Below are 56,649 nucleotides of genomic sequence, written 5' to 3' on the forward strand. Positions count from 1 at the left end.
TCAGGTTGTCATTGGCGGGGTAGCTGGTCGACTGGATGACAAAGACATCCTCACCACGGACGTTTTCATCGATGGTGACAAAGATTTCCTTGTCGGCAAAGCGTTGTACGCGGGCTTTGGTCAGGGGCATGTCGAGATAGTCGCCGATGGCCTGGGCCAGAGTCCGGTTGGAGTTGGCGGCGAGCAGTTTCATCTGAAAAACCCTGTTAAGTCTTGCCGCGGCTTTTAGCAGGGGTTTGTCGAGGTTCAAGGGCCAAACGTCGCAAAACCGTAACTTTGTGGCCTATGGTCTCAGCATGATTGCCGAGATCAGCCTGCCGTAGTCCGGAAGTTGCTGTTTGAAATTGCGCCGGTTGGAGAAGAAAAGGGCCTCGTCGGCGCAGGTGTCGTGGCCAGTGGCGGCGCATTGCGTGATGCCGGCGCGTTTCAGACGCATCAGGCAGTAGCCCGGCAGGTCGAACAGCCGTTTGTCGCTGGCAGCGCCGGGGATGAAGAAGGTGGGGCTGTCCGGATCGTGGTCGGCGAACAGGCCAGCATAGTCGGCGCCGACCTCATAGGAAACCTGGGCAATGCACGGCCCGATGACGCAGCGGATTTGGCTCAGCGCGGCACCGCGGCTTTGCATCAGGTCCAGGGTCGCTTCGATCATGCCGTACAGTGCGCCCTTCCAGCCAGCGTGGCACGAAGCGACCACGCCGTTGCTGGGGTCGGCAAACAACAGGGGGGCGCAATCGGCGGAGAGGGCCGACAGAATCAGGCCGGGTGTCGAGGTGACCAGGCCGTCGGCCTCGGGTCGGTCCAGGGGCCAGGGGCCGGTCACCTCAAGCGCAGAAGTGGAATGGACCTGATACAGGCTGAGCAACTGTTCGACCGGGCGGTCGAAAGCGGCAGCGACGCGACGGCGGTTCTCCTGGACGGCCAGGGCGTCATCACGCGATCCCAGACCGATGTTCAGGGAGTCGTAGACGCCTGTCGATACTCCGCCCTGACGGGTGAAGAAGCCATGCTGGACACCGGGAAGGTCGAGCAGCGGATGCAGGATTCGGGGTGGGATCTGAGCAGGCATGGCGGCCATGTAGCCGTTGCGCGGTCAGTCTTCAAGCGCGAACAAGGGAAGAGACGCGGGATAGGCGAACGCCATGACTTTAAACAACTCGCCCATTTCGGACGCGCTTGTTAAACGTTCGTATTGACGTTGGAGTTTGTCGGCATGGTCAGGATTTTTCTCGCTCAGCGCAGCCAGGCGCGCCGAGATGCCTGCGCGCCCCAGGAACTCACCTTGAGTTTTGATATCACTCAGTTTTACATGTGTTGAAAGCACGTTGGCAATCGCTTCGAAATCAGCCCAGATGGTCAGGTCGTGTTTGCCGGGTGCCTCGAGGGGGTGGCGCTTTTCGTGCAGCGAAAGGGCTTGAAGGGTATCGCCCGGTCCGGCCACGGCGCGCCCGTAATCGAGCAACAGGACGGCGCCGGTGGCGGATTTGATAACCGCAGCCAGGTTGGCTGCGAACTGTTGTTGCGCCCGTGACACCTCGATGATCTGACCCGGCTCGGCTTGCGCTGCGGGCGTATAGTCGGTCTCTACAAGTCCAAACGCCAGGTCGCCATCAATAATGCCGACGGCGCGTTCCGCCCAGCCCTCTTCGGTGCGGACATACTGCCGGGCCGGCAGGCAATCCAGCACTTCGTTGGCGACAATGATGACCGGCAGATCGATTGAAATCGCGTTGACATCGGTCAGGAACAGGGCGCCGGCGATCGTCTGCGCCTGCTGTGCGCGCAGTCGCGGCGACGGTTCGACCATCACCACCTGAATGGCTTCGCGCAGGCCCGGCACGTGGTCCGCAACGCGCAGGATATCTGACATCAGTGCGCCGTCACCGCCGCCGATTTCGACCAGGCGAAAAGCCGGGGGCGAGTTCATGGCGAGCCAGGTCTGGGCCACCCAGACCCCGATCATTTCGCCGAACATTTGCGAAACAAGCGGCGCCGTGATGAAGTCGCCATCAGCCCCCAGTCTGACATGGCGGGTGTAATAGCCGTCGACGGGATCGAGCAGGCAGGAAGACATGTAGTCGGCCACGCTCATCGGGCCTTCCAGGGTGATCTGCTCGATCAAACGTTGCTTAAGCGACATGTTTTCCAGGGGGTGCGCTTTCCTTGCGCAGGGCGAACCAGATCAGGAAGCTGCCGGCCACGACCATCAGCAGGGACAGGATCTGGCCCATAGTCATGACGTTCTTGAAAAAGTCCCACATCTGGCTGTCGGGCTCGCGGACAAATTCGATCAGGAAGCGGAAGACGCCATAGCCGGCGATGAATGTGCCCATGATCAGGCCGGGACGCTGGAATTCCTTGCGGATGTGGGCAAGGTACCACAGCGCGGCGAACAGGATCAGGCCTTCGGTTGCGGCCTCGTAGAGCTGGCTGGGGTGGCGCACGATTCCCGGCCCACCGGAGCAGCTATATTTGTTACAGAAGACCATGCCCCAGGGAACTGAGGTTTCGCGACCCCACAGCTCGCCATTGATAAAATTAGCCATGCGCCCGAAGAACAGGCCAATCGGGGCAGCACAGGCTAAAAGATCGCCGAGGTTAAGCAACTGGAGCAAATCGATTTTCTTGAAATGGCCATAGAGCACGGTGGCGATCACCACACCCATGAAGCCACCGTGGAACGACATGCCGCCGTTCTGAATCATAAAGACCTGAAAGAAATCGCGCCAGACCAGCGACAGGTCATAGAACAGGATAAAGCCGATCCGGCCGCCGAGGATGACGCCTAACGTGATCCAGACAATCAGGTCGTCCAATTGGTCAGTGTTCACGGGCGCCTGGCGCGGCGTCCACAGACCTTCGTTGCGAAGCAGGCGGCCGAGATACAGCCAGCCCAGGACTATGCCGGCGATGTAAGCCAGGGCGTACCACCGGATGGCAAGCGGCCCGATGTGAAATATTACGGGATCAATTTCCGGCAGGGTCATAAGGCACATCTCCCCAAAAAGGCGCAGTGGCTGTTTACCAACTTAGGTGCGACAAGTCGCCACAAAAGAGAGACAAGGCGCTTAGAATCATGGAAAAACTTTGTTGACCGAGGGAGAAGCCTCTATATTGAATGCACACGCATTTTCTGGAGGCCTATCGCCATGCAAAGCCAAAATCCATTCCTCGATGAACTGGCCAAGATGACCACTTCGGCCATGTCCCTGGCCCAGGCGGCAGGTGAGGAGGCCAAGACGGCCTTCCGGTCACAAGCTGACCGCTTCGTTGCCGACATGGATCTGGTTCGCCGTGAGGAGCTCGATGCGCTGAAAGCGGAAATCGCTGATCTCAGGGCTCAGGTGGTGGCACTCTCAGGTAAGCCGAAAGGCAAGGGCGTCAAGCCGGATGTCGACCTTCCGGTCGATGAGACATAACGATTTCAGGGGTTTCCATGACCACGCCGCAAGCCTACGACAGCGACGCGACTTTCGATCCGCTTGATGTGGTCGAATCCATCCTCACCGAGGAAGGTCTGGAGTATGAGCGCACGCCCGAAGGTGACCTGGGATTTGCGCTGAGCGGCGACTGGCGGACCTACGAGATGTGGTTCTCGTGGCGTCCCGAGGGCGAATGCCTGCAGCTGTGCTGTTCGCTGGATGTCGAGTCTGGCGCCGGTCAGATTCTGATCGAGGACCGCCTGCCCGGACTTTATGAATTGCTGTGCCTGGTCAATCAACACGTCTGGTTCGGCCATTTCGAAGCCTTCCGGGATCCGGAGGGGGGTGTCGCCGGCATGGGGCTCTACGATGTCGTCTTCCGGCACACGGTCGCGGTCAACCCGCTGGAGCGCGCTTCGGTGGTGGCCAGCGCGCACATGATCAACAGCGCGGCGGAGGCGGTCGACCGCTTCTATCCGGCTTTCGATTTCTGGTTCAAGGGTGCTCTGACGGCGCGCGATGCTTTCGCTGCCTGCCTTTTCGAGACTCAGGGAGAGGCCTAATGGCGGATGTGCTGCCCAAGCCGGTGTTGCTCATCGGCGCCGGAGCTTTGGGATCGTCCATCCTGAAGGGCATGCGTATTGTCGGCCATGCCGTGCCCACGGACCTGATGATTCTTGATCTGCAGCCCGGCGACGAGGCTAAGGCCTATGCCGCCGATGGCGCGCAACTCAATACGCCTCCCGAGACATGGGAAGCGGCCAGGACTGTTATACTTGCTGTAAAACCCCAGGGTTGGCATGCCGTAGCGGCGATTTTGCACGGCAATCTGAGGGCAGATGCGATCATTGTCTCGGTCATGGCCGGCGTGCAGACTTCCAGTCTTCAACAAGCGTTTGCCGGCCATGCGGTGGCGCGCGTCATGCCGACGACCGGTGTCGCCACCGGCAAGGGTGTGGCTTCGATCTATGCCGATGGAGAAGACGCACTGACCGCGGCAAATGGCGTGTTCGCGCCTATGGCGGCAACGGTGGTCCTGAGCGACGAAAGTCAGATGGATTCAGCGACGGCGGTGTCGGGGTCGGGGCCAGCCTATGTCTATGCCTTTGTGCGGGCGCTGGAAAAGGCCGGGCGTGAGACGGGACTTTCGCGCAGTCACGCCCGGGACCTGGCGCGCGGAACGCTGATTTCGGCGGCGCGACTGCTCGATCAGACGGGCGAAGAACCAGACGACCTGATTCGCAAGGTCGCGTCACCGGGAGGTACGACCGAGGCGGCCCTAAAGGTTTTGTGTGCTGAGGGGGCCGGCCTGGACGAACTGTTGCTGGCGGCCGTTCAGGCCGCGCACAAACGTTCGAAGGAACTGGGTTAGGCCCGGGTTATACCAACCCACGATGACCTTGACTCATCGTGGGTTGGCAAGCGCGACTGCGCGCCCGAGCTTTTGCGAGGAGCCATGCGGCGCTTGAGCTGAAAAAAAACGAATGCCAAGCCTCATTCTTTATGAGGCTTGGTATTGGAGCGCAAGACCTATCCACCGAAGAACAGGCACGTCCTGAAGTTCGTGCCTGTCCGAGCCGATCGCGGTCAAAAACCTATGAACCTATGTTCAAGGCCTTTTTGACGTCCATCCATGGAACGATCTTGAAGTTCTGACGCGCGCGGGCACCGGTTGGCGTTTCACCTTCCATGTCAGAATCGTCCTGCATCACGACGACACCCTCGGCATAGGGGCCGACCTGACCGCCCAGGGCCGCAACCCCGTCCGTTCCGGTGACGGCATCAAAGCCGTTGCCTGGAAACACCGAGAACCGGCCCTTGTAAATGGACGTCTCACCCGCGACCTGCCAGACGGCAAAGGCACTGTCGCCCTGGGACGAAGCAATCAAGTAGCTCAGCCCTGAGTCTTCATCGACGAGCAGGGCCAGGCCTTCGACATCGGGAACCAGAATGTTGGAGGGCGCGGCTTGCAGTTCGACACGCGTCGATCCGGTCGCCGGCTCGACGCCATAGCGCCAAATGCCCTTGGCCTCTTCGGCGATGTAAAGTGCTCCCGTCCTGTCATCGATGACGCACCCTTCTGATTGGGTGCCGACATTGAAGCGGCGCACAATCTCGCCCCTGGGGCCGGCCTCAGTCTCGGAATAGATGGCCTGCACGACATCGCCGTTCTTGCCGATGATGACGATGGTGATGCCGGCCTCGATCGTGCCCATGCACAGGCCGTAGGCTTCGGAGGTCGTCATGGGGAGGAAGCCCGCGACCTTGAGCTTCAGGTCGTCGGTCAGGGTGAACAGAGCCGCGCCGTTCCTGGCGCGGTCGGACGCCGCAATAAGGGTGAAGGAACCGGTCTCGCCATAGATGGTGCGCAGGTCGACATTGTTGAGCGGGCCATGGGCGACAAAATCGCGTACGCTGCCGTCCAGATTATAGGCGTACAGACCGGCCTTTTTGTCGGTGCCCAGGATCAGCGAACGCGACTTGTCCATCGGGTCGACCCAGATTTCCGGGTCATCGGCCGCATCGAGGCCGGCGGTTCCGACCGCGACGGTCTCGGCCGATGCCAGTACCGGGGTTCCGGTGCCGATGGCGATCAGCTTCGAGTCCGATACCAGCTCTGAGTGTAATGACGCGCAACCCGTCAGGAGTGTTGCCGTAATGACGACAGCCGAAGCCGTTGTAAAACCGACATAAAATCTCTTTAAATCCATCACATGCCTCGTCTATTGCATCGCAGACGGCTACGGCCGATCCGACGAACTGCTCATAGCAAGATTGCCGCGGAATGCACGGTAAATTTGATTTGAGCGAATCCGACAAAGTGGCCGCCACCTTTCGGAAAAATTGCGCGAGAAAAACAGAGCGGGGTTTTGATTCCACCAGAACATATGCCGCTCTAAATGCACCCGGGGGGCTGCTGGGGAGGAGGGCGCCGGTTCCGAAAGGAGCCGGCGTTCTTATTTGCGGCATCGGTTGTGGGCGCGCGCTGATCAGCGCTGGCACGAGTCCGGCTGCAGGGGCCGCGCCCCTGCCTATTCCAGGGGCAGGGCGGTGACGGCGCGCAAACCGCCCATGGGGCTGGTTTCCAGCATCAGGTCGCCGCCGTGGCCGCGGACGATATCGCGGGCGATGGCCAGCCCCAAACCTACGCCCTGGATGTTCTGGTTACGGGAATCGTCGAGTCGGTTAAACGGCTTGAAGGCGTCCTCGCGTCTTTCCGGTGCGATACCTGGTCCATCGTCATCGACGATCAGGTGGAGCATCCGCTTGCCCTCGGCGATGGCAATTTCCGCCGAAAAGGCGACGTGTTTGCCGTAGTGGAATCCGTTCATGATCAGGTTGGTGATGGCGCGCTGGATCGCCATTTCGCGGATAACGATGCGCAGGTCGTGATCGAGATAGACGGCCTCCAACCGGTGGCCGGCGCGTGCGGCATTGTCGGTAATTGTCTGCATCAGAAGCCGTACGGATACGATGTCGCTGTTTTCAGCCATCTCGCCGCGGGCAAAGGCCAGGTACTCGTCGATCATATAGGCCATTTCTGAGACGTCCTGCTTCATCCGCTTGCTGGCCGCGTCCTGTTCGCCCATGGCCAGTTCCAGCTTCAGCCGTGTCAGGGGCGTACGCAGGTCGTGGCTGACCGAGGCGAGCAGGGTGGTGCGCTGTTCGATCTGGCGCTGGATGCGGGCCTTCATCTTCAGGAAGGCCTCGGCGGCGGCCCGGACCTCAGTGGCGCCATAGGGCTTGAAGTTCGGGTCGTCCTCGCCGCGGCCGAAACGCTCGGCGGCTTGGGACAGACGTTCAATGGCGCGGACCTGGTTGCGGATGAACAGCATGGCGACCGTGGTCAGCAACCAAGTGGCGCCCAGCACCCAGAAGATAAAGATATAGCCGGTGGTGGCAAAGGCGCGCTCCTTGGGCGCGATGATACGCAGCACGCCATCCTTCACCTGAACGCGGATATCGACAAAACCGGGGTAGCGGGTGGCGTCGAACCAGTAGGGATCGTTGAGCCGGTCACGCAGGGCGCGATCGATGGTCCGGTCCAGGGCGACAAACAGGGCAGGGCGCAGGGTATCGGGCAGGCCATCGCCCTTTTTCAGGGTGATGGACAGTTGCATAACGTCGGCCTGGGTGCGTATTTTCCTGAGGTTGGCATCGCTGGGGTCGTCCTTGTAGGCCGCCACGGCCCAGGCGATATCGCCGGCAAGGCCCTCGGAAAGCCGCTCGGTGACCGTTTCCCAGTGCAGGTCGAAAAACACCCAGGTGATCAGGACCTGCATGATGGCGATCGGCAGGACGATGATCAGCAGCACCCGCGCCATCAGTGTACGCGGAAAATTGCGCTTGAAAATCCTGGGCAGGAGACGAAGCTTGGGCAGGCGCATGGCTTAGTCCGGCGCGAGCATGTAGCCCTTGCCACGGACGGTCTGCAGGTAGCGCGGATTCTTCGGATCCTGCTCGATCTTGCGGCGCAGGCGGGTGACCTGGACGTCGACAGCGCGGCCGGTGGTGTCGACGCTGTCCTTGGCCAGATCCATGCGGTCGACCGGGACATTGGCACGTTCGGCCAGGTAGCGCAGAAGTTGCGATTCGGCCTCGGTCAGTCGGACCAGTGCGCCACTCCTGCTCAGTTCGGATCGCTCCAGATCAAAGGTGAAGGCGCCCATGGTGACGGCCTTGGGCAGGGCGGGTTTCACCCCCGTACGGCGCAGGATGGCCTCGATGCGCAACAGAAGTTCCTGCGGCTCGAACGGTTTGGAGAGATAATCATCGGCCCCCAGCGACAGACCCATGATACGGTCATCCGGCAGGCCGCGCGCCGTCAGGATCAGTATGGGGACATTCGAATTGGAGCGGACCCATTTCGACAGCGAAAATCCGTCTTCGCCGGGCATCATGACGTCCACGATCAACAGGTCGAAGTCGAGCAGTTGCAGCATGCGTTTGGCGGCGTCGGCGTGGGCGGCGGCCGTGACGCGGAACCCCTGGCGCGACAGGAATTCCTTAAGCAGGGTGCGGATACGGTCGTCGTCGTCGACAACAAGCAGGTGACGGACGGTGGCGTCGTTGTGACCTGTGGCCAGGCTCATGGCTTTCGATTCTTTCGACGGAAGGCGATAACGGCGCCATCCTCACCAATCGCAGACAAATGTAAAGCCATTTTGCGCTGCGAAAAGCACGCGTCTTGCGGAGGTGTCCCCCTGGCTGTCAGGGGCAACCGGTATAATGGGCGCGCAGAAGGCTGTTCCACTCGGCTTCGCCGCCATCGCTGATGCGGTTCAGCTTCAGCTTGAAGTCGCTGTATTCGGCATGGTTGGGAATGCCGAATTCGGCGTCAACGATATGGCCATCCTCGGCGTCGAGCCAAAGCGGGCCGCCGTTTTCGCCGAAAGCGGGCCCGCCGACCATGTAGCGCCGGGTCTGGTGACCGTTGTGCGTTTCGTCGGCGACAAAGCGGACGTCGGCGCGGCCCAGATAGGTGAGAAAGTCGGTCATACTGTCGGTGACCACCAGGGCCAGGCCAAAGCTGAAACCAGCCTGGGGATCGGTCAGGTGCGGGGTGACGACGGTGAGCGACGCCAGGTCGAAGTCGTAGAGGTGCCAGGGCGAGTCAGTTGCCGTCGTGGTATCGCTCAGAAGCATGCCCGGCAGGTCGATTCTGGCCGAGATAAGCCGGGTGGCCGGATCGACATCCAGGCGGCCGAAGACGTTCTGGCTGCCGTCGCGATTAAGTTTTCCGGCATAGAGGGTGGTGGCTTCGAGGGTTTGCGGATTGAGTTGCGCGGTGACATAGGCCGCGGTGGTGCAGGCCTCGACCGACTTGAAAACCGCGACCTCGGTGACGCTCTTGCGGTAGACGACGATCTGTTCCGGCAGCGATCCGTCGCGGTTGCTGCGGGTATAGTCGTAAATGCGGCCGACGGGATCGGCGGCGCTGAGCGGGGTGTAGCCGGGCAGGGCGGCGCACGCGGGGAAGGCGAATGCGGCGAGGGTGGCGACAAGCAAAAGCGATTTCATGATCCAATATAGATCGCTTCAGAAGCGGCGTCCAGCGTGGCGCAAACCACACGCCGGAGCCTGCGGGAAACAAATCCCTTGCCAAGGTTACGAATGCTACGGATTATAACTTCCTTCGTATCAAGGGGATCGCGTACATGTTCCATTATGGCCTGGAAAACCTGCAGAGCCTGCTCGGCATCGTTGTCATCCTGGCCATCTGCTGGGGCCTGTCGGAAAACAAGAAACGCTTTCCGATTTTCCTCACGCTCGGCGCCATCGGCGTACAGATTGTCCTGATTTTACTGTTGTTCGCCATTCCCCAGGCCCATGTGGTGCTTGACGGCATCTCCAACGGCATGCAGGCCCTGTCCGATTCCACCGCCCAGGGCATGCAATTCGTCTTTGGCTACATGGGCGGGGGCGCTCAGCCCTACGTCGTTGCCAACGAAGGCGCCCTGTTCGTCTTTGCCCTGCGCGTCCTGCCGTTGATCCTGGTGATCGGCGCCCTCGCGGCCTTTTTGTGGCATATCGGCGTACTGAAGATCATTATCCGCTTTTTCGGCGTCATTTTCGAAAAGGCCGTCGGCCTGGGCGGCGCCTCGGCGCTGGGCGTGTCGGCGGGTATATTTGTCGGCAATGTCGAAAGCCTGATCATCATCCGCGCCTATCTCGACAAACTGACGCGGTCGGAGCTGTTCGTGATGCTGGTCATCGGTATGGCCAATGTCTCAGGCTCGACCATGGTCGCCTATGTCCTGATCCTCAATGGCGTCCTGCCCAATGCTGCCGGCCATATCCTGGCGGCTTCGATCGTCTCGGCGCCGGCCGGGGTCCTGCTGGCTCGAATCATCGTGCCCGAACTGGTCAATCACCAGCATGAAAAGGTCGACTACACTTCATCGCTGAAATACGACAGTGCCATCGATGCCATCGCCAAAGGTACAACCGACGGCCTGAACGTTGCTGTTCACATTGCCGCCATCCTGATCGTCATGGTCGCCCTGGTCGCGCTGGGCAATGCGGCGCTGAGCGGTTTTTACCATGTCGGTGGTGAGCCCATCACCATCGAGCGCATCCTGGGCATAGTGTTCACGCCCCTGGCCTGGCTGATGGGTGTGCCGGCCGATGAAGCGGCCATGGCGGGGCGCTTCCTCGGCATCAAGATGGTGCTGACCGAGTTTGTGGCCTATCTCAAACTGGCGGCCGTGCCGGTTGAGGGCATGTCGGAGCGCACGCGCATCCTGCTGACCTATGCCCTGTGCGGTTTCGCCAACGTTGGCTCGGTCGGGATAACGGTGGCCGGTTACGGTGCGCTGATGCCGGAGCGCCGTCCGGAAATCCTCAACATGATCTGGAAGGCCCTGGCGGCCGGCTTCCTGGCGACTGTCCTGTCGGCGGCCATTGTCGGGGCCTTGCCAAATATCATCTACGGGCTGTAAAGGTTCCTGAAAAGCATGTGCCGGGAGGCGCCAGATGAAGCTCTACACGACCGACTATGCACCTAATCCGCGGCGCGTGCGCTGGGTGATGGCGGAAAAGGGCATTACCGATATCGGCCTGGTCCAGATCGATATCATGAATCTGGAGCACCGTACCCATCCGGTGGTGGCCAAAACCGGGTCTTCGCACCTGCCGGTGCTGGAACTGGACGACGGCTCGGTCATCGCCGAGTCGGTGGCCATCGGCCGTTATCTCGAAAGCCTGTATCCGCAACCCAACCTGTTTGGCCACGACGCCCGCGAGATTGCTGATATCGAGATGTGGACCCGCCGCCTGGAACAGCGCCTGGCAACGCCCCTGATGTTGGGGACGCGCCTGAAGGCTGCGCCCCTGGCGGTGCTGGAGACGCCCAATACGGCGGTCGCCGACTATATGTTTGAAGGTGCGGCCGTGTTTTGCGCCGGCCTGGATGCACACCTGGCCGGACGGGACTTCATTGCCGCCGACCGGCTGACCATAGCCGATATTGTTTGTGCTTGCGCCTTCGACTTTGCCCGCATCGCCCGTTTCCGGCCGGACAACTCGCTGCAAGACCTTGAACGGTGGCTGGGCGCTATGCGTGATCGGGCGAAGACGCTGGAGATTTGACCCTTCGTGCAATGCCCTGGCGGCGTTTCACCTATCGCCCAAGCGGTGCTTGATCTTGGCTATCTTCCGAGGCGAATGCCACTTGTTCGTGCTCCATCAGTTTATTGGGGCACATTTAAGCGATAACAGTGAAGACGCCAGGTTCACCCCGCGTGGGCGGGGACCAGGACACGCCGCGCGACACGATTTCGCGCTGTGCCTGTTCATCCCCGCGTGGGCGGGGACCAGCCGTTGCGCAGGCCCAGCGGGACAATATCGCGCGGTTCATCCCCGCGTGGGCGGGGACCAGGCGGTTTTCCTTATCTGTTGCAAGACCCTAAACGGTTCATCCCCGCGTGGGCGGGGACCAGCCTCACTGACGGCATTTGCGATCACGGCAGCCCGGTTCATCCCCGCGTGGGCGGGGACCAGAGAACACGCAAAGACGGCCGCCACAATGGCGACGGTTCATCCCCGCGTGGGCGGGGACCAGACCTCCGGGCCATCGACCTCCGGGCCATCGACCGGTTCATCCCCGCGTGGGCGGGGACCAGGCCGAGTATGAGCGCGGATTGTACGCCGGCGCCGGTTCATCCCCGCGTGGGCGGGGACCAGGCGCTTGCCCTCAGTGATAGCGGCAGCCGTGCCGGTTCATCCCCGCGTGGGCGGGGACCAGCGCTGTCGGCCCTCGGTGTCAACCTGATGACGCGGTTCATCCCCGCGTGGGCGGGGACCAGTGGCGTGCAAGGTCCGGTGGGATCAATCCCGCCGGTTCATCCCCGCGTGGGCGGGGACCAGGAGTCGGATAGACTCTATGATAGGTTTTCGCGCGGTTCATCCCCGCGTGGGCGGGGACCAGATGGGCGAAGAACGCAATGACAAAGAATTGGGCGGTTCATCCCCGCGTGGGCGGGGACCAGTCAGGTTGAGGAGGTCGTCAGAGGTCATGCGGCGGTTCATCCCCGCGTGGGCGGGGACCAGGGTTCTCAGGGGGAGGATGTCGGGGATAAGGCCGGTTCATCCCCGCGTGGGCGGGGACCAGGTTCGGGTTTGACAATCAAAGCCGGTTCAGGGTCGGTTCATCCCCGCGTGGGCGGGGACCAGACCGTCAGGCGGCGGGTGGACACGATGGCAGCCGGTTCATCCCCGCGTGGGCGGGGACCAGCGACGCGATACCGGGGAAAAACCGGCTGCGCTCGGTTCATCCCCGCGTGGGCGGGGACCAGAATAGGTAACACCAAATGGCTAACCCTCCCCGCGGTTCATCCCCGCGTGGGCGGGGACCAGTCGCCGCGCGCCGAAACCTTAACCGGCGTGTGCGGTTCATCCCCGCGTGGGCGGGGACCAGATCGTCAAGGACTTCGACGACGTGCCTGAGGGCGGTTCATCCCCGCGTGGGCGGGGACCAGTCCATCATCTCTATTTGCCACACGGCACGCCTCGGTTCATCCCCGCGTGGGCGGGGACCAGGAAGAAAATCGGCCAAGGTCTGGCAGAGGGCGCGGTTCATCCCCGCGTGGGCGGGGACCAGGGCAAACATCGTTGCGTGTCTGGCTATGGAGCCGGTTCATCCCCGCGTGGGCGGGGACCAGTTGTGGTTGTCCATCAGCTCTGGGTCCGCGGTCGGTTCATCCCCGCGTGGGCGGGGACCAGTTCGTTTGTGGATGGCGGAACCGGGAGGAACGCGGTTCATCCCCGCGTGGGCGGGGACCAGTTCCGCAGGTCAGGCCAAGACGGTTGAATCGTCGGTTCATCCCCGCGTGGGCGGGGACCAGCCCTGGCCAGCGCTATCGGACTCGGATTCACTCGGTTCATCCCCGCGTGGGCGGGGACCAGACAATCAGGTGGAGCTTGCCGCCATGCTTGGCCGGTTCATCCCCGCGTGGGCGGGGACCAGGCCTTCGACCTCAGGGCCTTCGACCTCAGGGCCGGTTCATCCCCGCGTGGGCGGGGACCAGCATTAGTCGGCAGGTCAAGGAATCCGTCATGCCGGTTCATCCCCGCGTGGGCGGGGACCAGCTCAGCGCGCTTTCATAGCTGACGTCGTAAACCGGTTCATCCCCGCGTGGGCGGGGACCAGGGCGCGGCATCTCGTCCGGCCACTACAAGGGCCGGTTCATCCCCGCGTGGGCGGGGACCAGACACGATTATTTACACCACACACGTCAAACGCCGGTTCATCCCCGCGTGGGCGGGGACCAGGCGCGGCTGACCGGGCCGGATACACCAAGATGCGGTTCATCCCCGCGTGGGCGGGGACCAGATCGCCATTGCGTCCCATTCCTCTTGCAAGGCCGGTTCATCCCCGCGTGGGCGGGGACCAGATCAGGCAGGCGGCGCTGATTTGTGCAGCGCGCGGTTCATCCCCGCGTGGGCGGGGACCAGCCCTCGAGGGCCCGGTAGCGCTCGATGTCGGGCGGTTCATCCCCGCGTGGGCGGGGACCAGCGGGATACCGCAATCGAATTGGGTCACTGTATCGGTTCATCCCCGCGTGGGCGGGGACCAGTCGACCATCTCCTGCGGCCAGGCGGCAGAAGTCGGTTCATCCCCGCGTGGGCGGGGACCAGGCTTGGGACACCGGCGGCGAAAAAGAGGGGTTCGGTTCATCCCCGCGTGGGCGGGGACCAGCGGCATCGAGATCGACGGGTGACGGGTGACGGCGGTTCATCCCCGCGTGGGCGGGGACCAGCGCCATCTGTTTGGCAACCGTCCACCGACTAACGGTTCATCCCCGCGTGGGCGGGGACCAGTTCCAGCGACTTGATAGAATCCGCCGTGTGGTCGGTTCATCCCCGCGTGGGCGGGGACCAGGTGGTTTTGCCGGTCCCTGCCGGGCCGACTAGCGGTTCATCCCCGCGTGGGCGGGGACCAGCCCAGGGTCGTGAACCACCGCAGCTCCCCAGGCGGTTCATCCCCGCGTGGGCGGGGACCAGTCGTTCGAGCTGATCAACATGGCCATGACGTTCGGTTCATCCCCGCGTGGGCGGGGACCAGGCGGTCCCGGTCGTACCAGCCCTGACAAGGGTCGGTTCATCCCCGCGTGGGCGGGGACCAGCCACCCCAGACACAGACACCGAGACACGTTCGCGGTTCATCCCCGCGTGGGCGGGGACCAGGGGTTAACCCAGCGATCGCTTAAGCGCTTTTGCGGTTCATCCCCGCGTGGGCGGGGACCAGGACGGCGCGCCACATCGGGTGGCGTGCTAGGTCGGTTCATCCCCGCGTGGGCGGGGACCAGCTCGGAGACTACAAAATGACGAACGTTAATACCGGTTCATCCCCGCGTGGGCGGGGACCAGGATGAACGACGCGGGCATCTGCGTCGACCTGCCGGTTCATCCCCGCGTGGGCGGGGACCAGACGCTGGTCGTGAGATCGCAGCGAGGCGCAACCGGTTCATCCCCGCGTGGGCGGGGACCAGATACGCGCCGTCGATCCAGCGGCGAGCAGCAGCGGTTCATCCCCGCGTGGGCGGGGACCAGTATTTCAGAAAGCCGCCCACAATCTGACACGACGGTTCATCCCCGCGTGGGCGGGGACCAGGGTTTGCCCGTCGCGTGGTGCGGTGCTGATGTCGGTTCATCCCCGCGTGGGCGGGGACCAGCTCGAACCCTCGATTTGTGACATTAAATCGCCCGGTTCATCCCCGCGTGGGCGGGGACCAGTTAGTCATTTGTAGTCTCCGAGAGTAAAAAGCCGGTTCATCCCCGCGTGGGCGGGGACCAGTCCGGGCGTCAACGTTGTGGCCAGCGGGCGCGCGGTTCATCCCCGCGTGGGCGGGGACCAGTCGCAGCGAGGCGCAACCTCAACCGGCGTGTGCGGTTCATCCCCGCGTGGGCGGGGACCAGGCGCGACAGCCCAACGTGTGGACAAATTGTCGCGGTTCATCCCCGCGTGGGCGGGGACCAGCCGGCCAGCCCTAGCCAACTCGATATAATGCTCGGTTCATCCCCGCGTGGGCGGGGACCAGGGTTCGCCGCTCACCGTTGCGGCCAAAATTGACGGTTCATCCCCGCGTGGGCGGGGACCAGTTCCCCCTGATTTGTGCACTGTGTCAGTATGACGGTTCATCCCCGCGTGGGCGGGGACCAGCCTGCGACTGAGCCTGCACTGTCAAGAGCCTCCGGTTCATCCCCGCGTGGGCGGGGACCAGGAAGATGATATGCAATCAGTTCACGATTCAGGCGGTTCATCCCCGCGTGGGCGGGGACCAGGGGTTTGCGGCATAGGCCGGAAAGGTATAACCCGGTTCATCCCCGCGTGGGCGGGGACCAGGGCCGATTTGTTGCCGATCATGGCAACAAGAACGGTTCATCCCCGCGTGGGCGGGGACCAGCACTGGCCAGTGCTATCGGACTCGGATTCACTCGGTTCATCCCCGCGTGGGCGGGGACCAGATTTGCGACAATAAACCGCTGTTTGTCGATTGCGGTTCATCCCCGCGTGGGCGGGGACCAGGCGGCGCCGGGTCAGTCCGTTGAGGACAGCCCCGGTTCATCCCCGCGTGGGCGGGGACCAGGCCAGTAGCGGATGAACATCAGGGGCCGCACGCGGTTCATCCCCGCGTGGGCGGGGACCAGGTGTAGGAACCGCAGTCAAAAGTTTTATTTGCCGGTTCATCCCCGCGTGGGCGGGGACCAGACATGCTGAAAGCTATTGAAAGCGTGAAGAATTTACAATGTCAAAGATTCACCAACATTCACCATTCGTTCCTGGCGGTATTTTGATACCTTAGAACAGTGGTGCGTTCGGATCCCTTTGCGGCGGCATAAATCTGACGAGTGTCAGGCCATCGAAGTCCGCGGGTTCACGACGGTTGGAGCCTACGGCTTCAAAAGCGAATCCGGAATCGGTGGGTGCGCTCCAGGCTATCACCGCATTGCCATCGCCGATCATCTGGCTGACTTCTGACCATATACGCTCGCGCATGCGGCGCGAATAGACCCCGACATAGACACCGGCTCGAACTTCCGCCAGCCACAACGCCAACCGTCCGCGCAGTCGCGGTGGTGCGTTTTCAGTTACGATGACCATCATCGCCGGAAGCCTCCTGGCGCGGGATCGCGGGCTCTGCCGCTTCGGGTGCATCTTCAGCGGTGTCAGGTGGGGTCAAACCGCCGGCCAGTAAAATCTGTTCTATGTCGGGAATAATCTTTTCCAGCAGTCCGAATTTGCGAAACATATCGCGGCAGGCGATGCGCACCTGACGTTCGGGCTGGCGTTGGTCGGTCGAGCCTCTTTCGATCTTGGCAGCGGTTGCAAAGGCAATGGGGACGACCGTTTCAAACTTATAGAGGTCGGCAATATCATAGACAAAGCTTTGCGGTTTGCCGCGATGCAGAAAGCCTATGGCCGGGGCATAGCCTGCCGCCAGTATGGCCGCTTCACACAGACCGTATAGACAGGCCGTCGCCGATGACAGGCAGCGATTGGGGATATCGGCGCCGCCCCAATCGCTCTGGTCATAGTTGCGCGCCTTCCACGTAACGCCGTGCCTTTGGGCCAGGCGTTTGTAGATTTCACGCACACGTACGCCCTCCATGCCTCTGAGCTGATCAACGCTTCGGCGGGCGGGGGGATCTTCATCGAAGCGGCGCCGATACATTTCGCGCACGACATTGAGACGTGCGCCATCATCGAGAGCGTTGCGCGCCTGAAACAACAGCTTTTCCGCCTTCGAACCCCCGGGCTGTCCAGCCGCATAGAGCCTGACACCGCCTTCGCCGACCCAGACCAGCAGACACCCGACCTGGGCGCACAGGACAACCGCGGCGTGGGACACCCGCGTGCCCGGTTCGAGCATCAGGCAGGCCAGGCCACCGACCGGGATCTGGACCCGCACGCCGTTCTGATCGACGAGAACGAAGGCGCCGTCGATAACATCAAGTTGGCCATATTCCAGAAAGACGATCGCCGAACGGTCTTTGAGGGGGATCGGACGCAGGGGGATATAGTCGGGCGTGGCCATCGCCTATGCTCCCAGGGGCCGCAGCAGCAGAAGCCCAAGTCCGAAGGCCTTGCCGTGACCAATGCCCGACAGCAGAGCCCTTTGCAGGTGCACGGGATCGCTAACGGTCAGGACGCCCTCGGCGTCAATCACCGAAATTGTCGCCGGCGTTCGGCTGGCTTTGCGCGGCGGATGGATTTGGGCATAATCCAACACCTGACTATAGGCAGGATCGATGACGGCGCCGCACCGGCTCAGTTTCTGACCCAGCCAGTCAAGCGCTACAGTTTCGCGCGCTTCCGCGGTGAGCGCGCCACCGTTGTCGCGTTTGGCCCGCATCAGGACATCGACCCGCAGGCTAGGTTTGCGGTCCGCCTGGGAGACGGCGATCGTTGGATTGACGCGCAGGCCAAAGCCATAGCGCTGGCCGGTCGATACAGATGGCGCGTAGGGTTTGGTCCTGATCTCCCAGACGCGGTCGTCGAACACGGGTTGGCGCTCCGACACGATCAGGAACCGGCCGCGCTCGGACAGGCGAAAGATGAAATCACGTTTTGCCTCGGGATCCTCGGCAAACAGTCGCCAGATCAGGCGGTGTCCGCCGTCCAGCTTCGGGTCGTCGTGAGCCTGACGGGCGAAGGCACGGGCTTGCTGGGTATCATGGCGCAACTGGGCCAGGGTAAAAAAGCTCATGCCGCGTCCTCCGCAGCCGTACCGACCGGGATATCCGACCATTCCAGACGGCCCTCGCGGCGGTCGGAAAATTGCCAAAGCGCGCGGTTGCGCAGGCCGTCGCGGCGCAGGCGAATTTCCTTGGCATCCGCCTCTTCGACAGTCAGCCCCGCCTCGAATTCGAACCACACCCGGGCTGAGTCCAGGCGCGGCGTTTTCAGAGCCAGGCGGGTAACCTCCTCAACCGCGTCGTAGGCGCCAAATCCTGTCAGCAGTCTGTCGCAGGTCAGGCGGCGCGGACGAGGTGGAGCGCTCAGAGGGCAGGCCTTGCGTCCCAGATAGGGCGCAAAGACCGGCCGTTTCAAAGCCGCCTCGACGCGGGTAAGGTCGGCATTCTGATCCGGCTTTTGCCACAGAGCGACCGTTGAAACCGACTCCAGGCGATACATCCGTTCCGACAGGACGGTGTTGAGGTCATCGGCCACCAGGTCATTTTTGCGGGTGCTTGTGCTCGCGCCGGCCTTATGAAGGCGTTTGCGCGCGGCTTCGGTCGGGGTCTGGGCGGTATGGTAATCACGCAGGGGATAACCAGGGCTATCCAGACGCACGGCAAAGCCAAGTGTCGCATCCAGGTCCAGCAACGCGTCATGATCGTCGCGGGTGAAGCCCATCGCACCGGCGACCAGCCCGAGGACTCCGGATTTCGACGGCGCGTCCCACAGGCTGCGGCGTTCGCCGACCGTGATGTCGCCAAAGGCAGCCATCGGACCGCTTAGGCGAAACAGCAGATACTCGCGGGTCATGGCTCTAAATCCGATCGATCACCGCCTGGGCGGCGGTAACGAGGTCGCTCAGGGTTTGCGACTCCGGATCTCCGACCGCCAGAATGTGGGAGTCGAGCTTCTCGCCATAGGCCTTGGCGAACCCCGCTTTCAAATCGCTAAGTCGGGACACGGAATCTGCGAAAAAGTCGTTCTTTCCGTCGGCACCCACGGGGGTCTGAAATGCCGAGGCCAGGCTGCGCGGGGATTCCTCGCCGATTTCTTCGAGTACGTAGCTGGCTTTGGCGCGGCTGGCGAACGCGTTCTGCTTGCCTGTCGGGCTGACTGTGGTGACCGAGCGTATCAGGGCCTCAAGTGTCGCCTTGGCCAGCGGCTTGTCGCCGGACAGGTTGGCCACCAAAAGATTGGCATCGATGCAGACATACAGATAGAACAGTCCGGCGCCGTATTGCTGGACGCCAATAAAGCCGGCGCCGCGATCCTGGTCCTGATCTGCATTCTTGATGTCGTCGACGGCTGTATAGTAGTCGTCTTCTACGGTCACGCGGTGGGTGGTAAAGGCGTGGGCTACCTGAACCGCCGCCTCGACATTAAAGCGCGAATTGTCGGCCAGCATCCGCCCGAACATGGCGATGTCGGCGGCGCGCGGCTTATCCTTGAGGACAGTCAGGCCTTTGAGATCGGGCATATCAGGCCCGGACAACCGGTCGGCCAGGTCGTTGAGCAACGACAACTCGTCCGGTCCCAGATGCACCAGTTGCTCGGTCCGTGCCTGACCTTTCTTTACCTTGCCCAGCTTGTCATTGTCGATGACGGCTTCGGCGCGCTTGATGGCGTCATCAGGGCGCAGGCCGCGTGCTGTTAAGGCCTTGACCAGGGCCTCGGCAAAGGCGGTCGAACGCGTGCCCAACGCGACGGGCAAGAGATCGGCGAACACGTCCGATTGGCGAAAGGCGCGCTTAAGGCTTTGGGACGAGATCCGCAGGCGCTCGGCGCCGCCGAATTTCAGCGTCTTGGGCTTACCCGTATCGTCGCGGTTCAGATTCGCGGCGGCATAGGTGGTCAGGATATGAAGTTGAATAAAGTGTGACATGACAGGTCCTATTGGAAAAGAGATCAGGCTTGCGCCGGTGCGGACGCGAGTTCGTGGCCATGGCGGTCCAGGCCGTAATACCGGCGCGCCCATTCGCGGCGGATCTCGGGCTTTCGCCGCCACAGATAGAGCGAGGTCGCCAATTCGGCGGCATCGGCCTCGCCCTTCAACAGGGCAGCCATGCGTCGTGCTTGTTCGAACAAATCGCCCGTCGTTTCGGCCCGCATGAGGCTCAAGAAAGCCGTTGGGTTCATCCTTGGCGGATCGCCGTGTCCCAGGGCTGCGGCCGGATGCAGGCTGGATCGATCGCGGATATGCGCCAGGACGTAGGCGCAGGTCACCAGATCGGCCTCGTCTTTTGGGCTGGGTTTGATAAGTTTATGAAGATCTCTGAAGGCGTCGATCCCCATCGCTGCCACCACGTCGGGCTCACCACCATCGCCATCCTCGATGAGGCTGATACGGCGCAAATGCGCCATGTCGGCGCGTTTGCGGTTGAGGCCGTTATGGCTGGGGTCGGCCAGTTCGCGCCACCATGTGTCGAATTTCTGTTTCAGATCGCTCATCAGGCAACCTCCTTCGTGGATTTGGCTACGACCAGGCCCAAGGCAGTGCGTACCCGGTTAAAGCCGTTGTTCAATTGACCTCGCGCATACAAAAGCCGCCGGGGATCGGTATCGGTCAGACCGTCGATATCGACAAAAGCATCGAACACGGACACCGAGGTTCGGCGAAGGAATTTCAGCCAGGCTTCGCGAAGGTCCAGGTCGGGCTGATCGCTTTGCGCCCGTTCCAGCATTTCATCAAGCTGGCGTTCGAAGTCGCCTTGTGTTTCTTGCCACACCTGTTGCGCCGGCGTTTGCAGGGCGTCCATCGGCAGGGTTTCGGGCAAGCGATAACTGCCGTCGCCTTGCTTTTGACCATAGAGCGCCAGCTTGCACGCAAAGCGTACCGCTTTCGCGGCCTCGTCGGCGGCAGAAATCAAGGCTTGCAAGGTGGCTTTCAGGGCTTGGTTATCGACCGGCACCCAGGGCAGACGGGCATCCAGCCATTGCCGGGCCTTCATATTGTCCATATCGAAGCCAAAGGCGATCATGCCGTCATTGGCCAACTCGCCCTTGACCTCCAGCCGTCGCGCCTTCCACAGCTTGACGCTTTCGGCGGCATCGCCATTGAAGCCCCACCAGGCCAGCCAATCGCCATAGTCGGATGGCCCGGAATTGGGGTGCAGCGGCAGGGCACCGGATTTCTTGTCGTTGCGATAGGGCGAAAGCGGGTGAAGCCATCCGACATAGTTGGCGCCGTAGTTTTGCGTACGGTATTCCAGTACGACGGGGCCGGTTGCTTCGCTCAGGCTGCACCGGCCGTCGGCGAAGATCAGGCGGAGGCGGCGCGGACAGGCGAAAAAGCACAGGCCCAGCGGCTGATCTTCCGGTGTCACCATCGCGTCCTTGACCGACGTACGTGTTGGGCTGATCCACGGAAACAGACGCGACGGTTCGATGGTGAATTCCCCATCTCGCGCCGGGACATTGGCCCAAAGGCGATCCCACAGGGTAGCCACGGTTTCGCCGGTGCGCAGGGGCGTGACCAGGGTCGTAAGGGGGCCGCCGCCGCGCAGGGAGGTGCGGTGTCCCGCGCCGCCTGAGGGCGCATAGGTTTGCAAGGTGATCAGCGCCGCCGTCGCATAGGGCAGGCCAAGCGCTGTCACCGTATCGCGCTTGATAAACAGGTCGGAATTGTTTCTGAGGGCGTTTTCACCCGGTGCTTCGATCAAGAGCCCGCTAACCGGTTTTGGATCCTGCGCGGCCAGGTCGTCGAAGTCCTGAAAAGCGCGCGGGCCGTCGCCATCAAGGTTGAAGGCGGGCGAAAAGGGCGACAGCTTTTGTAGCAGGGTGTCGGGCGAAGGCGGGCTGCGGAAATGTTCGGCCCAGTCGTCTTCGTTATCGCAGGCCAGAGCGATAAACATCAGCCCGATCAGCAACTCGGTTACGGCGGCGTTCCAGTCGGGCCGCGGAAAATCCAGTGCCACGATCGGATCGTTCAGAACATCGTTGGTGACATCGCACGGCCGGATTTGGTCGCGACGTCCCGAACGTCGCCGGACTTCCAGCCAAGGGTCGTGCAAAAGATTAAAAGGCATGAGAGCACCCTGACAGCGTTTCCCCGCACGGCATCATGATTCTGCGAATTTTCAACCAAATAGACGTTCCTATAGGGTCAGGCCGCCTAAAGTTGAATAGGTGGCGACGCGCTCCCGACCTTTCTGATCCCTGATCCGACCATGCCAAACGCTGTCTTCCCGCGCCGTCATGGCCAGAATCGGCGGTGGATCATAGCGTTGCGGCCATCGGGCTTGCGCGGTGGCTATGGCTTGTTCACAGACAGCGTCGGGCGCTAAGGTCTCTGCGCACAAACCGCCCCTGATCGTTATTTCCGACAGCCGCCAGCGCAGATGCGGCGTCTCAGCCGTCGCCCATGGCGCCAAGACGCCATCTGCCCATTTGGCCAATCTCAGTGTAAGCGTCGGCTCCCCTAACCGCGTTGGTGTCCGCGTATCCGAGTCCCACGCGCCTCTGCCGCGTTCGAAACCTTGGGTCGGATCGAGAAAATTCAGCCGTGCTACGGCGCTGTCGGCCTGGCCCTGGCTTTCTGCCTTCTGGCTTTGCGCCTCCAGCGTCGGCGGTATATCGAGATCGTCGCCGAAGACCGGCTCGATCAAGTCGCGGGGTGAGCCCGATTGCAGCATCAATCCGCCGGCGCGCGTAATGACCCGCATCGTGCGCCAGAGTTGGCCGACATTGGGGTAGACATATTGCCCCTTGGGGAACAGCGCGCTGTACCAGGTCTCCGTTGCGTCGTCGTTGGCTTGCGGCCCCACCAGCCACAATTGTGGTTCCGACCGGCCTGGGCGATCATGGCGGTGAAGCCGCCCGGCGCGTTGAATCAGCAAATCTATCGGGCACAGATCCGTGGCCATGTAGTCGGCGTCGAGGTCGAGCGATTGTTCGACGACCTGGGTGGCGATGATAATCTGGCCGCGTCTCGTGTCGGGCGTACTCTGTTTACCCAGTAAGTCCAGGACCCTGTTTTCGCGGGAGATCCGGTCGCCAAGGGTAAAGCGGGCGTGAAACAGGTGAACGGTCACGCCTTCGGGCGCGGCCGCGCGCAGTTGATGGAATGCTGTCATGGCGTCGGCGACTGTATTGCGGACATAGACCGCGCAGGCGCCCTCGGACGCTTTTGACAGCAAATCCGCCATGGCCGAGTCCGGGTTGTCGAAACGACAGATGCTGAGATCCCGTCGCGTTCCGCGCGCGACGTCTACCGGTTGTTCGATCAGGACCTTTTCGCTGTTGATATGCGTCACCAACGGGAAGGCCTGGGACAGGCTCGGCGGTTGTGGTGCGCCGAACGCCTTTATGAATCGGCCCTTTAACTTTTGGGTCAGGGTGGCGGACAGGATTATGGTCGAGCCGCCCAGGGCGGTGTGGAATCCAATCAGCGCTTCCAAGCCCTTGTTCATGTAGGGATCGAAACTGTGCGCCTCGTCGATCACCAGGACGCGTCGAGACAGGGCGGCCAGTCGCAAGGCCTGATGGCGAACGGGTAGGACAGCCAAGAGAGCCTGATCCACCGTACCCACCCCGATCTGGGCCAGGAAGGTCTTTTTGCGGTCCTCGGCGACAAAGGCAGCGCAATGGGCTTCGGCGGGAAGCTCATTGGCGCCTTTGAGCCCAGGGTGAACATGGCCGCTGCCAAGCGAGGCCTGAAATCCCATATTCAGATCGCGGGCGCTATGGGCCAGAACCAGCGATGCCTCCGGACCGTCGGCGAACAGGCGTCTGTAACCCTGCCGCACCCGCTCATACAGCCCGTTGGCTGTCGCCATGCTGGGCAGGGCCCAATAGAGGCCTTCGGCCGCCCCGCCCTGCATCAGGCGGTTGGCCAGGATAAGCGCGGCTTCGGTTTTTCCGGCACCGGTCAGATCCTCGATAATATAGAGATTTGGCCCTGCGCTGGGGGCTTGGGCCTGGGCCCAAGCCTGAAGCGGGGTGGCTTGGGCTTCAGGGCCCAGATAGGTGGAGAGATCAAAGGCCGTGGCGGCCATGGCCTCCGCGAGGCGGGTTTCGCCCAGCGCATTTTTGGCTTTCGCGCATGCCCGGGGCCAATAGGACTCAAGGGTGAAGGCTGTATCTTCGTAGGGGAACCAATCGTTCTCGACGTTGGAACCGATCCAATCGGCCAGCGTAACCAGGCCGGCAACGCGCCAGGTTTCCGATGTGCGCGCCGTCTTGTCGTGCGCCTGAGATGAAGCGGGGCCCAACAAGACCATGACAGCCTTGATAAAGTCCTCCACCGCCTGCCGGCTTGTTGCGGACATCACATTGCTGAGTTTGACCCCGTCCTCTACAGGGGTGCCGTGATGCGAGAAGGCCGCGTGTAACCAGAGGTCAAAGCCCTTCGAAACCGAGCGGGCGTAGTGTTCCGTCCACAGGCAGTAGCCGACACGGCCGTGGTCGTCCGTCGCCCAGGCCTGTGCTCCGTCAGGCGCCGATTGATGCCCCAGCCTGGCCGCCAGGTCCGGCACCTTGCACTGGAAGTTTTCGGCAAACTTGCCAATGTCGTGTAGCGCGGCCACCAGGACAAGCTGGCGAAGGGTTTCGTCGCGGCCCAAGCCACAACTGCGGCTAATGGCATTGAGGATTTGGGGGCGCAACTGCAACAGGGCCTGCATGGCCGCGGCCACGTCAAGACTGTGATAGGCGAGGGGGTGCCAGTCGGTTTTGGACGTTTCTGTCGGCCGCGCCTTACCCCAGAAGTCTTTGATGTAGTCCATTCACGTGTCAGGCTCGAGATGTTAGTGGACCGATAGCACGCTAGCATCTTGGTGCCAAATACGGATCAGGTACCCATTCGATCGTCCTGGCAAAGTCACAAGTTGATTACACCCATCTATGCTTTTTGAACGTGCTGCCGGTTCTCAACGGCGGTGTGACGATGGCGTTTGACATAGCAACGAATAAGATGAGCCATTTCCTATGGTCATGAAGTATGACTTTAAACGACGCCTGTCGATTCAGGAACGCCTTCCCATCTGTCGGAAATGTTTTCCAACGAAGGCGTTCGACCAATCGCTAACTTCGCGCATGTCGCGGGTGTCAATATCGTTGTTTCGCTTCGCCACAAGTCGCTTTAGCTGCGCCAACATCTCAGGTGGAAGTTGCCCGCCGTCGCGCATTCTCAAACGCTCTTCGTTCATCATGCGTCGCCCTGGGGCTTGCTCTTCTTCCGCGCCAGGATGCCGGTAAAGCTCAGAAGCAGTTTGTCGTCGCAGCGCAATTCACCGCGGCCGAAGATGACCGTCCGGCCGGCGCGGGTGATTTCGCCCGTCGCGACAATGATATCGCCCTCGCGACCCGGCGCCTGAAACTGGGCGTCCAGTTGCAGAGTCACCGCTGCGCCGTCGCCCAGGTGCGGTATGGCGAAGACGAACAGTGATGTGTCGGCCATAGTCAGCAGGCAGCCGCCGTGGACGCTGCCGCCGCCGTTCAAATGGCGCTTTTCCGCCTGGAAAGCGACTTTGACACTGGCGGGATCGGAGGTGTCGTAATAATAGGCGCCAATCAGGCCATTGAAGGTGTCGCCCGGTTCAGCCCTGAACCAGCCGGCAAAGGGACCTTCGGTGACGGTCGTCAGACTTGCCATTTTACCCACTCCGGAGTTCGCATCCATGTCCCAACTGGCCGAAGAGACACTTTTGGCGCTCTTATCGCAGGTGCGAAGCCACGAGTCCATCAGCCCCAACGACGTTGCCAAGGCGATAAGCGCCGAAAACTGGCAGCGCGAACTACCCAAGGTACGGGCGGTGATTGTCGGTCTGGCGCGCCAGGGCCGGATCGAGGTTGTGCGCAAGGGCAAACCCGTCGAGCCGGAAGGATTGAAGGGCATTTATCGCGTCAGGCTCGTTCCCAATAGTTAGGAACTTGAGGGAATCGCTCTAAAGGCAATAGGTGGTGTACCGTTTGCGCCGCTACAGTCTTGCCATTTTATGCATATACCTCATCTAAAATGGTGCGGTCACCAGAGCGGGATGAGTTTTGATGGACTCAAAACCCCGCTCTAAGTTTTTGTTTTGTCGCGCAATTTTTCCGAAAAGTGGTGTCCACTTTATCGGATTGCGCTCTAGAAGGCTTGCGAAAAGAGTCCTTAACCCCGATGCCGAAGGCTAAACAGACATCTCTCAGGGCTGACTTCGCGGTAGATGCCGGTGAGGGCGGAGGGGCAGTTCTGCGTCCGAAGGGGAACTGGATTGTTACCCACATCGAGGGCCTGGGCGAGCGCCTGCGCCAGGCGCTGAAACCCTATGAGACCCTGACCGTCGACGCAAGCCAGCTCGAAGCCCTGGATACCGCCGGCGCCTACGTCTTGCGCAACGCTCTGAATGAACGACTGCAAGGTGAGATATTCACGGGTCAGGAAAACTTTGCCCGCCTGTACGGTATCGTCGGAAGTCACGCCGTGCCCATTTCGCAGTACGCGCGCGAAAATCCCGAGCCGACCAAGCTCTGGCTGCATCCCTTCTACTTCGGGCTTGTCAAGCTTGGCAAACTGGCGACGCGGTTCAAGACCGGCTTCATGGCACAGTCAGTCTTTATGGGCCACATTATTGCCCAGCTGATGATGTCCGTGGCGAAGCCGGGGAGCCTGCGCTGGGCGGCCCTGGTCAATGTCATGCAGCGCGCCGGCATCGAGGCCATTCCTATCGTCCTGATGACCAGCATCTTTATCGGTGGCGTTCTGGGCTTTATCGGCGTGTTGCAACTGAATCAGTTCGGCAGCGGCATCTTCGCCATTGATATGGTCGCCATGTTTGCGCTGAGAGAATTTGCCCCGCTGGTGACGGCGGTCCTGCTGGCAGGGCGTTCAGCGTCGGCCTTTGCCGCCGAAGTCGGCGCGATGAAGATGAACCAGGAGATCGACGCCATGCGCGTCATGGGCATAGATCCTTACGAAGCCCTGATCATACCGCGGCTCATCGCCCTGGTCTTCATGTCGACCTTTATCACCTTCCTGTCGACCCTGGGCATGCTGTTCGGCGGCATGTTGGCCATCTGGAGTACGTTGGGCGCCGGACCGTCGACCTTCCTCCAGCGCGTCCAGGACTATGTGCCCTTCTACAACTTCTTCGTCGGCATCGTCCGTCCGCCGTTTTTCGCCGCCACCATCGCGATCGTCGGCTGCTGGCAGGGCATGCAGGTCAAGGACGACGTGCTCAGCCTGGGCCGCCAGGTCACCACGGCCGTGGTTCAGTCGATTTTTCTGGTCTTCATGCTGGATGCCTTGTTCGCCATCCTCTTCAACGGGTTCACGATGTGATGAGCGAGGAACCCCAAGATATCGAGACTCCGGCGCAAGACAGCGGCAAGGCGCGCGACAAGCTGAGCCTGAACCACGTCGCCAAGCCGAAGAGTGGCCAGGGCGATGATCCCGTCGTCATCGAAAAGCTGAACAATCGCTTCGGTGACCACGTCATCCACCAGGACCTCGACCTCGTGGTCAAGCGCGGCGAGGTTCTGGGCGTGGTCGGCGGCTCGGGCTCGGGCAAGACGGTGTTGCTCAACTCGATCCTCGGGCTGCAACGGCCGCTCAGCGGCGAAATCCACCTGTTCGGCCAAAAGCTGATGGACGCCAAGCCGGCTCAGGCCCAGGCGATCCGCGCCAAGACGGGCGTCCTGTTCCAGAGCGGCGCCCTGTTCTCGACCCTCAGCGTGGCCGAAAACATCATGACGCCCATCCTGGAATTCACGCGTCTCAGTCCCCGCGAAGCGCGCTCGGTGGCGCTGCTCAAGATGTCGATGGCTGGCTTGCCGCTGCGCGCCGCCGACCTGATGCCCTCGGAACTGTCGGGCGGAATGATCAAGCGCACTGCATTGGCGCGGGCGTTGGCGGTCGATGCCGAACTGATCTTCCTCGATGAGCCGACCGCCGGCCTTGATCCCATCGGGGCGGCGGCCTTCGACGAATTGATCCGCGGTCTGGCCGACAGTCTGGGCCTGACGGTCTTTATGATTACGCATGATCTTGATAGTCTCTATGCCATCTGTGACGAGATCGCCGTTCTGGCCGACCGTCACGTTGTGCTGAAGGATCGTATCGAGGTGTTGGAAAAATCCGATCACCCCTGGATTCATGAATATTTTCATGGCCCCAGAGGGCGGGTGAAGAGGTAAGGAGCTACGCTATGGAACGCCAGGCGCACTATGCTTTTGTCGGTCTCGTCACCTTTGTTATGGCGCTGATTCTGCTTGGCTTCACCTTCTGGTTCATCAAGTTCGACTTCAACCAGGATTACGGCGTCTATGACGTCGAATTCAACCAGCCTGTCGACTTTCTGAACAAGGGGTCAGAGGTCCATTTCAACGGCATCAAGGTCGGTGAAGTGATCTCGCTGCGACTGGGCAAGGCCAATACGGCTCAGGTTTTCGCCCGCATCAAGCTGGAAAGTGAGACGCCGATTCGTGTCGACTCGATTGCGACCCTTCAACCCCAGGGCATTACCGGCCTGCTTTACATGCAGATATCGCCCGGCACAGCCAGTTCCCCCTTGCTCAAACGTCAGCCGGGCGGCCCGCCGCCCGTCATTCGTTCCGAAGAAAGTGCCCTGGCCAAGTTGCTGCAGGGCTCAGGGTCGGTGATCGAAAAGACCTATGAAAGCCTGGATCGGGTCAACCGTCTGCTGTCGGACCGCAACATCAAGACCTTTTCCGCTACACTCGACAACCTCCAGAGCATCACGGCCGATATCGACAGCCGCCAGCAGATGCTGGATGATGCGCACGAGGCCATCATCAGCGCCGGCCAGGCGGCCGATGCGGTCACCCGGCTGGCCAACTCGACCGACGGCATGATGAGCGAGAAGATGCCGGAGACGCTGGAGAAGATCAACGTCGCCACCGAAAAGCTGGCCAGTGCCGCCGACCGGGTCGCTGTTCTGGCCGACTCCGTCAAGGCGCCGGCCGATCAAATCAATACCCAGACCTTGCCGCAGATGCAGGAAAGCCTCGAAAACCTGAACGAAGCCTCGGAATCGCTGAAACTGCTGGTCGAGTCGGTGCAGCAAGATCCGCAAGGCCTGGTCACCAAACCGGCCGCCAAGCAAAGAAAGGTGAGCGAATGAGACGCTTCCTCCTCCCCCTACTGGCCACAGCGGCCCTGGGCCTGAGCAGTTGCATCACCTTGTTCCCCAAGACGGATCCGGTGCAAATGTACCGCTTCGCCTATGACGCCAGCCTGGTCGAAACCCCGCCGGCACAACTTCAGGGCGTGCCCGTAGCCCTGTCTGTCGGGGCCATCGTCTTCCCGCCCGGCAGCGCCGGCGACGGCATCATGACGGTTGAGGACAACGAGGTGTCTTATGTCGCCAATTCGCGCTGGGCGTCCGGCGCGCAGGCGCTGTTCAGTGAAGCGGTCACCGCCGGCTACGCCCGCAGTGGCGGCAATATCCGCCTTGACACGCGTGGCCGGTCAGCGGCGGCCTATCGCCTGGATGTGGCGGTGCGCAGCTTCGAGACCCGCTATGTCCGCAACCGGCCGGTGGTTGTCGTCGCGCTTGACGCCCGCATTATCCGTCAATCCGACCGGGCGGTCGTTGCGTCGCGCTACATCACACGTGAGGCCCCCATCCGCCGTAACGACCTGTCGATGACGGTGGAAGGCTATAACCTGGCGGTGACTCAGTCGGTCGGCGACCTGATCGGCTTTAGCCGGGAAACCCTGTCGCCCCTGGCGCCGCCCATGACTCCGTTGACGGACATGCCCAAGGACGGCAAGCCGAAGGTCGAGGGGCTGTAGAGGCTACAGGCTTGCGCGGCCCGTCGGCGACAAAGTTGCCGGCAACCTCGGGCTGTCTGCACCTGACACCTGACGTTTGCCACAGGCGTCGTCCAGGGTTTGCCGGTGGGTTTAAGCTTCCTTGGGCCGAGGTGAAGCGAGGCCACGTTGGTAAAGGCGGGTTACGCCTTCGAGCAGGCACGGAGGTAAGGATTTGGGAAACAGGTGTTCTCAACAATGATTTAACTGTCAGCCGGGTGATGTCAGCGCCTCTGATCATACTTATTCATGTCACACTTTGGCGGTAGTTACGTCACATAAACAAAGGATGACATGATGTTAAAAGCCCTTGCTCTCTCCCTGGCGGCCACACTTGTTGGCGGGACTTCGTCCTTCGCGCAAACCGCGCCAGTCGATGATGGCAGTTCTTACTACAGGGCTGCGCAAGCCGATCTCACGCATCGCCTTTCCGTCAAACAAAATGTGAAAAAAGCCAGGAACGTCATCATGTTCGTCGGTGACGGCATGGGCACCAGTACCACCACGGCGGCGCGGATTCTTGCGGGCCAGATGCGCGGCGTGGATGGCGAGTCCTATGTGCTGACTATGGATGGATTGCCTTATACCGGCCTGGTCAAAACCTACGCGCACGATAGTCAGGTCGCCGACTCTGCCCCCACCGCTACGGCCTTACTCGCGGGTGTCAAAACTCGTAATGGCGTGATTGGCCTGGACCACCGTGCTACCCCCAGCCTATGCAAAGACGCGGCCGACAAGAATGTCGTCTCCTTGATTGAATTGGCGGAGGCACAGGGGCGCGCGACCGGCATTGTGACGACGACGCGCATTACCCACGCAACTCCAGCCGCCGGATATGCCCACACGCCGGAGCGGGACTGGGAAGACGATAGCGAGCTTACCGATGAGGCCAAGGCCTCCGGCTGCGTCGATATTGCCCGCCAGCTCGTGGAGTGGAACTTCGGTGACGGCATGGAAGTTGTTCTTGGTGGGGGACGGCGCAATTTTATGCCGAACACGTCCGCAGATCCGGAATATGCGACGGTCAAGGGCAAGCGTAAAGATGGTCGGGACCTCATCAAGGCGTGGCAAAAGCGTTACAAACGCGGAAGCTATGTCTGGGACGCTAAAGGCTTTGCCGCGCTGGACCCTAAAGGCCAAGGGCCGGTTCTTGGATTGTTTGAGCCCGACCATATGCAGTATGAGCTTGATCGCGCAAAGACTGGCTCAGGCGAACCATCGCTCGCCGAAATGACGCGGTTTGCTATCAGCCGCGTGCAAAGCCATCCGAACGGGTTTGTGTTGCTGGTTGAGGGTGGTCGCATCGATCACGCCCACCACGCCGGGCAGGCTGGGCGTGCCCTTGCCGATACAGTCGCTTTTGATGATGCCGTGCGGGCGGCCCTCAGCATGGTCGATCCAGAGGAAACACTTATCATCGTGACGGCTGATCATAGCCACGGCCTGACCATTAGCGGCTATCCGGCGCGCAATAATCCGATTTTGGATATTGTAAAAGATGGCGATGGCAAGGTGATGCCGGCGGGTGACGGCAAGCCCTATACCACACTCACCTACGCGACCGGCCCCGGTGCAAAGCCAGACGGCGCGCGTGACGATATCAGCGAGGTTCATACGGATGACCCCGATTATCGCCAACAAGCCCTGATCCCGGCCAGGTCGGCGGCTCATGCCGGTGAAGACGTGGCGGTGCGCGCTGTGGGGCCCTTTGCCCATCTTTTGCAAGGCACCATCGAGCAGAACCTGATCTTTCATGTCATCCTTCACGCGAGCCAGATAACGGCAAAAAACCCTTAAGGGGCCTGTTGCGTCAATCGGCGTCGAAGAGTGACGCCCTGTTTTGGGACGTTTGAGCGGCGACAGGCTGAGGGGTCTTCTTTGCGCTCCAGAGCGGTATGCGTTTTGATGGAATCAATACCCCGCTCTAAGTTTTTGTTTTGTCGCGCAATTTATCCGAAAAGTGCGTCACACTTTATCGGATTGCGCTCCAGGCGCCCCCCATGGCTCCTCGCAAAAGCTCGGGCGGCCAGAAACGCACGCTGGCGGCCTTGCCAACCCGCGATGTGTCAAGAATTACGCGGGTTGGTATAATTTGTAATGCCGGCCACGCAGCCGAAATTCAGAGGAAAGGTCTGATGGATGCATCTGCACTGCTGACCAGCCTGGGAATAACGCTGGCGATGTGGATCGTAGCCTCGACGACCTGAGCCTCGTCAACACCCCGGGCGCGCGATGCGTCGAGCGTCGAAGCGAGGCCCTCCAGCAAGGAACAAACAAGCGTTGCGGCACGGTTTGTTTCGTCGGGTGTAAGACCCGGGAACTCCCTCGCGATGATGTCGCTCAGGATCGACAGGTAAGCCATCATAAAGCTCTGGGTCGCGCGCTTTGCCGCCGGATCGTGAAAGGCCCGCGCCTGGATCATCGCCAACACGCCGCTCTCCCCGATGCGGCATGTTTCCGACACCATGAACCGGATCGCGACGCCGTAGCCGGGCGCGTTGACATTGGCCGCAGCGATTGCCCTCAGTCGCGCGCGATACCCTTCGATGGTGTGTGCGACGAAGGCCTCGAGAAGAGCGGCCTTGGTCGCGTAATGATACTGGAGCGCGGCCAGAGAAATCCCAAGCCGCTTGGCCACGTCGCGCATCGAGACGTCATCGAGCCCCGTCTCAAGCGCGAGTGCTTCCAGGCACGCCAAGGCCTGAACCGCCGTGTCTGCTTTGGGCCTTTGCTGATCGCTATTCAATACGCACGCCCTCCCAGCAACCAGCCCACATGAGCCGGATTGATCCATACACGCATGTCAGTTGACAGGCAATGCATGCCATGGCACCTGTCATGTGACAGGTATTCTGCTGTGCGCTGGAGGAAGCCAATGACAGGTTCAGTCTCGAAACCAGAATTTCCGCATTTCGATCCGCCGGTCGTTGGCGGCGGGTCAGTCAAGGACGGTCCCGTGGTTGACGCGATCATTATCGGCGCTGGTCTTGCGGGGTTGGCGGCGGCGCGTCACCTTATGCGAGATGGCGCCTCGGTAAGGGTCCTGGAAGCGCGCGATCGGGTTGGCGGTCGTGTTCAATCTGAGCGCCTCGCCAGTGGACACGTCATCGATTTGGGGGCCCAGCTAATCGGTGACGCCCAGACCCGCATCTCTGCCCTCGTTGACGAGGTCGGGTTGACGCGCGTGGCGCGCAACCCCGTTGGAGATACCGTTCACATGCCTTCGCCGGGTGCAGAGCCCGTGCTTGCCCGCGGCGGCAGTCTGCCGCTCTCATTGATCGGGAAGCTGGATGCGCTCCAGGCCCTCTGGGACTTCGATGGGCGCCTAAAGTCCTTTCGAACGGACATTGATCACCTCGACGCCATGACCGCGTCCGATTTTATCACGGACATGACGTTTACCCGCGCGCCCGCGGCCTTCCTGGCCGGCTTTATTGAAGGGGAATTGTGCGCCCCGCTCGACGAGGTCTCGGCCTATGAATTGCTGGACCAGAGCGCATCGGTCGGTGGCTTTGACGGCGAGCGCGCCTCCGCCGACTGGTATCTTTCCGAGGGTATGGCACCCGTTGCCGATCACCTGGCAACCGCCCTCGGCGGCGACCTGATTCTCAACGCTGCTGTGACAGAGATAGAACAGCACGCCGAATGGCACCGCGTCAGCACGGGTGCCGGGACCTACCGCGCCCGCAACCTTGTCGTCACCACCCCGCCACAGCTGTATGGAAAGCTGGGCCTTCTGCCACTCTTGCCGCCTGAACGCCGCGAGGTCCTTGCCACATACAGGCACGGCGAGGTGATCAAGACTATTCTCGTGTTTGAGCGCCCATGGTGGCGGGACCGCGGTCTCTCCGGCGATGTTTTCAGTCCCGGCAGCGCGTTCAATGCGGCGCTTGACGGATCGCCCGCGAATGGCGGCGTCGGCATCCTTGTCCTGTTCGCTACGGCCGCAACTGCCCGGCGGCTGAGCCAAACGCAGGCGGAGTGTGAACGGATATCAAAGGCCCTCGACTGGCTCCGGTCGCTTGGCGGTTCGCCTATGCCAAATCCAATCGCTGCGCGCTCGATAGACTGGAATGCCGATCCATGGTCGCTGGGTGGTTACGCCAGCCGTCGCCCAATCCGCGGCTGGTCGGCGACACCGGATCTCTTCGCCGCATCTCAGCGGGTTCACTTTGCAGGATCGGAAACTGCGACTGAGTGGCGATCCTTTATGGAAGGCGCGCTCCAATCTGCCGAGCGAGCCGCCGACGCCGTGCGAGGCGACCTCTCGACGTTGTAGCGCCCAGGCGAGCTTTGGGGATGTTGGGGAGTTTTGGGGGACATGGCGCGATTCCATAATCCCGCATGAGTAGTTTCCGAAACTGTCCCGCGCCGGGCAAAAGTCCTACCGCTAGTGAGCTGGTTTTGCAGTCCTTGCAACCGCTACGCTTTGTGGGAGAGGAGTCTTGGTTTGGACAGTATAAAAAGGCTTGTGGTGTTCTATTCGCGGTCGGGGACGACACGCAGTATGGCACAGGCCCTGGCTGCGGCGCTGGGCTGCGACCTTGAGGAAATCACGGAGCGTAATCCCCGGACTGGCTTCCTGGGTTACATGCGTTCGGTTTTGGAAGCCTTGCTGAAACGCCCCGGTTCCATCGCTGCTCCGCAGCGCGACGTTGCCGCTTACGACCTCGTCATCGTCGGCACACCGGTATGGTGTTCGTCGCTCAGTTCTCCGGTACGCGCTTATCTAAAGAGGACGGCACCTAAACTCCCGGACGTCGCATTCTTCTGCTGCCTGGGCGGCATGGGGAGTGAAAATACGTTTGCCCAGATGACTGCCGTTACTGGCAAGACGCCGCGCGACTGTTGGGCGATCACGCAAGGTGAAGTACACGCCCGAACCCATCTGGATCCCCTTGCCAGGTTCGTCAAGGCCTTAACCGTCGCTGGGATCGGCGCTCGAACTCCGAACGTCTCTTCCGCGCTCCCCGCGGGACAGACACCACCATGACCGTCACGCCGACAACCCTCATCCTATCCGACGGCAAAGACATGTCGGGTGGCGCGGCGCCGCAGACCGGCCAATCGATCCCCGCCGTTCTCACATTCTTCGTCCTGACCTTCGTTTGGACATGGGGTCTTTGGGGGACCGTCGCTTTAATCCGGGCGCAAGCGCCGGGCCTCGCCAATGCGCTGTTTCCAGCATCGGCTTTCGGCCCTGGGCTTGCCGCTGTAGCCGTCGTTCTCCGCTTCGAAGGCGTAGCTGGTTTGCGCCGGAGGCTCGTGCAATGTCTGCGTTGGCGCGTCGGATGGCGCTGGTACGCGCTCGCTTTCCTTGCGCCGACGCTCATCCTGCTGGCGTCGCTCGGAATTCATGTCGCGCTTGGCGGCACGGTCCCTGACTCACCCTATGCGGACCGGGTCCTGATCGGCATCGCGCAGTTCGCCGTGATCGCGATCCTTGGCGGCCCCATGGGCGAAGAATTTGGCTGGCGCGGCTATGCTCTGCCTGCGCTGACGGCGCGCATCGGCTGGCGCGGCGCAGGCATTGTTATCGGCATCGGCTGGTCGCTTTGGCATTTGCCCTTGCTGTTCATGGCTGACACGGTACAGGCCGACCTGCCGGTAGCGCTCTTTTTGATCAGCACTGTGGGCTTGTCGGTCGTTATGGCGCGCCTTGGGGTTCACACCGGCTTTAGTGTGCTGCCGGCGCTGTTGCTCCACAGCGTGATCAATTGGTGGTCCATGATCGTGCCGATCACGGCAGATGGGCAAGCCTATGCCGTGGTCGCAGTTATCGCCACTGTGGCTTCGCTGGTTGCCTTCCTGGCGCCCGGGCCAAAGCCTAGAGCGGGATGAGTTTTGATGGAATCAAAACCCCGCTCTGAGTTTTGTTTTGTCGCGCGGTTTATCCGAAAACGGGAGCGCCCGTGCGGTGGCGTCTACTCTACCGGATTGCGCTCTGATGGTCGCGTCGTGGCAAGGGCGACGGAGGCCAACGACAAGCCGCCGTCATTTTGACGTTCGCAAAGGCCCCCTTAAAGTCAAGGCAAACATAAACCTGACGAACCCGCCCTTTGCGCGCCTTGTAACGACATTGTATTCCACCTGGGGGCCGATCGTGGGCGTCATCACTCAGTTGAAGATGTCGGGCAACAGCCAGGCTTTCCGTCTTTTACAGGCGCTCACGGCCGGGCCGGGAAATGCGCGTCGAGAAAGGCGAGCATAAGGTTCCAGTCCTGGGTCGTTACGCCATGGGTGCCGGCGCGCATAAAGAAGGCGACGCGGCGTGTAGCGTCGAAAGCGGTGAGGGCTGTTTGATCGAAAGGTTTGAAGCCATACAGTTCATAGACTGGTGAAGCTCCCTGCGCAGCACGAAACGACCCCGGCGGGTCCGACCATTTGTCGCGATCACCGGTGCCGATCAGGACGGGCTTGGGGGCATTGAGGGCGATCAGCTGATGCTGATCGACCGGTATGGCCGCCTCATTGCCTGCAAACCTGGCATAGGCCGGAGTGAACCAATAGCCATAGCTGTCCGTGATCTGTTTTACGCTTTCGCCCAGATGGCTGCGGGTCAGGGTAGTGCCACCCTTGCCGGATTGATGGGCAATGACGCCTGAAATCTCGGGATAGACTGCGCCCGCCAAAAGGGCGGCCTTGCCGTTGCGCGAATGGCCCCAGGCGATCACTGGCACGCCTTCGAGCCCCGGTTCCTGGCCCAGGGCGCGGCCGGTTTGGGCGTAGAGCCATGCCCAGGCCGCCAGAGCGCCGCCAGGACGCGAGGACGTCTTGTAATCGCGACCATAAAGGCGCTCCAGCGCAGGCCCGGAGGTGGCAGCCTCATCGGGGACCAGATCGGGCGCATAGACAATAGCAATGGCGTAGCCGCGTGCGGTGACCAGGGCATAGGGTGGTGCGCTGGGGTATTTTCCGAGAATGATGTGGCTAAGGGCCGACATCGGACCTTTGCAGAATTTCGGCGCGGCCGCTAACGACTGGACGGCCGGGTTGCGGTAATGGCCCGCGGCCGCATTGCCGCAAAAGGTTTGCATGACGATCAACCCGCGCAGCTTGACCTCAGGTGCGGGCCTGATCAGTAAGACATTTGCCTTGCCACGTGTGCCCTCGGAACCGAAGCCGAGGGTGAGCTGGTCGAGGCGGGTGGATGGCGCGAGCGGCTTGGCGAAGGACTCGCGCGCCAGAACAGTGGTCTCCATCTGCGGCGGCATATCGCCGTACAGATGGGTGGCAAAAGCGGTCTCAAGTTGTGGCCTGCGCCGTTCCCAGTCGGCAACGGACGTCACCCGTGGGTCCGCGCCAAAGGCGTCGAGAACGGGCGGCGAGGCGACGGGTTGACCGATTTCGTCGTCGACCTTCGGAAAAATCTGTGCGTAGCCGACGCGCAAGCCCACGGCCGCGCCGACCACGATCACCAGACTTAGCCATCGCAGGATTTTCCAGAGAAGACGCGCGCCGCCCGGGCGGTTTGAATTTTTATTGTCAACCATTTGTAACCTGTGGGCGGGTTGCGACGACTTATACGCTGAGAGGCGGATACAATCGGGTCAAACTGTTACAAACCTATGACACGAGATTACCGCCGCCGCACCCTTAATCCTGCTCAATGGAGATAAACATGTTTAAAGCGCTTGGCCTCGGGGTCGCCCTGGCTGTCATCGGCAGTGTGGCGGTTCCTTCGGTGGCACTGGCCGCCAAACCGGAAGTTTACACCGACGCGTTTTCAAAGGTCGCCCTGCAAGGCTATGACCCCGTCGCCTATTTCACGCAGGGGCGTCCCGTCAAGGGCTCCGCGGCCTATGTGGTGACGTACAAGGGGGCTCAGTTTCAGTTCGCCTCGGCAGAAAACGAGGCGAAGTTCAGCGCCCGGCCGGAGGCTTATGCCCCCAAATACGGTGGCTATTGCGCCTGGGCCGCGGCGCAGGGTTACACTGCCAGGGGTGATGCCCGTTACTGGAAAATCGTTAACGGCCGACTCTATCTGAATTACGATGCCGGCGTCCAGCGCAAGTGGGAAGCCGATATCAGCGGTTTCATTGCCAAGGCCGACAACAACTGGCCGGGCATCTTGTCGAAGTAAGCGCGTCACCATTCACATTACGCAGGGAGGCTTGTTATGGCCCGATTTCTCAACCTATTGCCGCACGGCATGGCCATTTTCATGGCCCTTGTCTTCATTGATAGTCTGCGCTTCAAGTTTTTGAACCTGCCGCAAACGCAGGTCATTTTCGGCAAGCTGGACGCCTGGGCAGCCAGCCTTGGCGCAGCCGGTCTGTTTGGGCAGACGGGCCTGTTTTCGCAATATGTCATCGGCTCGATCGAGCTGTTGGCGGCGGCCTTGTTGCTGATTGGCATTCTGCCCCGGTTTCGTCACCTTCAGGCGGGCGGGGCCCTGGCGGGCATGCTCGTCATGTCCGGGGCCATTGCTTTTCACCTGTTTACGCCCCTGGGGACCGACCCCAACAACGACGGCGGCGGCCTGTTCATAGCGGCTTGTCTAAACTGGCTTTTTGCGGTTTCCTTACTTTTTGCGTTTCGCCGAAATGACCTGATTGCACTTCTGACCCGTATAGGCTCTATATTCCGCCCAACCTCTGCCTGACAACGCCTGCCCCAGACGTACTGTACCCGGATTTTCGCACCCATGGCCCTGACCAAGACGATCAAGTCACCGCCTGACGCGGAAGCAGATACCCCGGTTACAGATCCCCCGGTAGCTTCCGGGCGCGTCAGCCCCTTGTGGGTCGACGATATGGTGTTCACCGGGCGGACGGTGCGCATAAAGACCACGGGGGCGGTGCTGCGTATCGATGCAGGTCTGCTCTGGGATGTCATGCGTTGGGCCTCCTTGTATGTGCCGGTGCGACTTAAGGGCTGGGTTCAGGCCCTGGTTATGCCGGGGCCCAAGGTCGCGTTCTTGCCGTCGCCGCCGCGCCCCTGGTATCTGTTGTGGTCGGTGGCTGTCTGGAGTGGGGTGCGGTTTGTCAAAGACGTACGCCACGCAGACGCCGTCATTCGTTTTGAGGACAAGACCTGGATCGAGGCGGCGCCAGGTGACGTCATCAACGGTCAGTGTACCGACGTCTCCAAGTCTCAGGTCGCAAAGGTCTTTGAGCGGATTTTTGGCTATCCCCTGGCCCTCGATCCGGCAAAACATCAGGGACCGGCGGTTGAAAAGGGTGAAGAGAACGGCGCCCACGACGGCCGCATCGTCGAGTGTCCGACGCCGAAGCTGGACCAGCGCACCTATCAGCGCTTGATCGACAATATTGAGGACGGCCTGTCCACCGATCTGCGCACCCCCTTCGTCGGGTTTCGACCCGTCGTTGTCTATATCAAGCAACGTCCCAGGGATATTCGATTTGCCAATTCCAACAGCCGGGTGCGCCTGACGATGCCGCAGGCCGTTTTCACAAGCGATGAGATTGAAAAACTAGCGGCCTTTGCGCGCGCCATGAAGCTCGATTGGGGCGGGATGGATGTTCTGCGCGACGGCGCCGACGGGCGACTTTATGTCGTCGACGTCAATAAGACAGATATGGGGCCACCGCTTGCCCTGCCATGGCTGGACAAGGTGCGGTCGCTGCAGGCATTGTCGCGTGCCTTGAAGACTTTGTTGAAGGAGCGTTCATGATCCCGTTTGTCCGTGACTTCGCGTTTGACTACGCGATGCCGAAAAGGGTCTCGCCGATGATCCGTCGGATCGTGGCGCGCAACCCTGGGCCCTTCACGTTCACGGGAACGGGTACCTACATCATCGGATCGGATAAGCCCGGCGCCCGCGTCTGCGTTATCGATCCAGGACCGGAGCTTGATGAGCATCTGGAGGCCGTGCTGGCCGCGGTCGAAGGGCAGGTGGTGAGCCATATTTTCATCACCCACGCCCATATGGACCATTCGCCCCTGGCAAATCAGCTGGCGGAACGGACCGGCGCGCGAATCTACGCTGGCGCCGAACCCTGCCTGCCGTCGGATGGCGAGGTGCGTCTGGAGGCTGGCGATGATCTCAGTTTTCGACCGGATGCGGCACTTTGCGACGGGGACATCTTCAGCGGAGACGGCTGGACGATTGAGGCGATGGCGACACCTGGCCATACCACCAGTCACTATGCCTATGTTTTGTCAGAGGAAGCGGCGCTGTTTCCCGGCGACTGTGTCATGGGCTGGTCAACGACGGTCATCAGCCCGCCGGACGGTGACATGGGGCACTACATGCAAAGTCTCGAGCGAATCCGCGACCGTGGCTTTGACGCCTATTGGCCAACCCACGGCCCGCCCGTGACAGACACCGCACCGTTTATAGACGCCTATATCGCCCATCGCCGCAAACGCGAAGCCCAGATTGTATACGCGCTGTCTGAGCGTGGGCCATCAACCATACGCGATCTCGTACCCGTGCTTTATGCCGACATCGATCGCCGGTTGTTTCCGGCGGCGGCCCATTCGATGCTGGCGCACTGCATCGACCTGGTAAAGCGCGGGGACATTCGCTGCGACGGCGAGCCGTCGATTATCTCTGTGTACGAATGTGTGCGTGTTGAGATAGCATGAGTGACGCCCAGCTTGGCTGGCAGGCGCGCGGCCTTATGCAAGGCTTCCCGCCGCCGCCTGAGGCGCGCATTACGCGCGATAACTGGAACCGGTTTCCGCAGTCGATCTGGTCATTTCAGCATGCCAGCCGCCTGTTTCGCAGCCGGCGAATTGCCCGGGCGCAAAAACCCCGTCCCATGCTGGTCAATCCGGTCGATTTCAACGCCGTGCGCGTGCCTGATGGCAAGGGCGCATCGCTCGACTGGAATGCGTTTTTAACGGCAACTCATACCGATGCCCTGGTGGTTCTGAAGGACGGTGTGCTGGTCTGTGAGCACTATGGGCGCGATATGACGGCGCAATCGCCCCATATGGTGTTTTCGATTACGAAATCTCTGACGGGTTTGATTGCGCAAAGCCTGGCGGGTGAAGGACGTCTCAATCTGGACTCCACTGTGGCGGCCTATGTCCCGGAATTGGGCGAAAGCGCTTTTGGCGAGGTTGCCCTGCGCGATGTCATGGATATGCTGGATGGCGTGGCGTTTGATGAGACCTATGCCAATCCGCACGCCGATATTCACCGGTATTCCGCGGCCTACTGGGGACCCAGAAGTGGCCATCCGCCGATTTCGGGGGTCTACGAAGCCTTGACGGGGTTCAAGACGCGTATGGCCCCGCCGGGGGCCGTCTTTCGCTACAAGACTCCTTCGGCCGATGTGGTGGGCTGGGCCCTTCAAAAGGCCACAGGGGAGTCGCTGGGCGACCTTGTTGAAAACAGGATATGGCAGGTGATCGGGGCGCAAGACGATGCCTATATGATCGTCGATCCTTCCGGGCAGGAGATCGCGGCCACGGGCTTCAACGCCACGGCGCGCGACCTGGCGCGGCTGGGGCAGGCGTTGTTGGACGGGGGACGCGTCGGCGGGCAGCAGGTTTTTTCTGAAGCAACCCTTGCCTCTATTCTTCAGGGCGGCGACCGTGCCCTTTTTGCGCGTGCCGGCTATGCTTCGCGATCCGGCTGGTCCTATCGCAGTCACTGGTGGCACACCCACGCGGCAGGCGGGGCCTATTGCGCCCTGGGCGTTTACGGCCAGAGACTTTATGTCGATCCCGGTAATTGCATGGTGATCGTGAAACTGGGTTCGGCCCCCGAAGCCGACAACACCCTGACCGATCATCTGCATCAAGCGGCGTTTGAAGCCATCGTCGCCAGGGTGCGATAGGTGAGGCCGGGCACGGCAAGCCCCGGGTGTGGACGCGGTGCCTGTTCCAATACGCTAGAGCGCAATCCGATAAAGTGGACGCCACTTTTCGGAAAAATTGCTCGAAAAAACAAAAACTTAGAGCGGGATTTTGATTCCGTCAAAACTCATCCCGCTCTAGACCTGGCTTTATGCTGTCGGGTTCAAGCGGTGAGGAAACCCCGACGTCTGGCGCAGGGCTTCTCCCAGACCCATGGCAGCGGCGGCTATGACATTGATCGACCGTGCGCGCGCCGAAATGGGGATGAACAGGCGGTGGTCGGCGTGGGCATGAACCTCGTCCGGGACGCCGGCACTTTCTCGCCCCATCAGCAGAACGTCCTGCGGCAAAAACGCAAAATCGCAATAGGGCGAGGCCGCCCGGGTCGTGAACAGGATCAGACGCGCCGCCGGATTGGCCCGGATAGAGGTCAGGAAATCACCCCATCCGGCGTGGTGCGACACTATGGCGCAGCCGCCGTAATCCATCGCTGCACGTCGAATCGCCTTGTCATTCAAGGGAAAGCCGCACGGCTCGATAATGTCCAGCCCAACCTCCAGCGCGGCCGTCAGACGGATGGCGGCGCCGAGATTCTGAGGGATATCCGGCTGGTATAGGGCCAGGCGCATGAAAACGGACTCGCGGCGAGAGCGGTGGGGCAGGGGGACATCGGGCACGACGGCATTATTGTCAAGAAAATGGCCTGCAAAGCGTTTTGGTGGTTTGAATCCGCGGCGCAATTGTGGTTATAGACGCTTTCGGAGTTCATGGGCGGACTGGCTGGCCCTGAGTCTGATTACTTTGTTAAAGGAATCAGTCATGAGTGCCGAGACGTTTTGCGCGGGCGCGGTGTTGCCGCCTGTCCGCTGCGGTATTGAAGAGGTGGCAAGGTGAGCGAACCTGGAAATGACGGCGATAAAGATCCTAATCGCCGTGACTTTATCTACATAGCCGCCGGAGCCGGCGCAGTCGGTGCGCTTGCGGCGATTGCGGTGCCGCTGATCGGCCAGATGAACCCGGCGGCGGATACCCTGGCGCTCGCCTCGATCGAATACGACGTCAGTAAGGTGTCCGAAGGCCAGCAGGTCGTGGTCAAATGGCGCGGCAAGCCTTTGTTCGTCCGTCACCGCACGGCCAAGGAAATCCAGGAAGCCCAATCGGCCGACGTGTCTGGCATGAAGGACCCGCAACCCGACTCCGACCGTGTCAAGGCCGGCAAGGAACAGTATCTGGTTCTGGTCGGTGTCTGTACGCACCTGGGCTGCGTTCCAAACATGTCCGGCAGTGAGTATGGCGGCTGGTTCTGCCCCTGTCACGGGTCGGACTACGATACCTCCGGGCGGATCCGCAAGGGACCGGCGCCGACGAACCTTGAAGTTCCGGAATACGCCTTCCTCTCCGACACCAAGATCAAGGTGGGCTAAGCATGAGCGACCATCCTTCTACCTATACCCCCAAGACCGGCATCGAAAAATGGCTGGACGCCCGCCTGCCGATCCTGCGCCTTGCCCATGACAGTTTCGTCGATTATCCGACCCCGAAGAACCTGAATTACTGGTGGACCTTCGGCGGCATACTGTCGCTGTGCCTTGGGATCCAGATCATCACCGGCGTCGTCCTGGCCATGCACTATGTGCCGCATATCGACCACGCCTTCGACAGCCTGGAGCGCATTCGCCGCGACGTTAATGGGGGCTGGCTGATCCAGTTCGTCCATTCCAATGGCGCGTCGATGTTCTTCTTCGCCGTCTACATCCACATGTTCCGCGGTCTTTACTACGGCTCCTACAAGGCCCCGCGCGAAGTCCTCTGGCTGTTGGGCTGTATCATCTATTTCCTGATGATCGCCACCGCCTTTATGGGGTACGTCCTGCCTTGGGGTCAGATGTCCTATTACGGTGCGGTCGTGATTACCAACCTGATCGGCGCCATCCCCATCGTCGGTCCGTCGATCCTGACCTGGCTGCAAGGCGGCTTCTCGGTCGACCAGGCAACGCTGAACCGCTTCTTCTCGCTGCACTACCTGTTGCCGTTCGTCATAGCCGGCGTCGTCGTTCTGCACGTTTGGGCGTTGCACGTCTGCGGCCAGAACAACCCGACCGGCGTCGAGGTCAAGTCCAAGGAAGATACGGTTCCGTTCACGCCCTACGCCACGGTCAAAGATGGCGTCGCCATGATCCTGTTCCTGATGCTGTTCGCGGTCTTCGTCTTCTTCTTGCCGAACGCGCTGGGCCACGTCGACAACTACGTTAAGGCCAACCCGTTGCAAACTCCGGCGCACATCGTGCCCGAATGGTATATGCTGCCCTTCTATGCCATCCTGCGCGCCATTCCGGACAAGTTGATCGGCGTTATCGCGATGTTCGCTGCCATCGCCGTCATCTTTGCTCTGCCGTGGCTGGATACGTCCAAGGTCAGGTCGATGCGCTACCGTCCGGTCATGCGCTGGTTCTTCGTCCTGTTCGTCATCACCTGCTGCCTTCTGGGCTGGTGCGGCGGGCAACTGCCGGAGGACATGGTGTTCTCGCTGGGCAAGGACACGGCCGGTCACGCCATTGGCCTCAAGGTCGTGCACCTGTCTCAGATACTGACTGCCTATTACTTCGCCTTCTTCCTGATTATCATGCCATGGATCGGCCTGAAGGAAGAACCTCTGCCGGTGCCGGCTTCGATTTCCGAAGCCGTCCTGCTCAATCACACCAAACACTCGTGAGGGATTGGGTTACATGTCTCCCTTTATGACGAAATCCCTCAAGCTTCTCGGCGGCCTGGCCGTTGCGGCCACGCTTGGCCTGGGTATGCCCGCTCTGGCAGCCGGTGGTCACGCCAAGAAATTGCAGGAAGCAGAGTTCAGCTTTGAAGGCCCGTTCGGCACGTTCGATCAGGCTGAGTTGCAACGCGGATACAAGGTCTACCGCGAGGTCTGCGCCAGCTGCCACGCCATGAACCTGATGTCGTTTCGTAACCTCGGCCAGAAGGGCGGGCCGTTTTATGACGAGCGCTATTCGAACCCGAATGACAACCCGGTCGTCAAGCAGATTGCTTCGGAGTTCGAGGTTGCTGAAATCGATCCGGAGTCCGGCGATGAGGTGATGCGCAAGGCGACGACCTCGGACCGTTTCCCGAGCCCCTTCAGGAACGATGAAGCGGCCAAGGCCAGCAATGGTGGCGCCCTGCCACCCGACCTGTCGGTCATGGCCAAGGCGCGCCATGATGGCGCGAACTATATCTATTCGCTGCTGCAAGGCTATGATCCGGAGCCGCACGGCTTAACGGTTGCGCCGGGCCAGCACTACAACGTCTACTTCCCTGGTGATCTGACGTCGGCCTGGACAGGCGACCACGACAAGGTGCCGGCCGGTGGCGTGCTCGCTATGGCTGCACCGCTGTCTGACGGCCGGGTGACCTTCGACGACGGCACGCCGTCCACTCTGAAGAACCAGTCCAGGGCCGTCGCGGCGTTTATCGCCTGGACCTCTGAGCCGCACGCCATCGAACGCAAACAGACCGGCGTTGCCGTGCTGCTGTATCTCCTGATCTTCTTCGGAATAACCTACTTAGCCTACCGCCAGGTCTGGCGCGGCAAACACTGAGGGCGGGAACGCCCTGACGGGCTGCAAATGCCCGTCTTGCTGCGATACGGTGCTCACGTACTGAAGTACGCTCCGCTCCGTGTCTCGCAAGCCAGACATTTTCGCCGCATCATGCCGCTCCCGCGAGCGGTGGAACGAAGTAAAGCCCGCCGGATATTCCGGCGGGTTCTTTCAACTATTATTCTGACCTCAGCGGCGAACCCGGCTTAACCGGTTTGGTCAGGTCCGCTGTCCGGATTCTGACAATCGGGCTCAGGATATGGAATATCTGCCCCGATATAGGGAATTTCAGCCATCCAGAACTTGCGGATGCTTTCCCAAAACAGGCCGCTGAGCGGTTGAAGGTAAGGAAGATAGGCGGGACCAAGTTCGTCTTCGAACTGGATCGATTCCAGCAGACCAATGACAGCGATTCAGAAAAATACTGCTCCGTGCTTCCAACCAGGGTTTCAATCACGGCTGCCAGGGCGGACAGGTTTGCAGCGGGGCGGGGTGAATCCCATCCCGCCAGATGGCGGACGAAGTCACCGGCAATCAAGTCATGAAATTCCCGGTCTTCGTCGTCGAGTTCGTCATACAGGGCCTGGAAGGACGGACAGGTCGCGATCAATGCCGGCCAGATCTCGTCCTTCGTCATGCCTATAACCTAAACATTAAATCGGAAATTCAGGATATCGCCGTCCTTGACGACATATTCCTTGCCCTCCTGGCGGAATTTTCCGTGCTCGCGGGCACCGGCTTCGCCGTTGAACTTGACATAGTCGTCATAGGCCATGGTTTCGGCGCGGATGAAGCCTTTTTCGAAGTCCGAGTGGATGACGCCGGCAGCTTGCGGCGCGGTGCAGCCCACGGGGATCGTCCAGGCGTGGGCTTCCTTGGGGCCGACCGTGAAATAGGATTGCAGGCCCAGGAGTTTGTAGGCCTCGCGGATCAAACGGTTAAGGCCCGGTTCTTCCAGTTCCAGAGTCTCCAGGAACTCGGCGCGCTCCGCCGGATCCAGCATGGCGATCTCCGACTCAATTTGGGCCGAGATAACGACGCTGTTGGCATGGTCGATCTTGGCGCGCGCGGTGACGGCCTGCGACAGGTCGTTACCTGTGCCGGCCGAGCCTTCTTCGACATTACAAACGTAAAGGGCTGGCTTGCTGGTCAGCAGTTGCAACATGTTCCACGCCTTGGTGTCTTCCTTGCTGATCTTGCCTTTTTCATACGCGCCGCGCGCCGGCCGGCCGGCGCGCAGTTCTTCCAGGGCGGCGTTGATCAGTTCAACCGTCAGGGCCGCTTCCTTGTCGCCGCCGGTCTTGGCGCGCTTTTCCAACTGCGGCAGGCGCTTTTCCAGCGATTCCAGATCAGCCAGCATCAGTTCCGTATCGATGATCTCTAGATCCGAGATCGGATCGATACGGCCTTCGACGTGGGTGATGTCGGTGTCGACAAAACAGCGAGCGACAAAGGCGATGGCGTCGCAGTCGCGGATATTGGCCAGGAACTGGTTGCCCAGGCCTTCGCCCTTCGAAGCGCCGCGCACCAGGCCGGCGACATCGACGAAGTTGATGCGGGCGGGAATGATTTCCTTTGAACCTGCGATCCTGGCCAGGACGTCCAGGCGCGGTTCCGGCACAGCCACGTCCCCGACATTAGGTTCGATGGTGCAGAACGGGTAGTTGGCGGCCTGGGCAGCGGCAGTCTGGGTCAGGGCGTTAAACAGGGTGGACTTGCCGACATTGGGCAGGCCGACAATAGCGACTTTCAGGGCCATAAGAACTTACTTTTCAGGAATGAATCTAGGCTCCCGCTACCATGAAGGTTGCGGCAATACCAGTTCTTCTTAAATTTCTGTGGACCCGAAGGGCTGACTAGAGTACCATACAGTATGGTATGTTTATAGGACAGTTCAGGGGGCTGCAATGAAGACGAAGTTCAATCTGTTATGGGGTGCTGCGGCGTTGATGATGGCAGCGATAACCGGGCTACATGTCGTTGCCGGCGGGCAGGACTATGTACCACCGCTGCTGACTCAGAAGGCACTCAATGCCAATGAAACCGGCATCTATTACTATGTCTGGCACATGGCGACCCTGACCATGGGCACCATCGCGCTTGTGTTTTTCGGCGCCGCCGTGCGGGCCAACTGGCGTGGGCCGGCATTTCTGGTCAATGGTCTGGTCCTGGCTTTTGCCGGTCTCAGCGTTGCGGTTGGAATTGGGTTTTCGCAGTTCCCATGGGCCTTGCCGCAATGGACGCTGTTTCTCGCTGTCGGATTGACGGGTATGGCTGCCAGTATCTTGCCAGGCACATCTCGCCAAGCGCGTTTGGACAGGCACGGTGGCTGACCGAGGGCCCGACCTGTGGCTCGCCGCCGGCAGAACGCTGGTTGTAGCCGGCATTGACATCACCCTGGAAGCCCTGTGCGCCGAGACCGGGAAGACGCGCGGCTCCTTCTATCACCACTTTACGTCGGTTCAGCACTATCGAGACAAGCTGCTGGAAAACTGGCGGCGCAAGGCGACACTGGACATCATTACGGCCGTAGAGCAACACGGTCGTCATCGTGCCGAGGCTCTCAACAGGATGGCGACGCGTGAAGATCACCGTTTCGAACGCGCCCTGCGCGGTCTCGCCATCCGCCACGCCGATGTCGCCACGATCGTCGAGGACGTCGATAGCCGGCGCGAAGACTACATCGCGCGATTGGCGCGTGAGGACCTGCAACTGGAACCCGCCGCCGCAGAGGCGGTCGCCCGTCTTGGTATCGCGCTGTTCATAGCGGGACAGCTAAGGGCGCCGGATAATCTGCAAGCCTTCAACGCCGGGGCAGAGGCCTGGCTGATGGCGGCCGTCACCTCCGTACCGGACTAGAGCGTAATCCGATAAAGTGTGACGCACTTTTCGGATAAATTGCGCGACAAAACAAAAAACTTAGAGCGGGGTTTTGATTTCATCAAAACGCATACCGCACTAGATCGCATTTTGATCCGGTAGAGTCGGTCCAGGATGCGCTCTAAACTTTCGTGTTGGCGCGCATCTTGGTCCGAAAACGGGAACGCCCGTGCGGTGGCGTCCACTTTATCGGATTGCGCTAACCCGCGGTGAGGATTTCAGCTGCAGTTGCGGCACCATCTTCCAGAGAGACCGTGCGGGCGGCGTCAATGGCAAGTCTGGCCGCACTTGGGTCGGCCAGGAGACGTTTCAGGTGCGCCACGGCGGCACCGGTCTTCCAGTGATCATAGTTTAGCACGCCAGCCGCCCCCAGCTTCTTGAGGCGGCGCGCATTGTCGAACTGATCGCCGAACACCGGCGTGACCAGTTGCGGCCGGCCGGCGCGCAACGCCTGGGCGGTGCTGCCGATGCCTGCGTGATGGATAATCGCCCGGGCGCGGGGAAACAACAGGGAATGGGGGGCGTAGGTAACGACGCAGATATCGGGTCCGAAGTCTTCTCTGAGCAGGGGACTGTCGCCACCGGCCAGGATAACGGCGCGCAGGTTCAGGGTCTTGGCGGCGACGATGGCGTCGCGGTAAAAGTCTTCCCCGCCATAGACCACGGCGGTGCCGAGGCTGAACACCAGGGGGGCTGCGCCGTCATCGAGAAACGCCGCCAACCGCGGTTCGAGCCGCGGTGTTTCCCCCGTTTCGCTGTCGTAAAATGCAAAGCCAACGATCCTGGTATTTGGCGGGAAATCAGGTTGATAGTCGCCCAGCAAGGGAGAATAGAGCGCCAGAGTCTGGTGGTCTGACACAATGCCGCCAAGTCCGATATCGGCCTTCACTCCATGGTGTTTATAGACCCGACGGACCTCGGCCTGAGTGGCCGCCATCATGCGTTCACCAGTTTTTATGATCAGCCGGTTAAAGGCGGCGCCCAACTGCGTCCGGGGCGCAAAGATGAAGGGCGCCTTCCTGACCTTGGGCGGATCGTAGCTCGACATGAGCACTGTGGGCTGCAGGGCGACCGTGGTGAAGGGTTTGTGGTGGAGCCGGGCGGCAATGTGGGCGCCGTAGGCAAACGACGAACCCAGCACCTGGTCGCAGCCGGCGATGACCGATGAGATTTCGCCGATCGACGATTCGAGATAGGGTGCGATCAAACGCTTGATCATAAAGCCATGGTCGGTCGACAGGCCCTTGATGATTTCGGCAGGGGGCAGGCGCAGGTCCCTGACATAGGTTTCGCGACTGGCGCCGTAGTCGGTGAATGTGATGCCGGCGGCTTCAACCTTGGCGCGGTAGTCGGGGTGGGAGGCCAGGACGACCTCGCAACCGCGCGCTCGAAACGCCTGGCCCAGGGCGATGAACGGATGCAGATCGCCCCACGACCCATAGGTGGCCAAGACGATTTTCTGTGGCCGGCCTTGTCGCATGCTGAACCTGCTGGCATCCCTCTGGCCGGAGACTCCCACGCAAATGCGGTCGTTATGCGGCGCAGCAAAGTCGGTTTGCGTTAGTTTGCGCCGTCCTGTTTCGCTTGCGTGTTCAACTGCCGCGTATCGAGCTTGGGTGCGGGCGCCAGGCGCATGACCTCGGTTGTGTAGCGCTCGGCGGCATCGGGCAGGCCGGTAAACAGTAAAGGCAGGGCGCGGGCGCAGGCGTCGGTCAGGGTATTTACCCAGATTTGATCGGCCTTGCCGAAATCGCCCAGTACCCAGTCATGGACCATTTCCCTGACACCGGGATGGCCGATGCCCAAACGTCCGCGCATGAAGTTTGGCCCGATATGGCCCATGATGGAGCGCAAGCCATTATGGCCGGCATGGCCGCCGCCCAGTTTCATCCGCAGCCGACCGGGTGCCAGGTCCAGTTCGTCATGGAAGACGATGACGTGTTCGGGCTTGATCTTGTAGAACTGCATCGCCTTGCTGACGCTGTTGCCCGACAGGTTCATAAAGGTCTGGGGTTTTAGCACCAGCACCTTGTCCGGTCCCTTGAGCGTCTCGATCTTGCCCTCGGCGGCGAAACCGTCGAACTGCTTCTTTTCTGGTCCGAAACCGGGCGCGCGGATGAGTTCATCGGTGACCATGAAACCGATATTGTGCCGGTTCCTGGCATACTGCGCGCCGGGATTGCCCAGGCCGACGATAAGGTACACGGGAAAACTCCTGCTTTTTCAAACTCCCGTTAGCAGAAAGTGGCCGCGGTTACAAAGCCTGCAGCAAAGCGCGTTTACACGGATTCAGATCGAAAAACGCGCGTAGCCTGTAAAGGTAAAATCTGGAGCGGTTTGTGCCTTGCCAAACGCTTCCATCTGAATACAACCCGCCCTAATCCACCCAGTCTTTTTTCAGCCGTTTCGAAGCCAGGAACAGCAGGAGCGCCGCCACGAGATAGAAGCCCAGCCCGATCACGAATGCCCACTTGATCGAGTCCGCGCCATACTGGGGCTTGAGCAGGTCCGAGACCTGGCCGAAGAAGTATGGCCCGAGGCCCAGCCCGATCAGGTTGTTGATCAGCAGGAACAGCGCCGACATCTGGCTGCGTGACCGCGCCGGCCCCAGATGCTGAACTGCCGTCAGGATAGGGCCAAGCCATACCAGGCCCAGCGCCTGAGCCGCCATGAAAAGCACGAAGGTCACCTCAGGTGCATTGGCCAGGGTGCCGAAGGCATAAAGCGGCGCCGACAGGATAAAGGCGCCGGCGGGGATCAGGGGATAGGCCGACTTCGACGCCTGGCCGAGCTTGTCGGCCAGGACCCCGCCCAGAAACATGCCGGTGACGCCGCCGAAAAACAAGATAGCGGCCAGGTAATAGGAGGTCTGTGCAAGATCGAAGCCGAGCGACCGCGTCAGGAACGACGGCAGCCAGGCCATCAACCCATAGCCAACCAGAGACGAACAGCCCGAACCGAACGACAACAGCCAGAACGACGGTTTGGCGAAAGCGATTTGCGCCACCGCCCAGGTTGACGGTGCCTTTTCGGCGCTGACGGGGCGGGGCGGGTCCTTGACCAGCAGCTTGAACACCGGTGCGAGCAGAACGCCGACAACTCCGATGATGATAAAGGCATAGCGCCAGTCGATCGTGCTGGCGACCAGGCCGCCGAACAGGACACCGGCAGCGGCGCCGACCGGAATTCCGAAGGAGTAGATGGCGAGCGCCCGGGCGCGCGATTTGGCGGGAAACAGGTCCGAGATAAGCGAATAGGCCGGGGCGACGCCGCCGGCTTCACCGACGCCGACCCCCATGCGGGCAATGAAAAGTTGCGAATAGCTGGTTGCCAGGCCGCAGAAAGCGGTGAAGGTCGACCAGATGGCGAGCGCCCCGGTCATAATCCACACGCGTGAAAATCGGTCGGCCAGCCACGCCGCCGGAATGGCCAGGATAGAATAGACCGAACCGAAGGCCAGGCCGAGCAACCAGCCCAGTTGCGCGTCGGTAATGTCGAACTCGGCCTTGATGGGGACGGCCAGGATGCTGATGATCTGGCGATCGAGAAAGTTAAGGATATAGACCAGGATCAGCAGGATAAGGATAAAGTGCCGGCCGGGAACGCCGGTTTGGGGTGTGGGATTGGCTTCGGACATCGGTTATCCTTCAACGAAAGTATAGCTCCCGGCCGCCTCGCGCTTGGCAGGGGCGCCTGGTCCGGCGATTTACCACTAGAGCGAGATGGCTTTAGGTAGAATCACCATCTCGCTCTAAGTTTTTGTTTTGTCGCGCAATTTTCCCAGAAAAGGGGTGCCCGTGCGTTGGCGCCCACCTTAGCGGATTGCGCTTTAAAAACTTACAAAAACGGCGGCTCACCAAGGGATGAGCCGCCGAAGTTGTCAAGGTCTTGCCATTAGTACTTGTATTCAAGCGAGACCATGAAGGTCTTCGGTGGGCCGTAGAAGGCCGTGACCGAATTGCCGAGGATCACGCTCTGGCCCTGGGCTGTGCCCCAAGGGAAGTTGTAGCCGCCGATGCGGTAACGCTCGTCGCTCAGGTTGCGGCCATAGGCACCGACCTTCCACTTGCCGTCAGGGGCGGTCCAGGACGCACCCAGATCGTAGAGCCAGAAGGCAGGTTGGTCGAGCGCGGCCGAGGCGAATTCGAACATCTGCATATCGGAGCGGTAGCTGGCCTGTGGTGCGATGACCACCTGGCCGCCGGCGAGGGAGGTGCGCCAGGTCAGGCCGAAGCTGTTGGTCCATTTCGGCGTGTTCTGGAAGCTGGCCAGACCGGCCAGGTTCTCGACCTGGCCGTTGGCCGGGTTGCGGCTGAGATATTCGTCATACTGGGCATCGATATAGCCCAGCGTGATGTTGGCGTTCAGGGCCGGAGTGATCCGCCACGTGCCTTCGAATTCGGCACCGTTGATGGTGGCTGCGCCGGCATTGTCGACCAGCGAGGCGATGGCGGCGCCGACCGGGACCTGACGGGTGATCTGGACATCGGTGTATTTCGAATTAAATACCGCCGCTGCGAACGTCAGACTGTTGTCGAACAGGCTGCCCTTCAGACCGGCTTCTGTGGTCGCGACCAGTTCGGGCTGATAACCGTTGACGGTCTGCGGCGTCAGGAAGGCGTCACCGCGCATGTCGAACCCGCCTGACTTGAAGCCTTCCGAATAGGAGACATACCCGGTCAGATCGCGGCTCAGTATGTAGGACAAGGATATCCGCGGCGTGAACTTCGAGAAGGTTGCCTGATTGGTATAGTTGGTACGCAGCAGGGTGAAGGTCGTCTGGCTGCCGCCGAAGACCGGCGAAGGCGCCCCGGCATAGTTGGCGCGGAAGACGGTGCCGCGCTTGTTGTCCTCGGTCCAGCGCCCGCCGACCGACATCGACAGAACGTCGTTGATCTTATAGCTGCTGTCCAGATAGGCGGCGATCGAGTTGGTCCGAACCTTGCCCTGGGTCAGGGTGGTGGCGACACCGCCCAGGACCTGGGTGTCGAACGCGCCTTCGGCTGAACTGTTGAGATAGAAGAGCCCGCCAACCGTGCTCCAGCGCGCGCCGGTGTAGGTGAATTGCAGTTCCTGCGTCGCCTGAGCGTCGGCGTAATAGGCGGGCACGTCCAGGGCCTTGAATGGCGTACCATCGAAATCGATGACCGTGTCGCTACGTCCCTTGCGCACGGCGGTGATGGATTTCAGCGTGACATTATCGCTGGTTTTCCAGGTCAGGGTCGCCGAGGCGCCGTCAGTGGTCACCTTCTGCGGGCCGGTCAGGCCGGCATAGGTGTCGTAGACGTCTTTCGTGGGTTGGCCGATATAGGCGTCGGCGCCTGTAAAGATAGGCGTGCCAGTGGAACTGAGCGCGACGACTTCGCGGTGGCCGTGGCGCGGCGCGGAATTGTCCGTGTAATTGTCGTAGTTAAGGCGGGCCGAGAAATCCTCGCTCGGATGCCAGTCGGCGCTGAGCCGATAGGCCGTGACATCCTTGTTGTAATGGTCTTCGCCGGTCGTCAGATTCTCACCGTAACCGTCGCGCTTCTGGGCCGTGGCCGCGGCGCCGACCGTCAGGGTCTCGCCCAACGGCAGGGCGCCGGAGACGATCAGATCGGTCTGATTATAGCTGCCGAGATTGACCTTGGCATTGAAAGCCGCGTCGCGTCCGAGAGGCTTGGTCACATACTTGACCGCGCCGCCGATGGTGTTGCGGCCGTACAGCGTGCCCTGCGGACCGCGCAGCACTTCGATGCGCTGGACATCATAAATGTCGAGCACGGCGCCTTGCGGGCGGGCGATATAGACGTCGTCGACATACAGGCCGACGCCCGGCTCAAAGCCCCACAACGGGTCCTGCTGGCCGACGCCGCGGATGAAGGCGATCAGGGTCGAGTTGGATCCGCGGGCGACCTGAAGCGTCAGGTTCGGGGTCTGCTGTTGCAGGGCGGTGATGTCGGGGGCGCCCGTCCGGCCCAGCTTCTCGGCCGAGAAGGACGAGACGGCGACGGGCACCGACTTCAGGGTTTCATCGCGGCGGCGAGCGGTAACGACCACAACGGTGGAGTCGTCATCGGCTGCAACCTGTTGGGCGGTGTCTTGGGCAAAGGCAGGGGCGCAAAGGCCCAAAGCCGCGACGGAAATTGCCGCACTGCTGATCAGCGCGCGCTTGAAGGCGGATTTCATGTATAAAACACTCCCTGGAGTGAAGGTGACCGTTATTGTTATTGGCGTTACGGCGGCAACGATGTCGGAAGCTTAACGGCGTGTAAAGAGAAAAAATCAACGGTCATTGAATTTTTATACAGTTGTTGAATTTCTGGTGATTTTGCGCCACAGACAGCGTTATCTGCGCGGCTCACAAGGATGTGTTGATTTCCGGTAAGTCTTTATTTTATTTAGTATTTGTTCTGGAAGGTGAGACTTTCAATCTTTTGCAAAGATTTGCAGCGCCGGCGCCGCTTCCCGGCGAAGCACAAATCAAATCGACACCCTCTTCTTCTTTCCGCTGGTCGGGGACCTCCCGGTACGTCGAGGCCGCAACCGACGACACCTTGCACGCCCGATACACTCCGGCCATAATTCGGATACAGACGGCGTCCATGGTGGTGCGGTCGGAGGTTCTGTCCATGCTCGCGTCCCGTATCGCCCTTGCCCTCAGCTTGATGCTGGCCGTCCCATGTCTGGCTTTTGCCCAGAGTGGAACTCAGAACAGCGACGAACTCGTCTCCGCCAATGCCCGCGCCAGGCTGCCGACCCAGGCCGAACTGGCCGCCTCTGCCGGCACCGAAACAGTTACAGCCAAACCGATCACCACAGACGAACAGATCATCGCCTGGCTGAACCACGCACCCAGAACCGCATATGAAGATCGCGCCAATGCCCTGTGGCCCGACCGCGACGCCGAAGGCAAACGCAAGGTCCATGGCGGGGCAGGGGTCAGTATCGGCACCGGCGGCTACCGCAGTGGCTACGTCTATACCCTGATCCCGATCGGCGACGACGGCACGCTGGGCCTGTCGTACAGCCAGACAGACTACGGCAAGAACGCGGGGTGGGGCTATGAGGGTTACGATGGCTATCCCGGCTATGGCGACCCCGGTCAGTACGGCCATGGTTATGGCCGGCGCGGTGGTACCTCGCAGTCGTTCGGCCTGTCGCTGGACTTATCCGGCTCGTCACGCGACGCCTCGGGCACGCCGGTGGGCTGCGCGCCGGGTTTCCGGGTCGGCGATCGCCACACTGAACCGCTGTGGGTGCAGGACCTGCGTGGTAACCGCAGTTGTCTTGACGCCAGCGAGCCCTGAGCGCGGCTGTCGCGCGCCATGTGGCTAGAAACGCCCGGTATGTGACGAGCCTGGATCTTCCCGATCGTATAGAGCGTGCCAGCCGTCTGGAGTCGGGTGTCATACCAACCCGCGAAAATCTTGACTCATCGTGGGTTGGCAAGCGCGCCAGTGTACGTTTCTTGGGCGCCCGAGCTTTTGCGAGGAGCCATGGGGGGCGCCTAGTCCGGCGCTTGAGCTGAAAAAAAAGGAATACCAAGCCTCATAAAGAATGAGGCTTGGTATGACACCCTTTCGCGATAGCGGGCCCTGTCAACATGACGAACGGCCGGCGGGTGATCCTACAGGCGGCAGAAGATGTTTTCGTCCTGGTTCGAACGCCGTTATCACGCGGTCGTGACTGTCTTCAGCACTTATTCAGCATAAATGTTTACTTGCTATCAGACTCCGACTGGGCAAGCTCCCTATGGGTCGAAATTTGCGGGGATATCATGGCCGACGAACATGCGGATGTCATTACGACGGGCGAGGCCGAAACAGCGCCTGCGCCCGAATCCAAGCCCACCCGCCGTAAGCGCGACAAACTGTTTGGCGGCTTAGGCGTGACGGCCTCGGCCGCCGTGTTGGCGGCGTGCGGCGGCAGCGACAGCGGCGGCTCAGGCGGCAACGGCATCAATAATGGTTATGGACAAGGCGGTGTCGAAGGCCCCGTCGGCCCGGTCCAACTTCCGACCGAGAACGAATCCGCCCGCTTCCTAAGCCACGCCACCTTCGGCCCGACCATGGCTGAGATCCGGTCGGTCCAGTCCCTGGGTTTCGACGCCTGGCTAAACCAGCAGTTTACCGCGCCGCGCCGCGATACCCACTTTGGCTATGTCACCCGCGGCGGCCCGCTGGGCTGTTCGACCTGCGACCGCATGTATGTCAACGCCTTCCTGGAAAGCCTGTGGCAACAGGTCGCCGAAGATGCCGACTCCTTGCGCCAGCGCATCGCCTTCACATTGACCGAACTTTTCGTCGTCTCGGAAGTCAACAGCCCGCTGGACGGCAATGCCCGTGCCCTGGCAGGCTATCTCGACATGCTGGCTGACCGCTGTTTCGGCAATTTCCGCGACCTCCTGGAAGGCGTCGCCCTGCACCCGGCCATGGGGCATTACCTGTCGCACCTCCGCAATGAAAAGGAAGATGCCGCTACCGGCCGCATCCCGGACGAGAACTTTGCCCGCGAAGTCATGCAGCTCTTCACCATCGGCCTGTGGGAACTGAACATCGACGG

The 56,649-nt window shown here is 61.1% G+C and carries 52 protein-coding genes and 1 CRISPR repeat array (2 of these 53 running past the window's edge); of the genes, 26 read left to right on the forward strand and 26 right to left on the reverse strand.

What is annotated here, in order from left to right:
* From ABAC402_RS32855 to lgt, 4 genes are all read right to left on the reverse strand, one after another.
* Window positions 1–193, reverse strand: the 5' portion of a protein-coding gene (locus ABAC402_RS32855) for a ribose-phosphate pyrophosphokinase (RefSeq protein WP_023450070.1). The gene continues 743 nt to the left of window position 1, outside the view; the window shows 193 of its 936 coding nt (coding positions 1–193); it begins with the start codon at window positions 191–193; its stop codon lies beyond the left edge, outside the window.
* 90 nt (window positions 194–283) lie between these two features.
* The gene (gene pgeF, locus ABAC402_RS32860; RefSeq protein WP_031235718.1) at window positions 284–1,066 is read right to left on the reverse strand and encodes a peptidoglycan editing factor PgeF; all 783 of its coding nucleotides are present in this window, start codon (window positions 1,064–1,066) and stop codon (window positions 284–286) included.
* 24 nt (window positions 1,067–1,090) lie between these two features.
* Entirely contained in the window at window positions 1,091–2,137 is a 1,047-nt protein-coding gene (locus ABAC402_RS32865; RefSeq protein ID WP_023450072.1) for a class I SAM-dependent methyltransferase, read from the reverse strand.
* The gene (gene lgt, locus ABAC402_RS32870) at window positions 2,127–2,984 is read right to left on the reverse strand and encodes a prolipoprotein diacylglyceryl transferase (protein WP_023450073.1); all 858 of its coding nucleotides are present in this window, start codon (window positions 2,982–2,984) and stop codon (window positions 2,127–2,129) included. Before lgt ends, ABAC402_RS32865 begins: the two co-directional genes overlap by 11 nt.
* A 162-nt stretch (window positions 2,985–3,146) precedes the next feature.
* On the opposite strand from lgt, the gene ABAC402_RS32875 reads away from it, so the two are divergent.
* Genes ABAC402_RS32875 through proC form a run of 3 tightly spaced genes read left to right on the forward strand, consistent with a single transcriptional unit; the run spans window position 3,147 to window position 4,791 of the window.
* On the forward strand, window positions 3,147–3,416 hold the full coding sequence (locus ABAC402_RS32875; RefSeq protein ID WP_023450074.1) for an accessory factor UbiK family protein: 270 nt from the start codon (window positions 3,147–3,149) through the stop codon (window positions 3,414–3,416).
* Window positions 3,417–3,433: 17 nt separating this feature from the next.
* The gene (locus ABAC402_RS32880; protein WP_023450075.1) at window positions 3,434–3,982 is read left to right on the forward strand and encodes a YbjN domain-containing protein; all 549 of its coding nucleotides are present in this window, start codon (window positions 3,434–3,436) and stop codon (window positions 3,980–3,982) included.
* Window positions 3,982–4,791, forward strand: a complete 810-nt coding sequence (gene proC / locus ABAC402_RS32885) for a pyrroline-5-carboxylate reductase (protein ID WP_023450076.1) — start codon at window positions 3,982–3,984, stop codon at window positions 4,789–4,791. The genes ABAC402_RS32880 and proC overlap by 1 nt, the downstream gene beginning before the upstream one ends.
* A gap of 223 nt (window positions 4,792–5,014) precedes the next feature.
* Here the strand turns inward: proC and ABAC402_RS32890 are convergent, their stop codons facing one another.
* The 4 genes from ABAC402_RS32890 to ABAC402_RS32905 form a co-directional block, all read right to left on the reverse strand.
* Window positions 5,015–6,130 carry a phytase gene (locus ABAC402_RS32890; protein WP_023450077.1) on the reverse strand — a complete coding sequence of 372 codons (1,116 nt, stop codon included), beginning with the start codon at window positions 6,128–6,130 and terminating at the stop codon, window positions 5,015–5,017.
* Between the two features lie 321 nt (window positions 6,131–6,451).
* Window positions 6,452–7,807, reverse strand: coding sequence for an ATP-binding protein (locus ABAC402_RS32895; RefSeq protein ID WP_023450078.1), 1,356 nt, complete (start codon window positions 7,805–7,807; stop codon window positions 6,452–6,454).
* A gap of 3 nt (window positions 7,808–7,810) precedes the next feature.
* Entirely contained in the window at window positions 7,811–8,512 is a 702-nt protein-coding gene (locus ABAC402_RS32900) for a response regulator (protein ID WP_023450079.1), read from the reverse strand.
* A 118-nt stretch (window positions 8,513–8,630) separates the two neighbouring features.
* Window positions 8,631–9,440: a hypothetical protein gene (locus ABAC402_RS32905; protein ID WP_023450080.1), complete on the reverse strand. Its 810-nt coding sequence runs from the start codon at window positions 9,438–9,440 to the stop codon at window positions 8,631–8,633.
* A gap of 137 nt (window positions 9,441–9,577) precedes the next feature.
* Between ABAC402_RS32905 and ABAC402_RS32910 the strand changes: the two genes are divergently transcribed.
* Window positions 9,578–10,861 (forward strand): NupC/NupG family nucleoside CNT transporter, encoded by a 1,284-nt coding sequence (locus ABAC402_RS32910; protein ID WP_023450081.1) that lies wholly within the window; start codon window positions 9,578–9,580, stop codon window positions 10,859–10,861.
* 34 nt (window positions 10,862–10,895) lie between these two features.
* The gene (locus ABAC402_RS32915; protein WP_023450082.1) at window positions 10,896–11,510 is read left to right on the forward strand and encodes a glutathione S-transferase family protein; all 615 of its coding nucleotides are present in this window, start codon (window positions 10,896–10,898) and stop codon (window positions 11,508–11,510) included.
* 138 nt (window positions 11,511–11,648) lie between these two features.
* Window positions 11,649–16,131: direct repeats of the CRISPR family, unit length 29 nt; unit sequence CGGTTCATCCCCGCGTGGGCGGGGACCAG.
* Between the two features lie 90 nt (window positions 16,132–16,221).
* Here the strand turns inward: ABAC402_RS32915 and cas2e are convergent.
* From cas2e to ABAC402_RS32965, 9 genes are all read right to left on the reverse strand, one after another.
* The gene (gene cas2e / locus ABAC402_RS32920; protein WP_031235719.1) at window positions 16,222–16,527 is read right to left on the reverse strand and encodes a type I-E CRISPR-associated endoribonuclease Cas2e; all 306 of its coding nucleotides are present in this window, start codon (window positions 16,525–16,527) and stop codon (window positions 16,222–16,224) included.
* Complete coding sequence (gene cas1e / locus ABAC402_RS32925; protein WP_023450084.1) at window positions 16,508–17,458, reverse strand: type I-E CRISPR-associated endonuclease Cas1e; 951 nt, start codon at window positions 17,456–17,458, stop codon at window positions 16,508–16,510. Before cas1e ends, cas2e begins: the two co-directional genes overlap by 20 nt.
* 3 nt (window positions 17,459–17,461) lie before the next feature.
* Entirely contained in the window at window positions 17,462–18,130 is a 669-nt protein-coding gene (gene cas6e, locus ABAC402_RS32930; RefSeq protein ID WP_023450085.1) for a type I-E CRISPR-associated protein Cas6/Cse3/CasE, read from the reverse strand.
* Window positions 18,127–18,912 (reverse strand): type I-E CRISPR-associated protein Cas5/CasD, encoded by a 786-nt coding sequence (gene cas5e / locus ABAC402_RS32935; RefSeq protein WP_023450086.1) that lies wholly within the window; start codon window positions 18,910–18,912, stop codon window positions 18,127–18,129. Before cas5e ends, cas6e begins: the two co-directional genes overlap by 4 nt.
* A gap of 4 nt (window positions 18,913–18,916) precedes the next feature.
* Window positions 18,917–19,984 carry a type I-E CRISPR-associated protein Cas7/Cse4/CasC gene (gene cas7e / locus ABAC402_RS32940; protein ID WP_023450087.1) on the reverse strand — a complete coding sequence of 356 codons (1,068 nt, stop codon included), beginning with the start codon at window positions 19,982–19,984 and terminating at the stop codon, window positions 18,917–18,919.
* Between the two features lie 23 nt (window positions 19,985–20,007).
* The gene (gene casB / locus ABAC402_RS32945; RefSeq protein WP_023450088.1) at window positions 20,008–20,550 is read right to left on the reverse strand and encodes a type I-E CRISPR-associated protein Cse2/CasB; all 543 of its coding nucleotides are present in this window, start codon (window positions 20,548–20,550) and stop codon (window positions 20,008–20,010) included.
* A complete protein-coding gene (gene casA, locus ABAC402_RS32950; protein WP_023450089.1) occupies window positions 20,550–22,127 on the reverse strand; it encodes a type I-E CRISPR-associated protein Cse1/CasA in 1,578 nt (525 codons plus the stop codon). Before casA ends, casB begins: the two co-directional genes overlap by 1 nt.
* Window positions 22,128–22,196: 69 nt before the next feature.
* Complete coding sequence (locus tag ABAC402_RS32955; RefSeq protein ID WP_023450090.1) at window positions 22,197–24,824, reverse strand: CRISPR-associated helicase/endonuclease Cas3; 2,628 nt, start codon at window positions 24,822–24,824, stop codon at window positions 22,197–22,199.
* Between the two features lie 422 nt (window positions 24,825–25,246).
* Window positions 25,247–25,693 carry a PaaI family thioesterase gene (locus ABAC402_RS32965; RefSeq protein ID WP_023450092.1) on the reverse strand — a complete coding sequence of 149 codons (447 nt, stop codon included), beginning with the start codon at window positions 25,691–25,693 and terminating at the stop codon, window positions 25,247–25,249.
* Window positions 25,694–25,718: 25 nt separating this feature from the next.
* Between ABAC402_RS32965 and ABAC402_RS32970 the strand changes: the two genes are divergently transcribed.
* The 6 genes from ABAC402_RS32970 to ABAC402_RS32990 all read left to right on the forward strand — a co-directional run bounded on the left by ABAC402_RS32970 (window position 25,719) and on the right by ABAC402_RS32990 (window position 31,654).
* Entirely contained in the window at window positions 25,719–25,967 is a 249-nt protein-coding gene (locus ABAC402_RS32970) for a DUF3253 domain-containing protein (RefSeq protein WP_023450093.1), read from the forward strand.
* 236 nt (window positions 25,968–26,203) lie between these two features.
* Window positions 26,204–27,364 carry an MlaE family lipid ABC transporter permease subunit gene (locus ABAC402_RS32975; protein ID WP_023450094.1) on the forward strand — a complete coding sequence of 387 codons (1,161 nt, stop codon included), beginning with the start codon at window positions 26,204–26,206 and terminating at the stop codon, window positions 27,362–27,364.
* Window positions 27,364–28,218 carry an ABC transporter ATP-binding protein gene (locus tag ABAC402_RS32980; RefSeq protein ID WP_023450095.1) on the forward strand — a complete coding sequence of 285 codons (855 nt, stop codon included), beginning with the start codon at window positions 27,364–27,366 and terminating at the stop codon, window positions 28,216–28,218. The genes ABAC402_RS32975 and ABAC402_RS32980 overlap by 1 nt, the downstream gene beginning before the upstream one ends.
* Window positions 28,219–28,229: 11 nt before the next feature.
* Complete coding sequence (locus tag ABAC402_RS32985; RefSeq protein WP_023450096.1) at window positions 28,230–29,165, forward strand: MlaD family protein; 936 nt, start codon at window positions 28,230–28,232, stop codon at window positions 29,163–29,165.
* Window positions 29,162–29,839, forward strand: a complete 678-nt coding sequence (locus ABAC402_RS0120405; RefSeq protein ID WP_023450097.1) for an ABC-type transport auxiliary lipoprotein family protein — start codon at window positions 29,162–29,164, stop codon at window positions 29,837–29,839. The genes ABAC402_RS32985 and ABAC402_RS0120405 overlap by 4 nt, the downstream gene beginning before the upstream one ends.
* A 312-nt stretch (window positions 29,840–30,151) precedes the next feature.
* Window positions 30,152–31,654, forward strand: a complete 1,503-nt coding sequence (locus tag ABAC402_RS32990; protein ID WP_023450098.1) for an alkaline phosphatase — start codon at window positions 30,152–30,154, stop codon at window positions 31,652–31,654.
* 322 nt (window positions 31,655–31,976) lie between these two features.
* Here ABAC402_RS32990 and ABAC402_RS39300 read toward each other — a convergent pair whose 3' ends face one another.
* A complete protein-coding gene (locus ABAC402_RS39300) occupies window positions 31,977–32,603 on the reverse strand; it encodes a TetR/AcrR family transcriptional regulator (RefSeq protein ID WP_023450099.1) in 627 nt (208 codons plus the stop codon).
* 129 nt (window positions 32,604–32,732) lie between these two features.
* On the opposite strand from ABAC402_RS39300, the gene ABAC402_RS33000 reads away from it, so the two are divergent.
* From ABAC402_RS33000 to ABAC402_RS0120415, 3 genes are all read left to right on the forward strand, one after another.
* Window positions 32,733–34,136, forward strand: a complete 1,404-nt coding sequence (locus tag ABAC402_RS33000) for an NAD(P)/FAD-dependent oxidoreductase (protein WP_023450100.1) — start codon at window positions 32,733–32,735, stop codon at window positions 34,134–34,136.
* Between the two features lie 171 nt (window positions 34,137–34,307).
* Window positions 34,308–34,850 carry an NAD(P)H-dependent oxidoreductase gene (locus ABAC402_RS0120410; RefSeq protein WP_155847403.1) on the forward strand — a complete coding sequence of 181 codons (543 nt, stop codon included), beginning with the start codon at window positions 34,308–34,310 and terminating at the stop codon, window positions 34,848–34,850.
* The gene (locus ABAC402_RS0120415) at window positions 34,847–35,698 is read left to right on the forward strand and encodes a type II CAAX endopeptidase family protein (RefSeq protein WP_023450102.1); all 852 of its coding nucleotides are present in this window, start codon (window positions 34,847–34,849) and stop codon (window positions 35,696–35,698) included. Before ABAC402_RS0120410 ends, ABAC402_RS0120415 begins: the two co-directional genes overlap by 4 nt.
* A gap of 326 nt (window positions 35,699–36,024) precedes the next feature.
* Here the strand turns inward: ABAC402_RS0120415 and ABAC402_RS33005 are convergent, their stop codons facing one another.
* Complete coding sequence (locus ABAC402_RS33005; RefSeq protein WP_023450103.1) at window positions 36,025–37,350, reverse strand: hypothetical protein; 1,326 nt, start codon at window positions 37,348–37,350, stop codon at window positions 36,025–36,027.
* A gap of 128 nt (window positions 37,351–37,478) precedes the next feature.
* Between ABAC402_RS33005 and ABAC402_RS33010 the strand changes: the two genes are divergently transcribed.
* From ABAC402_RS33010 to ABAC402_RS33030, 5 genes are read left to right on the forward strand one after another with little or no spacing between them, the layout of a single operon-like run.
* Window positions 37,479–37,940, forward strand: a complete 462-nt coding sequence (locus ABAC402_RS33010; RefSeq protein ID WP_023450104.1) for a YHS domain-containing (seleno)protein — start codon at window positions 37,479–37,481, stop codon at window positions 37,938–37,940.
* Between the two features lie 36 nt (window positions 37,941–37,976).
* Entirely contained in the window at window positions 37,977–38,462 is a 486-nt protein-coding gene (locus ABAC402_RS33015) for a hypothetical protein (RefSeq protein WP_023450105.1), read from the forward strand.
* A 42-nt stretch (window positions 38,463–38,504) separates the two neighbouring features.
* The gene (locus tag ABAC402_RS33020; protein WP_023450106.1) at window positions 38,505–39,494 is read left to right on the forward strand and encodes a hypothetical protein; all 990 of its coding nucleotides are present in this window, start codon (window positions 38,505–38,507) and stop codon (window positions 39,492–39,494) included.
* The gene (locus ABAC402_RS33025) at window positions 39,491–40,411 is read left to right on the forward strand and encodes an MBL fold metallo-hydrolase (protein WP_023450107.1); all 921 of its coding nucleotides are present in this window, start codon (window positions 39,491–39,493) and stop codon (window positions 40,409–40,411) included. Before ABAC402_RS33020 ends, ABAC402_RS33025 begins: the two co-directional genes overlap by 4 nt.
* Complete coding sequence (locus ABAC402_RS33030; RefSeq protein ID WP_023450108.1) at window positions 40,408–41,613, forward strand: serine hydrolase; 1,206 nt, start codon at window positions 40,408–40,410, stop codon at window positions 41,611–41,613. The genes ABAC402_RS33025 and ABAC402_RS33030 overlap by 4 nt, the downstream gene beginning before the upstream one ends.
* A gap of 168 nt (window positions 41,614–41,781) precedes the next feature.
* On the opposite strand, the gene ABAC402_RS33035 is transcribed toward ABAC402_RS33030, so the two are convergent.
* Window positions 41,782–42,261, reverse strand: coding sequence for a tRNA (cytidine(34)-2'-O)-methyltransferase (locus tag ABAC402_RS33035; protein WP_031235725.1), 480 nt, complete (start codon window positions 42,259–42,261; stop codon window positions 41,782–41,784).
* Window positions 42,262–42,522: 261 nt separating this feature from the next.
* On the opposite strand from ABAC402_RS33035, the gene petA reads away from it, so the two are divergent.
* Genes petA through ABAC402_RS33050 form a run of 3 tightly spaced genes read left to right on the forward strand, consistent with a single transcriptional unit; the run spans window position 42,523 to window position 45,225 of the window.
* Window positions 42,523–43,056, forward strand: a complete 534-nt coding sequence (petA, locus tag ABAC402_RS33040) for a ubiquinol-cytochrome c reductase iron-sulfur subunit (RefSeq protein WP_023450110.1) — start codon at window positions 42,523–42,525, stop codon at window positions 43,054–43,056.
* 2 nt (window positions 43,057–43,058) lie between these two features.
* Window positions 43,059–44,345: a cytochrome b N-terminal domain-containing protein gene (locus ABAC402_RS33045; RefSeq protein WP_023450111.1), complete on the forward strand. Its 1,287-nt coding sequence runs from the start codon at window positions 43,059–43,061 to the stop codon at window positions 44,343–44,345.
* A 25-nt stretch (window positions 44,346–44,370) separates the two neighbouring features.
* Window positions 44,371–45,225 (forward strand): cytochrome c1, encoded by an 855-nt coding sequence (locus ABAC402_RS33050; protein WP_023450112.1) that lies wholly within the window; start codon window positions 44,371–44,373, stop codon window positions 45,223–45,225.
* A 178-nt stretch (window positions 45,226–45,403) separates the two neighbouring features.
* On the opposite strand, the gene ABAC402_RS33055 is transcribed toward ABAC402_RS33050, so the two are convergent.
* On the reverse strand, window positions 45,404–45,862 hold the full coding sequence (locus ABAC402_RS33055; protein WP_023450113.1) for a hypothetical protein: 459 nt from the start codon (window positions 45,860–45,862) through the stop codon (window positions 45,404–45,406).
* A 9-nt stretch (window positions 45,863–45,871) separates the two neighbouring features.
* A complete protein-coding gene (gene ychF / locus ABAC402_RS33060) occupies window positions 45,872–46,984 on the reverse strand; it encodes a redox-regulated ATPase YchF (RefSeq protein ID WP_023450114.1) in 1,113 nt (370 codons plus the stop codon).
* A gap of 148 nt (window positions 46,985–47,132) precedes the next feature.
* On the opposite strand from ychF, the gene ABAC402_RS33065 reads away from it, so the two are divergent.
* A complete protein-coding gene (locus ABAC402_RS33065; RefSeq protein ID WP_023450115.1) occupies window positions 47,133–47,558 on the forward strand; it encodes a hypothetical protein in 426 nt (141 codons plus the stop codon).
* The gene (locus tag ABAC402_RS33070; protein WP_023450116.1) at window positions 47,551–48,084 is read left to right on the forward strand and encodes a hypothetical protein; all 534 of its coding nucleotides are present in this window, start codon (window positions 47,551–47,553) and stop codon (window positions 48,082–48,084) included. The genes ABAC402_RS33065 and ABAC402_RS33070 overlap by 8 nt, the downstream gene beginning before the upstream one ends.
* Before the next feature lie 220 nt (window positions 48,085–48,304).
* On the opposite strand, the gene ABAC402_RS33075 is transcribed toward ABAC402_RS33070, so the two are convergent.
* From ABAC402_RS33075 to ABAC402_RS33090, 4 genes are all read right to left on the reverse strand, one after another.
* Window positions 48,305–49,555, reverse strand: a complete 1,251-nt coding sequence (locus ABAC402_RS33075; protein WP_023450117.1) for a glycosyltransferase — start codon at window positions 49,553–49,555, stop codon at window positions 48,305–48,307.
* A gap of 110 nt (window positions 49,556–49,665) precedes the next feature.
* Complete coding sequence (gene pth, locus ABAC402_RS33080; protein ID WP_023450118.1) at window positions 49,666–50,310, reverse strand: aminoacyl-tRNA hydrolase; 645 nt, start codon at window positions 50,308–50,310, stop codon at window positions 49,666–49,668.
* A gap of 172 nt (window positions 50,311–50,482) precedes the next feature.
* Entirely contained in the window at window positions 50,483–51,742 is a 1,260-nt protein-coding gene (locus ABAC402_RS33085) for an MFS transporter (RefSeq protein ID WP_023450119.1), read from the reverse strand.
* A gap of 257 nt (window positions 51,743–51,999) precedes the next feature.
* Window positions 52,000–54,273: a TonB-dependent receptor gene (locus ABAC402_RS33090; protein ID WP_023450120.1), complete on the reverse strand. Its 2,274-nt coding sequence runs from the start codon at window positions 54,271–54,273 to the stop codon at window positions 52,000–52,002.
* Between the two features lie 443 nt (window positions 54,274–54,716).
* Here ABAC402_RS33090 and ABAC402_RS33095 point away from each other — a divergent pair, with 443 nt between their 5' ends.
* Entirely contained in the window at window positions 54,717–55,394 is a 678-nt protein-coding gene (locus ABAC402_RS33095; protein WP_031235728.1) for a hypothetical protein, read from the forward strand.
* 470 nt (window positions 55,395–55,864) lie between these two features.
* On the forward strand, window positions 55,865–56,649 hold the beginning of the coding sequence (locus tag ABAC402_RS33100; protein WP_023450122.1) for a DUF1800 family protein. It continues 1,027 nt past the right edge of the window; 785 of the gene's 1,812 nt are visible here — the first part of the coding sequence; the start codon lies at window positions 55,865–55,867; its stop codon lies off the right edge, out of view.

This window comes from Asticcacaulis sp. AC402, from assembly GCF_000495835.1.
In the GTDB taxonomy this organism is placed as follows: domain Bacteria; phylum Pseudomonadota; class Alphaproteobacteria; order Caulobacterales; family Caulobacteraceae; genus Asticcacaulis.

Excerpts from the sequence above, each read along its gene's own strand:
- ABAC402_RS33020 (WP_023450106.1), top strand. The coding sequence starts at position 38,505 with ATGGCCCTGACCAAGACGATCAAGTCACCGCCTGACGCGGAAGCAGAT.
- ABAC402_RS33090 (WP_023450120.1), bottom strand. The coding sequence starts at position 54,273 with ATGAAATCCGCCTTCAAGCGCGCGCTGATCAGCAGTGCGGCAATTTCC.
- ABAC402_RS32985 (WP_023450096.1), top strand. The coding sequence starts at position 28,230 with ATGGAACGCCAGGCGCACTATGCTTTTGTCGGTCTCGTCACCTTTGTT.
- cas2e (WP_031235719.1), bottom strand. The coding sequence starts at position 16,527 with ATGATGGTCATCGTAACTGAAAACGCACCACCGCGACTGCGCGGACGG.
- ABAC402_RS33050 (WP_023450112.1), top strand. The coding sequence starts at position 44,371 with ATGACGAAATCCCTCAAGCTTCTCGGCGGCCTGGCCGTTGCGGCCACG.
- ABAC402_RS32900 (WP_023450079.1), bottom strand. The coding sequence starts at position 8,512 with ATGAGCCTGGCCACAGGTCACAACGACGCCACCGTCCGTCACCTGCTT.
- ABAC402_RS32990 (WP_023450098.1), top strand. The coding sequence starts at position 30,152 with ATGATGTTAAAAGCCCTTGCTCTCTCCCTGGCGGCCACACTTGTTGGC.
- ABAC402_RS32975 (WP_023450094.1), top strand. The coding sequence starts at position 26,204 with ATGCCGAAGGCTAAACAGACATCTCTCAGGGCTGACTTCGCGGTAGAT.
- proC (WP_023450076.1), top strand. The coding sequence starts at position 3,982 with ATGGCGGATGTGCTGCCCAAGCCGGTGTTGCTCATCGGCGCCGGAGCT.
- ABAC402_RS33030 (WP_023450108.1), top strand. The coding sequence starts at position 40,408 with ATGAGTGACGCCCAGCTTGGCTGGCAGGCGCGCGGCCTTATGCAAGGC.
- ABAC402_RS32965 (WP_023450092.1), bottom strand. The coding sequence starts at position 25,693 with ATGGCAAGTCTGACGACCGTCACCGAAGGTCCCTTTGCCGGCTGGTTC.
- ABAC402_RS33055 (WP_023450113.1), bottom strand. The coding sequence starts at position 45,862 with ATGACGAAGGACGAGATCTGGCCGGCATTGATCGCGACCTGTCCGTCC.
- cas7e (WP_023450087.1), bottom strand. The coding sequence starts at position 19,984 with ATGTCACACTTTATTCAACTTCATATCCTGACCACCTATGCCGCCGCG.
- ABAC402_RS33045 (WP_023450111.1), top strand. The coding sequence starts at position 43,059 with ATGAGCGACCATCCTTCTACCTATACCCCCAAGACCGGCATCGAAAAA.
- ABAC402_RS33085 (WP_023450119.1), bottom strand. The coding sequence starts at position 51,742 with ATGTCCGAAGCCAATCCCACACCCCAAACCGGCGTTCCCGGCCGGCAC.
- ABAC402_RS32970 (WP_023450093.1), top strand. The coding sequence starts at position 25,719 with ATGTCCCAACTGGCCGAAGAGACACTTTTGGCGCTCTTATCGCAGGTG.
- ABAC402_RS33035 (WP_031235725.1), bottom strand. The coding sequence starts at position 42,261 with ATGCGCCTGGCCCTATACCAGCCGGATATCCCTCAGAATCTCGGCGCC.
- ABAC402_RS32865 (WP_023450072.1), bottom strand. The coding sequence starts at position 2,137 with ATGTCGCTTAAGCAACGTTTGATCGAGCAGATCACCCTGGAAGGCCCG.
- pgeF (WP_031235718.1), bottom strand. The coding sequence starts at position 1,066 with ATGCCTGCTCAGATCCCACCCCGAATCCTGCATCCGCTGCTCGACCTT.
- lgt (WP_023450073.1), bottom strand. The coding sequence starts at position 2,984 with ATGACCCTGCCGGAAATTGATCCCGTAATATTTCACATCGGGCCGCTT.
- ABAC402_RS32895 (WP_023450078.1), bottom strand. The coding sequence starts at position 7,807 with ATGCGCCTGCCCAAGCTTCGTCTCCTGCCCAGGATTTTCAAGCGCAAT.
- ABAC402_RS33065 (WP_023450115.1), top strand. The coding sequence starts at position 47,133 with ATGAAGACGAAGTTCAATCTGTTATGGGGTGCTGCGGCGTTGATGATG.
- casA (WP_023450089.1), bottom strand. The coding sequence starts at position 22,127 with ATGCCTTTTAATCTTTTGCACGACCCTTGGCTGGAAGTCCGGCGACGT.
- ABAC402_RS32915 (WP_023450082.1), top strand. The coding sequence starts at position 10,896 with ATGAAGCTCTACACGACCGACTATGCACCTAATCCGCGGCGCGTGCGC.
- ABAC402_RS32905 (WP_023450080.1), bottom strand. The coding sequence starts at position 9,440 with ATGAAATCGCTTTTGCTTGTCGCCACCCTCGCCGCATTCGCCTTCCCC.
- ABAC402_RS32980 (WP_023450095.1), top strand. The coding sequence starts at position 27,364 with ATGAGCGAGGAACCCCAAGATATCGAGACTCCGGCGCAAGACAGCGGC.
- ABAC402_RS33000 (WP_023450100.1), top strand. The coding sequence starts at position 32,733 with ATGACAGGTTCAGTCTCGAAACCAGAATTTCCGCATTTCGATCCGCCG.
- ABAC402_RS0120415 (WP_023450102.1), top strand. The coding sequence starts at position 34,847 with ATGACCGTCACGCCGACAACCCTCATCCTATCCGACGGCAAAGACATG.
- ABAC402_RS32875 (WP_023450074.1), top strand. The coding sequence starts at position 3,147 with ATGCAAAGCCAAAATCCATTCCTCGATGAACTGGCCAAGATGACCACT.
- ABAC402_RS32890 (WP_023450077.1), bottom strand. The coding sequence starts at position 6,130 with ATGGATTTAAAGAGATTTTATGTCGGTTTTACAACGGCTTCGGCTGTC.
- ABAC402_RS32910 (WP_023450081.1), top strand. The coding sequence starts at position 9,578 with ATGTTCCATTATGGCCTGGAAAACCTGCAGAGCCTGCTCGGCATCGTT.
- ABAC402_RS33095 (WP_031235728.1), top strand. The coding sequence starts at position 54,717 with ATGCTCGCGTCCCGTATCGCCCTTGCCCTCAGCTTGATGCTGGCCGTC.
- ABAC402_RS32880 (WP_023450075.1), top strand. The coding sequence starts at position 3,434 with ATGACCACGCCGCAAGCCTACGACAGCGACGCGACTTTCGATCCGCTT.
- cas5e (WP_023450086.1), bottom strand. The coding sequence starts at position 18,912 with ATGACCCGCGAGTATCTGCTGTTTCGCCTAAGCGGTCCGATGGCTGCC.
- ABAC402_RS33010 (WP_023450104.1), top strand. The coding sequence starts at position 37,479 with ATGTTTAAAGCGCTTGGCCTCGGGGTCGCCCTGGCTGTCATCGGCAGT.
- ABAC402_RS0120405 (WP_023450097.1), top strand. The coding sequence starts at position 29,162 with ATGAGACGCTTCCTCCTCCCCCTACTGGCCACAGCGGCCCTGGGCCTG.
- ABAC402_RS33015 (WP_023450105.1), top strand. The coding sequence starts at position 37,977 with ATGGCCCGATTTCTCAACCTATTGCCGCACGGCATGGCCATTTTCATG.
- ychF (WP_023450114.1), bottom strand. The coding sequence starts at position 46,984 with ATGGCCCTGAAAGTCGCTATTGTCGGCCTGCCCAATGTCGGCAAGTCC.
- cas6e (WP_023450085.1), bottom strand. The coding sequence starts at position 18,130 with ATGAGCTTTTTTACCCTGGCCCAGTTGCGCCATGATACCCAGCAAGCC.
- ABAC402_RS32955 (WP_023450090.1), bottom strand. The coding sequence starts at position 24,824 with ATGGACTACATCAAAGACTTCTGGGGTAAGGCGCGGCCGACAGAAACG.
- ABAC402_RS33005 (WP_023450103.1), bottom strand. The coding sequence starts at position 37,350 with ATGGTTGACAATAAAAATTCAAACCGCCCGGGCGGCGCGCGTCTTCTC.
- cas1e (WP_023450084.1), bottom strand. The coding sequence starts at position 17,458 with ATGGCCACGCCCGACTATATCCCCCTGCGTCCGATCCCCCTCAAAGAC.
- casB (WP_023450088.1), bottom strand. The coding sequence starts at position 20,550 with ATGAGCGATCTGAAACAGAAATTCGACACATGGTGGCGCGAACTGGCC.
- ABAC402_RS33025 (WP_023450107.1), top strand. The coding sequence starts at position 39,491 with ATGATCCCGTTTGTCCGTGACTTCGCGTTTGACTACGCGATGCCGAAA.